General features: G+C 69.7%; 37 protein-coding genes and 2 pseudogenes. 16 read left to right on the top strand and 23 right to left on the bottom strand.

The window, feature by feature from the left end:
* Nucleotides 1-87: 87 nt before the first annotated feature.
* Nucleotides 88-1,560, bottom strand: coding sequence for an MFS transporter (locus ACFY0U_RS44490; RefSeq protein WP_388646039.1), 1,473 nt, complete (start codon nucleotides 1,558-1,560; stop codon nucleotides 88-90).
* Nucleotides 1,561-1,714: 154 nt separating this feature from the next.
* Between ACFY0U_RS44490 and ACFY0U_RS44485 the strand changes: the two genes are divergently transcribed.
* From ACFY0U_RS44485 to ykgO, 6 genes are all read left to right on the top strand, one after another.
* Nucleotides 1,715-2,362, top strand: a complete 648-nt coding sequence (locus ACFY0U_RS44485; protein ID WP_388646043.1) for a TetR/AcrR family transcriptional regulator — start codon at nucleotides 1,715-1,717, stop codon at nucleotides 2,360-2,362.
* 56 nt (nucleotides 2,363-2,418) lie between these two features.
* Nucleotides 2,419-3,171, top strand: a complete 753-nt coding sequence (locus ACFY0U_RS44480; RefSeq protein WP_388646037.1) for a DUF4097 family beta strand repeat-containing protein — start codon at nucleotides 2,419-2,421, stop codon at nucleotides 3,169-3,171.
* A gap of 105 nt (nucleotides 3,172-3,276) precedes the next feature.
* On the top strand, nucleotides 3,277-5,178 hold the full coding sequence (gene htpG / locus ACFY0U_RS44475) for a molecular chaperone HtpG (protein WP_388646036.1): 1,902 nt from the start codon (nucleotides 3,277-3,279) through the stop codon (nucleotides 5,176-5,178).
* 411 nt (nucleotides 5,179-5,589) lie between these two features.
* Complete coding sequence (gene rpmG / locus ACFY0U_RS44470) at nucleotides 5,590-5,754, top strand: 50S ribosomal protein L33 (protein ID WP_388646034.1); 165 nt, start codon at nucleotides 5,590-5,592, stop codon at nucleotides 5,752-5,754.
* A 47-nt stretch (nucleotides 5,755-5,801) separates the two neighbouring features.
* Complete coding sequence (locus tag ACFY0U_RS44465) at nucleotides 5,802-6,062, top strand: type B 50S ribosomal protein L31 (RefSeq protein WP_388646032.1); 261 nt, start codon at nucleotides 5,802-5,804, stop codon at nucleotides 6,060-6,062.
* A 36-nt stretch (nucleotides 6,063-6,098) separates the two neighbouring features.
* Nucleotides 6,099-6,221, top strand: coding sequence for a type B 50S ribosomal protein L36 (gene ykgO, locus ACFY0U_RS44460; RefSeq protein ID WP_046258531.1), 123 nt, complete (start codon nucleotides 6,099-6,101; stop codon nucleotides 6,219-6,221).
* 75 nt (nucleotides 6,222-6,296) lie between these two features.
* Here the strand turns inward: ykgO and ACFY0U_RS44455 are convergent, their stop codons facing one another.
* Both ACFY0U_RS44455 and ACFY0U_RS44450 read right to left on the bottom strand, forming a co-directional pair.
* A complete protein-coding gene (locus ACFY0U_RS44455; RefSeq protein WP_388646030.1) occupies nucleotides 6,297-7,418 on the bottom strand; it encodes a sensor histidine kinase in 1,122 nt (373 codons plus the stop codon).
* Complete coding sequence (locus ACFY0U_RS44450; RefSeq protein ID WP_388646041.1) at nucleotides 7,415-8,041, bottom strand: response regulator; 627 nt, start codon at nucleotides 8,039-8,041, stop codon at nucleotides 7,415-7,417. The genes ACFY0U_RS44455 and ACFY0U_RS44450 overlap by 4 nt, the downstream gene beginning before the upstream one ends.
* Before the next feature lie 670 nt (nucleotides 8,042-8,711).
* Between ACFY0U_RS44450 and ACFY0U_RS44445 the strand changes: the two genes are divergently transcribed.
* Both ACFY0U_RS44445 and ACFY0U_RS44440 read left to right on the top strand, forming a co-directional pair.
* A complete protein-coding gene (locus tag ACFY0U_RS44445; protein WP_388646028.1) occupies nucleotides 8,712-9,863 on the top strand; it encodes a DUF418 domain-containing protein in 1,152 nt (383 codons plus the stop codon).
* Nucleotides 9,864-10,159: 296 nt separating this feature from the next.
* Nucleotides 10,160-10,333 (top strand): hypothetical protein, encoded by a 174-nt coding sequence (locus tag ACFY0U_RS44440; RefSeq protein ID WP_388646026.1) that lies wholly within the window; start codon nucleotides 10,160-10,162, stop codon nucleotides 10,331-10,333.
* A 150-nt stretch (nucleotides 10,334-10,483) separates the two neighbouring features.
* On the opposite strand, the gene ACFY0U_RS44435 is transcribed toward ACFY0U_RS44440, so the two are convergent.
* The 14 genes and pseudogenes from ACFY0U_RS44435 to ACFY0U_RS44370 form a co-directional block, all read right to left on the bottom strand.
* Complete coding sequence (locus ACFY0U_RS44435; RefSeq protein WP_388646024.1) at nucleotides 10,484-12,289, bottom strand: ABC transporter ATP-binding protein; 1,806 nt, start codon at nucleotides 12,287-12,289, stop codon at nucleotides 10,484-10,486.
* Between the two features lie 555 nt (nucleotides 12,290-12,844).
* Entirely contained in the window at nucleotides 12,845-13,639 is a 795-nt protein-coding gene (locus tag ACFY0U_RS44430) for a hypothetical protein (protein WP_388646022.1), read from the bottom strand.
* Between the two features lie 391 nt (nucleotides 13,640-14,030).
* Nucleotides 14,031-14,531 (bottom strand): flavin reductase family protein, encoded by a 501-nt coding sequence (locus ACFY0U_RS44425; protein WP_388646020.1) that lies wholly within the window; start codon nucleotides 14,529-14,531, stop codon nucleotides 14,031-14,033.
* Entirely contained in the window at nucleotides 14,528-15,028 is a 501-nt protein-coding gene (locus ACFY0U_RS44420; protein ID WP_388646018.1) for an NAD(P)H-dependent oxidoreductase, read from the bottom strand. Before ACFY0U_RS44420 ends, ACFY0U_RS44425 begins: the two co-directional genes overlap by 4 nt.
* Nucleotides 15,028-16,434 (bottom strand): MFS transporter, encoded by a 1,407-nt coding sequence (locus ACFY0U_RS44415; RefSeq protein WP_388646016.1) that lies wholly within the window; start codon nucleotides 16,432-16,434, stop codon nucleotides 15,028-15,030. The genes ACFY0U_RS44420 and ACFY0U_RS44415 overlap by 1 nt, the downstream gene beginning before the upstream one ends.
* A 1-nt stretch (nucleotide 16,435) precedes the next feature.
* On the bottom strand, nucleotides 16,436-17,788 hold the full coding sequence (locus ACFY0U_RS44410) for an NtaA/DmoA family FMN-dependent monooxygenase (protein WP_388646014.1): 1,353 nt from the start codon (nucleotides 17,786-17,788) through the stop codon (nucleotides 16,436-16,438).
* Nucleotides 17,767-18,426, bottom strand: a complete 660-nt coding sequence (locus tag ACFY0U_RS44405) for a cysteine hydrolase family protein (RefSeq protein ID WP_388646012.1) — start codon at nucleotides 18,424-18,426, stop codon at nucleotides 17,767-17,769. The genes ACFY0U_RS44410 and ACFY0U_RS44405 overlap by 22 nt, the downstream gene beginning before the upstream one ends.
* Nucleotides 18,426-19,487 carry an LLM class flavin-dependent oxidoreductase gene (locus ACFY0U_RS44400; protein ID WP_388646011.1) on the bottom strand — a complete coding sequence of 354 codons (1,062 nt, stop codon included), beginning with the start codon at nucleotides 19,485-19,487 and terminating at the stop codon, nucleotides 18,426-18,428. The genes ACFY0U_RS44405 and ACFY0U_RS44400 overlap by 1 nt, the downstream gene beginning before the upstream one ends.
* 80 nt (nucleotides 19,488-19,567) lie before the next feature.
* On the bottom strand, nucleotides 19,568-20,683 hold the full coding sequence (locus ACFY0U_RS44395) for an ABC transporter substrate-binding protein (protein ID WP_388646009.1): 1,116 nt from the start codon (nucleotides 20,681-20,683) through the stop codon (nucleotides 19,568-19,570).
* Between the two features lie 151 nt (nucleotides 20,684-20,834).
* The gene (locus ACFY0U_RS44390) at nucleotides 20,835-21,695 is read right to left on the bottom strand and encodes an ABC transporter permease (RefSeq protein ID WP_388646008.1); all 861 of its coding nucleotides are present in this window, start codon (nucleotides 21,693-21,695) and stop codon (nucleotides 20,835-20,837) included.
* 14 nt (nucleotides 21,696-21,709) lie between these two features.
* Nucleotides 21,710-22,531 (bottom strand): ABC transporter ATP-binding protein, encoded by an 822-nt coding sequence (locus ACFY0U_RS44385; protein WP_388646007.1) that lies wholly within the window; start codon nucleotides 22,529-22,531, stop codon nucleotides 21,710-21,712.
* A 161-nt stretch (nucleotides 22,532-22,692) separates the two neighbouring features.
* Nucleotides 22,693-23,121 carry a hypothetical protein gene (locus ACFY0U_RS44380; protein WP_351690019.1) on the bottom strand — a complete coding sequence of 143 codons (429 nt, stop codon included), beginning with the start codon at nucleotides 23,119-23,121 and terminating at the stop codon, nucleotides 22,693-22,695.
* Nucleotides 23,122-23,193: 72 nt separating this feature from the next.
* Nucleotides 23,194-23,439 (bottom strand): annotated as a pseudogene (locus ACFY0U_RS44375) (helix-turn-helix domain-containing protein); the annotation flags it as partial.
* A gap of 79 nt (nucleotides 23,440-23,518) precedes the next feature.
* Nucleotides 23,519-23,878 (bottom strand): annotated as a pseudogene (locus ACFY0U_RS44370) (MerR family transcriptional regulator); the annotation flags it as partial.
* Between the two features lie 179 nt (nucleotides 23,879-24,057).
* Between ACFY0U_RS44370 and ACFY0U_RS44365 the strand changes: the two are divergent.
* Nucleotides 24,058-24,996 (top strand): alpha/beta hydrolase family protein, encoded by a 939-nt coding sequence (locus ACFY0U_RS44365; protein WP_388646006.1) that lies wholly within the window; start codon nucleotides 24,058-24,060, stop codon nucleotides 24,994-24,996.
* A 521-nt stretch (nucleotides 24,997-25,517) separates the two neighbouring features.
* Nucleotides 25,518-25,874 carry a hypothetical protein gene (locus ACFY0U_RS44360; RefSeq protein ID WP_388646005.1) on the top strand — a complete coding sequence of 119 codons (357 nt, stop codon included), beginning with the start codon at nucleotides 25,518-25,520 and terminating at the stop codon, nucleotides 25,872-25,874.
* A gap of 233 nt (nucleotides 25,875-26,107) precedes the next feature.
* Here the strand turns inward: ACFY0U_RS44360 and ACFY0U_RS44355 are convergent, their stop codons facing one another.
* The 3 genes from ACFY0U_RS44355 to ACFY0U_RS44345 form a co-directional block, all read right to left on the bottom strand.
* Nucleotides 26,108-26,845 carry a dienelactone hydrolase family protein gene (locus ACFY0U_RS44355; protein WP_388646004.1) on the bottom strand — a complete coding sequence of 246 codons (738 nt, stop codon included), beginning with the start codon at nucleotides 26,843-26,845 and terminating at the stop codon, nucleotides 26,108-26,110.
* A 262-nt stretch (nucleotides 26,846-27,107) separates the two neighbouring features.
* The gene (locus tag ACFY0U_RS44350; RefSeq protein ID WP_388646003.1) at nucleotides 27,108-27,659 is read right to left on the bottom strand and encodes a YciI family protein; all 552 of its coding nucleotides are present in this window, start codon (nucleotides 27,657-27,659) and stop codon (nucleotides 27,108-27,110) included.
* 269 nt (nucleotides 27,660-27,928) lie between these two features.
* Nucleotides 27,929-29,938 carry a S9 family peptidase gene (locus ACFY0U_RS44345; protein WP_388646001.1) on the bottom strand — a complete coding sequence of 670 codons (2,010 nt, stop codon included), beginning with the start codon at nucleotides 29,936-29,938 and terminating at the stop codon, nucleotides 27,929-27,931.
* 413 nt (nucleotides 29,939-30,351) lie between these two features.
* Between ACFY0U_RS44345 and ACFY0U_RS44340 the strand changes: the two genes are divergently transcribed.
* Complete coding sequence (locus tag ACFY0U_RS44340; RefSeq protein WP_388646000.1) at nucleotides 30,352-30,924, top strand: hypothetical protein; 573 nt, start codon at nucleotides 30,352-30,354, stop codon at nucleotides 30,922-30,924.
* A gap of 500 nt (nucleotides 30,925-31,424) precedes the next feature.
* Here ACFY0U_RS44340 and ACFY0U_RS44335 read toward each other — a convergent pair whose 3' ends face one another.
* Nucleotides 31,425-32,162, bottom strand: a complete 738-nt coding sequence (locus ACFY0U_RS44335) for an SDR family oxidoreductase (RefSeq protein WP_388645999.1) — start codon at nucleotides 32,160-32,162, stop codon at nucleotides 31,425-31,427.
* A gap of 93 nt (nucleotides 32,163-32,255) precedes the next feature.
* On the opposite strand from ACFY0U_RS44335, the gene ACFY0U_RS44330 reads away from it, so the two are divergent.
* The gene (locus ACFY0U_RS44330; RefSeq protein WP_388645998.1) at nucleotides 32,256-33,119 is read left to right on the top strand and encodes a LysR family transcriptional regulator; all 864 of its coding nucleotides are present in this window, start codon (nucleotides 32,256-32,258) and stop codon (nucleotides 33,117-33,119) included.
* Nucleotides 33,120-33,856: 737 nt separating this feature from the next.
* On the top strand, nucleotides 33,857-34,672 hold the full coding sequence (locus ACFY0U_RS44325) for a hypothetical protein (protein WP_388645996.1): 816 nt from the start codon (nucleotides 33,857-33,859) through the stop codon (nucleotides 34,670-34,672).
* A 319-nt stretch (nucleotides 34,673-34,991) separates the two neighbouring features.
* Here ACFY0U_RS44325 and ACFY0U_RS44320 read toward each other — a convergent pair whose 3' ends face one another.
* Nucleotides 34,992-37,601, bottom strand: a complete 2,610-nt coding sequence (locus tag ACFY0U_RS44320) for an AMP-binding protein (protein WP_388645995.1) — start codon at nucleotides 37,599-37,601, stop codon at nucleotides 34,992-34,994.
* A 254-nt stretch (nucleotides 37,602-37,855) separates the two neighbouring features.
* Here ACFY0U_RS44320 and ACFY0U_RS44315 point away from each other — a divergent pair, with 254 nt between their 5' ends.
* Genes ACFY0U_RS44315 through ACFY0U_RS44305 form a run of 3 tightly spaced genes read left to right on the top strand, consistent with a single transcriptional unit; the run spans nucleotide 37,856 to nucleotide 41,580 of the window.
* On the top strand, nucleotides 37,856-38,902 hold the full coding sequence (locus tag ACFY0U_RS44315; RefSeq protein WP_388645994.1) for an iron ABC transporter substrate-binding protein: 1,047 nt from the start codon (nucleotides 37,856-37,858) through the stop codon (nucleotides 38,900-38,902).
* A 6-nt stretch (nucleotides 38,903-38,908) separates the two neighbouring features.
* Nucleotides 38,909-40,540, top strand: coding sequence for an ABC transporter permease (locus ACFY0U_RS44310; protein ID WP_388645993.1), 1,632 nt, complete (start codon nucleotides 38,909-38,911; stop codon nucleotides 40,538-40,540).
* Nucleotides 40,537-41,580, top strand: coding sequence for an ABC transporter ATP-binding protein (locus ACFY0U_RS44305; protein ID WP_388645991.1), 1,044 nt, complete (start codon nucleotides 40,537-40,539; stop codon nucleotides 41,578-41,580). Before ACFY0U_RS44310 ends, ACFY0U_RS44305 begins: the two co-directional genes overlap by 4 nt.
* A 405-nt stretch (nucleotides 41,581-41,985) precedes the next feature.
* Here the strand turns inward: ACFY0U_RS44305 and ACFY0U_RS44300 are convergent, their stop codons facing one another.
* Nucleotides 41,986-44,973 carry an esterase-like activity of phytase family protein gene (locus ACFY0U_RS44300; protein ID WP_388645989.1) on the bottom strand — a complete coding sequence of 996 codons (2,988 nt, stop codon included), beginning with the start codon at nucleotides 44,971-44,973 and terminating at the stop codon, nucleotides 41,986-41,988.
* Nucleotides 44,974-45,613 lie beyond the last annotated feature (640 nt).

The following is a 45,613-nucleotide window of genomic DNA, read 5'->3' as shown; positions in this document are numbered from 1 at the left end:
TATCCAGCTCCAGCCCGACCTCATCGACGGCTGCCTGGCAGGCACCAGACTGCCCCTCATCCAGCAGCCGACAACAACCCGAGGAAGTCAGTAGGCAGCTTCCTCGGCGGTGTGCTCCTCGACGGTGCGGGAGTCGGTCAGGCTCAGCGCGCCGCCCGCGGCGATCAGTCCTACGACGACCGCGAGGAGCGCGTAGGTGACCCGCTCGCCGTGGAAGAACGACGCGATGAGGCCGCTGCTCCACGTCCCGGCGGGGAGCTGGGTGGTGACGAGGGCGGCGATCAAGGTGCCGACGACGGCGGTGCCGACGCTGGAGCCGGCTTCCTGGGCGGTGTCGTTGAGGGCGGCGCCGATGGACGTGCGGTTGCTCGGCATCGCCTCGACGAGTGCGACCGCGCAGATCGTCATCACGGTGCGCAGTCCCACGGTCATGAGGACCATGCAGGATGCGATGGCGGCGTAGCCGTGGCCGACGGCCCAGGACAGGCCCGCCAGCGATCCGGCCAGGCAGGCGGCGCCCACCAGGCAGGCGACGCGGTGGCCGAACCGGCGTGCGAGCCACTCGGACAGGGGCGCGGCGGTCAGCATCGTCACAATGATCGGCAGGTTGGCGAGGCCGGCCCGCACCGGGCTCCATCCGTAGGCGTACTGGAAGTGGAGGATCAGCCCGAACATCACGCTGGCCATCGCGATGGACGTGCCGATCTGCGCGATGGCGGCGCCGCGGACCGTGCCGTTGGAGAAGAGGTCGAGGTCGAGCATGGGGGCTTTGCTGCGCCGTTCGTGCCGGATGAACGCGACCGCCGCCATGATGGCGCCGGTGATCGACGCGAGGGTGATGGCCGAGAGCCATCCGTGCTCGACGCCGCTGGTCAGCGAGTAGCAGGCGAGGCCGATGGCAGCGACGCTGAGGACGGCTCCGGGGACGTCGAGGGAGTCCTTGGTGAGGTCTTCGGGCCGGTCGCTGGGGACGCCGAGTCGCACGCCGATGCATGCGATCACGGCGATGGGGGCGTTCACGACGAGGAGCCACTCCCAGCGGACATGAGCCAGGGCGGTGCCGCCGAGCAGTGGTCCGAGGACGAACCCGGACATGCCGACGATGATCATCACCGTCATGGCGCGCATCCGCAGGGCCTTGTCGTCGAACAGGCGGAAGACCAGTGAGTTCGTGATCGGGGCCATTGCCGCAGCGGCTATGCCGAGTGCGGCTCGCAGGGCGATGAGCTGGCCGGCTGTGGTGACGAGGACGACGCACAGGCTGAGCGAGCCGAAAACGGCGAGCCCGATGAGCAGCACCCGGCGTCGGCCGAGCCGGTCGGCCATGGATCCGGCGGTGAGCAGCAGTCCGCCGAAGGTCAGCGAGTAGGCGCCGGTGACCCATTGCAGAGCGGTTGTCCCGCTGCCGAGGTCGCGGCCGATGGTGGGCAGGGCGATCGACAGGAGGGTGTTGTCGACCATTTCGACGAAGAAGGCCAGGCAGAGGGCGGCGAGGGGGATCCACGCCGCGCGCAGGGATGGATAGGTGCGTGCGGGGGTGTGCAGCGTTGCGGTGGTCATGACGGTTCTCCAATCGAACGGCGTTCGGCTATCGAACATGGTTCGATGCGGTACGATAGAACAACGTTCGATACGGTGCAAGACGCGAAGGGATCAAGCCGTGACACGCCAGCAGAACCGCTCCGGCGGGGGACGCCGACGGGCTTCGCACTCCATGGAGTCCGTCCTCGCCGAGGCGGTGGCTCTGCTCGACGAGGCAGGAGCCCCGGCTCTGACCTTCCGGGCGCTCGCACAGCGCCTCGGCGGCGGCGTCGCCAGCATCTACTGGTACGTCGCCAACAAGGACGAACTTCTCGACCGGGCCGCCGACCACGCCATCGGCCCCGTCCTCGCCGACGTCGAGAAGATTCCCCTCAGCGACGACCCGATCGGCGATCTCCGCGCCATGGCCATCACGATGTTCGACGCGATCGTGCAACGTCCCTGGCTGAGCTCCTACTTCATGCGGAACACCAGCATCCAGAACAACACTTTGGGGCTGTACGAAAAGCTCGGTCAGCAGACTCTCCGCCTGAACCTCACCGCGCACCAGCGGTTCCACGCCGTCTCCGCCATCGTGGGAGTCGTCGTCGGCTCCGCCGTCGACCTCGGACAGGAGCCGACCCAAGAGATGCTCGACGGTGTCGTGGACCGTGACGAATACCTCCACCGCGTCGCCCAGGCCTGGAGGGAACTCGACCCACAGGAATTCCCGTTCGTCCACGAGATCGTCGACGAGTTCGACGGCCACGACGACGTCGACCAGTTCCGCTCCGCCCTGGAGCTGACCCTGACAGGCCTTCGTCTGCAAGCCGGAGCGTGAGGGCCGGCACCGTGCACGCCGCCATGGCCGCGTCGATGGTGGGAAACCGTAGAGGCATGAAGGTGATGCCCCCACGGCACCTCGTGCCTCCGGCGTTGTTGCTGCTGCTGGCGCTGCCGTTCGCGGGCTCCTGCGGCGGCGGTGGCACTGACGCGTCCCGAGCCGACAACGCACTGCGTGCGGCGGCGTCCGGGGGCGAAGTGCTGATCAGTACCGACAACGGACTGCGGCTGCGCCCGGCCTACGGCGACCACATCAGCGTGGACGACCGGATCGACGGGCACTGGTCCCACCACGGCGACCGCTGGACCCTGGACCTCGACTGCGCCGACCACGACGACCATGGCTGTCCACGGATGCCGTACGTCGAGATCCCCGACGGCGCGAAGGTCACTGTCACCGCCCGCAATGCCGGCGTCGACGTGGTGGGCGTCGCCGCCGCGCTGGACGTCACGACCGTCAACGGCGATGTGACGGTGACCCGTTCCGGCCAGGAGCACGCCCTGTTGCGGCTGTCCACCCGCAACGGATCGGTGCGCGCGGCATCGCTCGAGGCCGGGCGGCTGCACGCGAGCACCGTCAACGGCGATGTGGTGATGCAGTGCGCTGCCTCACCCGCGAGTGTGACCGCGAGGACCGTCAACGGCTCGGTCGATGTCACCGTCCCCCACGATGCCCCGGCCTACCGCGTCATCATGAGCACCGACAACGGGCGCACCACGACCGATGCCCACGCTCAGGATGCCGACCGAAAACGCCTGATGCACCTGACCACGGTCAACGGTGACGTCACGGCCCGCCGGGACTGAGGTGTGACGAGCTGTCAGTTTCACGTGAAACTCCCTGACGTGGTGTTTTAAAGTGACTGTCGTCCGTTTTCCGCGACTCAGGGACCTGTGAGGGACACGCGAACCATGTCCACCGAAACGTTTGAGTTTCAGGTAGAGGCCCGTCAGCTCCTCCAGCTGATGATCCATTCGGTCTACTCGAACAAAGACGTCTTCTTGCGGGAGCTCGTCTCCAATGCCTCCGACGCGCTCGACAAGCTGCGCCTGGCCGCCCTGCGCGACGACGGTCTCGACGTGGACCTGTCCGACCTGCACATCCAGATCGATGTGGACACCAAGGCCCGTACGCTCACCGTGCGGGACAACGGCATCGGGATGTCGTACGACGAGGTGGGCACGTTGATCGGCACCATTGCCAACTCCGGCACGGCCGCCCTCCTCAAGGAACTGGAGGAGGCCCAGGACGAGGCCGGCGCGGAGGGGCTGATCGGCCGGTTCGGCATCGGGTTCTACGCCGGATTCATGGTGGCCGACGAGATGACTCTGGTGACCCGGCGCCTCGGTGAGAGCAGCGGCACGCGCTGGTCGTCCCGTGGCGAGGGCACGTACTCGCTGGAGAAGGTCGAGGAAGCGCCCCAGGGCACGTCCGTGACCCTCCATCTCAAGCCCGCCGACCCCGAGAACCAGCTGCACGACTACACCTCCACCTGGAAGATCAGGGAGATCGTCAAGCGGTACTCGGACTTCATCACCTGGCCGATCCGCCTCGTCCCCCAGGACGACGAAGGCGCGGAGACGGCCGAGCCGGAGACGCTGAACTCGCGCAAGGCCCTGTGGGCACGCTCGCGCGAGGAGGTCTCGGCGGACGAGTACCACGAGTTGTACAAGCACGTCAGCCACGACTGGCGTGACCCTCTGGAGACGATCCGGCTCCAGGCCGAGGGCACCTTCGAGTACCAGTCGCTGCTGTTCCTCCCGGCCCACGCCCCGCACGACCTGTTCACCCGGGACTTCCGGCGCGGTCTCCAGCTCTACGTCCGACGCGTGCTGATCATGGACGACTGCGAGGCGCTGCTGCCGCCGTACCTGCGCTTCGTCAAGGGCGTCGTCGACGCGCAGGACCTGTCGCTCAACGTCTCCCGGGAGATCCTCCAGCAGGACCGCCACATCAGGATGATCCAGCGACGGCTGACCAAGAAGGTCCTGTCGTCGGTCAAGGAGATGAAGGCCCGCGACCCCGAGAAGTACGCCACCTTCTGGCGTGAGTTCGGCGCCGTGCTGAAGGAGGGACTGCTCGGCGACCCGGACAACCGCGACGCCATCCTCGCCGTCGCGTCCTTCGTCAGCACCCATGAGGCAGATGAGCCGACGACGCTCCAGCAGTATGTGGAGCGGATGAAGGACGGCCAGGAGCACATCTACTACCTGACCGGCGAGTCCCGGCAGAGCATCGAGAACTCCCCGCACATGGAGGTGTTCAAGGCCCGAGGCGTCGAGGTCCTGCTGCTGACCGACCCCGTCGACGAGGTGTGGGTCGACGCCGTGGGCGAGTTCGAGGGCAAGCAGCTGCGGTCCGTCGCCAAGGGTGAGATCGACCTCGACGTCCAGGGCGGCGAGCAGGAGGACAGTGCGGGGGATGAGCAGGACGAGAGCTACGCCGGCCTGCTGGAGTGGATGAAGGAGCAACTGGGGGAGGAGGTCAAGGACGTCCGGCTGTCGACCCGCCTGACCGTGTCACCGGCGTGTGTCGTCTCCGATGCGCATGACCTCACTCCGGCGCTGGAGAACATGTACCGGGCGATGGGCCAGGAGGTGCCGGTCACCAAGCGGATTCTGGAACTCAACCCCGCTCACGCGCTCGTCCGTGGCCTGCGGCAGGCCTACGCGGAGCAGGAGGAGCGGGCGGGGCTCGCCGAGACCGCCCAACTCCTGCACGGACTTGCCGTCCTCGCTGAAGGCGGACAGCCCAAGGAGCCCGCGCGGTTCGTGAAGCTGGTGGCGGAACGGCTGGAGCGCACGCTCCGCTGAGCCGTGAGGTCGTCGACGCGGCACGGCGGTTGTACTCCCGGCCGCCGGGGGCGGGCCGCCGTTGTGGAGGAGCCACGGGGCTCCTCCACATGCCCGGCGTTGCCGCGGCGGGTGTCATTCGGGGCGGTGGCCTGAGAGCTCCGCGTCGGGAATGCCGGCCGGGGCGGGTGTGTTGAAGCCGGCGTGGGAGTGAAGGGGACAGTGTCCCCGGGCCTCATCCATCGCCTGCGGGGACGATCGTCCGGCTGAAGCCCCGCAGAGCCTTTCGCCGCGTAGGCGACCGCCCTTCACCCCCATGATCCTTCGCCGAGGGCGGCGAGCGTCGGGAATGCGACACCGATCGTCGGCGTTGAAGAAGATGTATGACATGTCCGGGTCAAATGGCTCGGGTGGTGGCGGAAGGAGCACCTCATGGCACGCAGCACCACGCGGCCCGTCGTCCGGCTGACGTCGACGGCCGGCACCGGCGTCACCTACGTGACCCGCAAGAACCGTCTGAACGATCCCGACCGGATGGTCCTGCGCAAGTACGACCCGCAGGTCGGCGCGCACGTCCTGTTCCGAGAGGAACGCTGACACCCCTCTCCACGGCTCCCCGTCGGAGCAAAGAGAAAGGCCACCCCATGAGGCACGGCATCCACCCCGTCTCCCGCCCCGTCGTCTTCCGCGACCGCGCGGCAGGCTTCCACCTGCTCACCCACTCCACCCTCCACTCGGAGCGCACGGTCGAGTGGGAGGACGGCAGCACGTACCCGGTCGTCGACGTCGAGATCTCGTCGGCGAGCCACCCCTTCTACACCGGCACCTCACGCGTCCTGGACACCGCGGGCCGCGTAGAACGCTTCCAGCGGCGCTACGGCACCACCGCTGCCGTCCGCCCCTGACGGCGCACCCCGTTCCGCCCCCCGGAAGGAGACCCGATGAAGGTCCGCAAATCCCTGCGCTCCTTGAAGGCCAAGCCCGGCGCCCAGGTGGTACGCCGACGGGGCGTCACCTTCGTGCTCAACAAGAAGGACCCGCGCTTCAAGGCCCGCCAGGGCTGACGTCCTGAGCCACAACCTCGATCCGGCCCGGCACCGCAACTGCGGTACCGGGCTGTTCGCTTCCGCGGTTTGTGGTCAGGCGGGCCGGGTGGGGGCTCGTAGTTCGATCTTGTAGCCGCCTTCTGGGGTGGGTTCGGCGGTGAGGGTGCCGTCGAACAGTTCGGCGCGTTCTTTCAGGCCGATGAGGCCGTGGCGGGCGCTGGGCAGGGCGACGGATGGGCGGGTGGGGGAGGTATTGGTGACGGTGACGCCGAAGTGGTGCGTGTCGTGCCAGAGGTGGACGTCGGCGCGGGCTCCGGGGGCGTGTTTGCGCACGTTGGTGAGAGCTTCCTGGACCGTGCGGTAGACGGCGCGTTGGGCGGTGGTGCTGATGTCGTCCGGGAGCTGTCCGGTCAGGGTGGTCTCGATGCCGCTGTTGGCGATCAGCTGCTGGAGGTCGGCGAGGGTGGGCTGGGGGGTGAGTTCGGTTGTCTTCCCGCCGGAGGCGCGGAGCAGCGTGACCATGTGGCGGAGCTCGTCAAGGGTGTTCGCGCTCAGGGTGCGGATGGTGAGGGCTGCCTCGCGGGCATCGGGGTCCTTCGCCGCGACCTGTAGGGCTCCGGCCTGGACGGCGATGAGGCTGACCTGGTGGGAGACGACGTCGTGCATCTCGCGGGCGAGTTGGGCGCGTTCGCGGGCGAGGACGGTCTGGGCGTAGAGGGCGCGTTCGTGTTCCCGTGCCTCCTCGACCTCGACGAGCTGGCGGGCCACATCGTGCCTGGCCTGCACGAGTTGGCCGAACAGGACGGGGGCGAGGGCCGTGGCGAGCGTGTAGACGAACTGGACGAGCGTCCAGGTCCGGTCGCCGTCGAACCCGCCGGACAGCGGCCAGACAAGGGTGCCCGCCGCCGCGTTCAGGAGCGCGCAGCCGGCCAGCAGCGGGCGGCTGCGGGTGGACGCGGCCAGTGTGTACAGGGCGGCCATCGGCGCGACCGCGACGTCCATGAACAGGGCCATGGGCAGTGTCAGCAGGAACACGGCCAGCGGGAAGCGCCTGCGCAGTATGAGTCCGGCTGAGCCCACGGCGGCGCAGGCCCACATCACAGTGGTGCCCTCGCCCAGGAGGTTGATCCATGCGTCGAGCGCGGCCAGTACCACGAGGCCCGTGTCGACGGCCCAGGGCGGCAGGCGCCGCCACAGTGCCCGGCCCGAACTCATCGTCCGTTGTTCCGGGTCGTGTCGTCGTCGGTGCGGGTGAGCAGTCCGGCGCGCTCGGCGAGGAGTGCGGCCTGGACTCGGCTGGTGACCCGCAGTTTGGTGAGGATCGAGCTGACGTGGTCCTTGACGGTGCCCTGGCTCAGGTGGATGCGGGTGCCGATGTCCGCGTTGGAGAGTCCTTCCGCGATCAGGGTGAGGACGTCGCGTTCCCGGTCGCTGAGCGAGCTGACGCGTGCAACGTCCGCGTCCTGGGGTGCTCCGGCCCCCGGGTGGCTGCGGAGCAGCGCGCGTGAGGCTTTGGGGGACATCACCACTCCACCCGCGGCCAGGGTGCGGACCAGTTGGGCGAGCTGTTCGGGCTCGGTGTCCTTGAGGAGAAAACCGGAGGCCCCCGAGCGCAGTGCGGTGAGGATGTACTCGTCGGTGTCGAAGGTGGTCAGCATGGCCACGTGCGGCGGTTCGGGCAGTTCCTGGATCTGCCGCAGGATGGTCAGGCCGTCCACGTCCGGCATACGGATGTCCAGGAGCACGACGTCCGGCCGCTCGCGCCGGATCACGTCGGCGGCCTGCGCCCCTTCCGCGGTCGCCACGACCTCGATGCCGTCGGACGCGTTCAGGATCATCTGGAACCCGGACCGCACCAGGGCCTCGTCGTCCACCACCACTACCCGGATCACCGGCGTCTCGCCTCGCACTCGTCTGCTCTGTTGCTGTGTCCCGCTGCTCGGCGACCCATCCATCCCGATGCTCCGCGCGCTCGTACGGTGTTCGCCTGACGTCGACCGTACGTCGGGCAGGGTACGCGGTGATGTGATCACCCACGGACTGTGGACACCCGGCGGGTCCGCTCCAGCCGTTCGGGGGGTGCGCTCCGGCCGGTCGGCAGGCCGGCGGGCGAGGCCCGGCGGATGGCGCCCCTCGTCCTCGTTCCGTGGGATCGGTCCATGCGATCGGTCCGTGGCCCCGCGCCGAGTCCGCGGTCCACAGCCGATGTCCGGACCGCTTCGAGGACCAGGGCCCGCCCCGCCAGCGATGAGTGCTGAGGCACTGGCTAGGCGGCATACGTCGGCCACTTCCCGGTAGTTGTCCGTCCCTCCTGGCCCGCCGGTCGGCGGGGGTGCTTCCGGCCGCTCGGCGGGGGTGTCACCGAAGCCTGCCGGATGGTCCGCGTCCGTACCGCACCGGGAGATTCTTCGTATGACACAGATACAACCGCCGCAGGCGACATCGTCTCCGCAGGAGAACTCGCCTTCAGGACTCCCTATCTCGTCCGAGTCCGCAGGGAAGCCCTCGATGGGACGCCTCGTCGGGGTAGACCTGGCCCGTGCGCTGGCGGTGTTCGGTATGTACATCGTCCACATCGGCCCGGTGCTCTCTTCCACGCACGGCGCCGGCACCTGGGTCCGGTATATGGCCGACGGGCACTCGTCGGTCCTGTTCGCCACCCTCGCCGGGTTCTCGCTGATGCTGATCGCCGGCCGCCGCGAGCCGAAGACCGGCCTCGCCGGCCGGCAGGCGAAGGCCCGGATCGCGATCCGCGCCGTGGTCCTGCTGGCGCTGGGCACCGTGCTGGCGATGGAGTACGGGGGAGTGATCATCCTCGGCTTCTACGGCGTCTACTTCCTTCTCGCCCTGCCCCTGTTGCGGCTGTCGGCCAAGGCACTGGCGATCACCGCGGCCGGGCTCGCGCTCGTCACACCCCAGCTGGCGTTCGTCCTGAACTCGCGGCTGAGTGAGTCCGTCCAGCAGACCGTCGACGCCTACGACCCGCTCAAGAAGCTCAGCGAGGTCGGCGTGCTCGACCTGCTGCTCACCGGCTTCTACCCGACGATCACCTGGATGTCGTTCGTCGTCGCCGGCATGGCACTGGCCCGCCTCGACCTCTCGGCCGTCTCCGTCCAGCGTCGCCTGGCCGCTCTCGGCGCCGCCCTGACCATCGGCGCGTACGGGCTGTCCCTGCTGCTGGCGGGCAAGGACGCTCTGCGCAGCATGGCGGAGGACGGGAAGTCGTCGTCCGCCGGGTTCGAGAAGGCGTCGTCCTTCGGCAGCGGATCCTTCGAGGCCCCTCAGCGGGCGGCTTCGGAACTGCTGTCTGCCGGGCCGCACAGCGGCACCACCTTCGACATCATCGGCAGCGTCGGCGTCGCCATCCTCGTGATCGTCGGCGCGACGGTGCTCATGGACCGCCTGCCGCGCCTGCGCCGCCTGGCGACGCCGGTCATCGCGGTGGGCACCATGTCGCTGACGGCATACGTCGGCCACTTCCTCGCGCAGTCCATGCTCAGCGTATCGGCCGGCGAAAGCACCCAGACGTCCTGGATTCCCGTGCTCACGTTCATCTTCGGGGCGATCGTGTTCGCCGCGGTCTGGTCCCGCTTCTTCCGCCGCGGACCGCTGGAGGCGTTGCTCAACGCCGCCACCAAGCCGGCGAAGCACATCCGATGACGCAGGACCGGGGCGGGCGGCCTTTCATGGCCCGCCCCGGCTCCGAGGCCCGCTCGACGCCGCCGTCCACGGACAGTGGATCTTAGGATCGGATACGGCGGCGCTGCGGCCGGGCTCACGAAGCAGTGGGGAGCGTGCTCCTCGTGCGGCAGGGCCCGGCCCCTCTTGCTTCATACGTGTCGTCGCCCCGGAACCGGAATCCACATGACCTTCGTCCTGACCGTGATCACCGCAGTGACAGCCGGGTGGGCCGCTGTCGCCCGAGGGCTGAGCGGGGGCACGTCAGAGCCGCTGTGGTGCTGGTCTTCGCGGGCGTCATCACCGAGCTGTTCACGCACAGCCAGATCGCGGTCACGCTCAACTCCGAGATCGCCCAGCACGCGGCCGAAGTCATCCTGGTGGTCCTGCTGTTCGTCGATGCCACGGAACTGCCGGGCGGGCGTGGGGCTCCAGGTGAGGTGGCGGACTGAGCGCGTAAGAGCGGAGCGCTGGGTGACGCGGGCACTGCCCGTCAGCCTCACGCATCGTCTGGTGCCTCGGAATCCGACGGCTGTCCGGTACCACTACGCCGTACAGCAGGGCTGCCCCCGCCGTGTGGCGGGGGCAGCCGGGGACTTCTCTCAGTGGCCGGGGCGCCCGATGGGGAGCAGGAGCTGGGTCGCGGCGAGCTGTGCGTACAGCTCGTCCTCGGCCACCAGCTCCTCGTGGGTGCCGATCGCGCGGACCCGCCCGGCGTCCATGACGACGATGCGGTCCGCGTCCGTCACCGTCGACAGGCGGTGTGCCACCACCAGGACGGTGGTTTCGCGTGCCGTCTTCGCGATGACGTCCCGCAGTGCCAGCTCGTTGACGGCGTCGAGCTGCGAGGTCGCCTCGTCCAGGAGCAGCAGCCGAGGTCCGCGCAGCAGTGCGCGGGCGATCGCGACGCGTTGGCGTTCGCCGCCGGACAGCTTCGAGCCGCGGTGTCCGACCAGGGTGTCAAGGCCGTGCGGGAGACGGTCGACGAGGGTGTCGAGCCTAGTACGGGTGAGGACAGCGCGGATGTCGTCGTCCGTCGCGCCGGGGGCGCTGAAGACCAGGTTCTCCCGCAGCGTGCCGGCCAGGACCGGAGCGTCCTGTTCGACGTACCCGATGACGGACCGCAGCTCGGACAGCGGCCACTGCCGTATGTCCCGGCCGTCGACCAGGATGCGCCCGCCGGTCGTCTCGTAGAACCGCTCGATCAGCGAGAAGACCGTCGGCTTGCCCGCACCCGAGGGGCCGACGAAGGCCGTCATCCCTGCGCCCGGCACCTCGAAGTCCACCTGCTGGTGGATGTACGGCAGCCCGGGCCCGTAGCGGAAGGACACCTCCTCGAAGCGGACCGATGCCGGACGCCGCACGAGTGCCGCCGCCTCGGGCCGCACCGGCCGGCGCTCGGCCGGCGGCTCAGCCGCCAGGCGGTCCACCTCCTTGATCCGGGAGATCGCGGCCGCACCCTCCTGGTATTGGGAGGCGGCCTCGACCAGCTTGTACACCGGCTCCATCAGGTAGAACAGGTACAGCAGGAAGGCGATGAGCGTGGAGACGGGGATGTCCCCGGACGCCACCCGCGCCCCGCCGACCGCGAGCACCGCGAGGAACGCCAGCTCGACGGCGAGGTTGTCCGCCGTTCCCAGCAGGGCCTCCCACTTCGCGCCGCGCACGCCGTGGCGCCAGGCCCGCCGGGCCGAAGCCTCGACGAGAGCGGTCTCCCGCTCCTCGGCGCCGGACGCCTTCAGCGTGCGGAACGCGCCGAAGACCCGCTCCAGGCCGGTGGACATCTCCCCGACAGCCTCCTGCGCGCGCTCGGCGGCCTGCCCGATCTTCGGCATCACCAGGGCGGCGCCCACGCCGACGACCGCGACCACACCGAGCGCGACGCCGAGCAGGACGACATCGAGGAAGGCCATCACCACGACCGCCGCGATCAGCGTCAGCGCCCCGGTCGCGGCGTTGACCACCGCCTGAGTGCTGACGGCCCGCAGCAGCGTGGTGTCGGAGGTCACCCTCGACATCAGATCGCCCGGCTGCATCCGGTCCACAGCCGTGAGCCGCAGTCGCAGCAGCCGGCCGATCAGGCCGCGGCGGGCGGCCAGGACCACCGACTCGGCCGTCCGCTCCAGCACATAGGCGCCGAACGCCTCGGCCACCGTGCTCAGCAACACCAGCACGGTCAGGGCCAACAGGATGGCGGCGAGCGTGCCGCCGGACGAGAGCCGGTCGACCAGCGCCTTCGTGGCCAGCGGCTGTAGCAGCCCGCCGGTGGCGCCCACCAGCGCCAGCAGCAGACCGAGTGCGACGGCCCACCGGTGCGGGCGGACGTACCCGTACATCGCCTTGAGCGTCTCGCGGACGCGCAGGGACTCGGCACCCGTCGTCGCCTCCGAGGCGGATGCGGTGTTCACAAGATTCCTTTCGTACGTGGTCTCCCGCGCAGCGCGTCAGCAGCGGCGGGCATCGGTCCGAACGGGGCCGTGGCGCTCGACTCAGGAGGCCGGCTCGACGGCCGTCGCGGCGACCGTGTGCAAAACGGCAGCGCGGAGGTCAGGGCCAGCGGCAGCCAGACAGAGGCCGCTCGCCACGAGCGCCATGCCGAGGAACTCCCAGAGCTCGCTCCCGCGCCGCCCAACGTTCCCACGGGCCCTTGCTCCGGCCGGCGGCCGATGGGAAGTGCTGGGCTTCAGCTCCTGCGCACGCTCTGTCATGCCATCAGCCTGGAAGCCCATGCCTTCCGTCGGCCATCCGACGATCGTCGGCTACACCCCCGCCAAGTGGCTGGAACTCCCTGGCACACACGGAGACCGCTGGTATCCAACCGCAGGGCCCGTCCGACCATCTGCACGATATCGACCATCGAGCCGCGCGCATCGGCGAAAAGCACCGCGTCACACGCGGCGTAGCGACGCGCCCGCACGTCCTCACCCTCGTATGAGGGTCCTCCGAGGAAAACGGCGGCGAATTCATCCAGCACTTGGCGGCGGTGTCCGGCATGGTCGCGTCGCGTCCGTTTTGCGGTCGTATGGAGCTGAGATGAGTGAGCGTGCGGCGCGGGGAGTGGAGTCTCTGATGCCCGGTGGTGGACTGGACATACTCGGAGCACGCCGCTCTGCATCGGCTGTCGGTCTGTCAGGACAACCGCCAGATGATGAGTATCCGCGACTCGTTCTCCCCTGCAATTCGGCCCGGACCTGCGCGATGAGATCGATGGCGTCGTCCATCAGCTGGGCACGGGCTTCCACTCGTGCGGGCCAGGCGCTCCATGGCGCCCCGGTCTCGATATTGACGTTGTCGACCTCGCCTTCCGACTCCGTCCAGGTCACCAGCTTGGGAGTCCGCGGGCCGTCCGTGGCGACGAGCCCGATGAGCTTGCCGCGGAGGGCCGCGTATCGCACGTGGATGACGTCGGAGGCGTAGAGGTCGAGCAGGTTGTCGACGTCCGGGGTGATGTTCCATTCCTCGACTGACAAGTACGGCTTGGCGACTTCGTCCAGTTCGTCGAGCGCTACGAGCAGTCGGTCGGCCCACTTGATCAAGGCGAGATACGGCTCGGCTCGCTTGTCGCGCAGGTCCTGCGCATGTGATCGCTCGTGAAGCGAGCGTTCTTGCGCGGCGGAAAGCCGCTCTTGCGTGTCGAGCGTGTTGCGCGTGTTCTCCCGCTGTGCGCGCAGGGAAAGCAGTGTCGTCACCAGGCTCGCGACGACTGCCAAGGCCGCGACTCCTGTAGACGCCAGACTCACGATGATCTGGGACTCCACGAGTGTCAGTCTCCCGGGGCTTCGGCGCTGTTGGTGAGGTGGCTTGATCTGGTGCTCAGTCAAGTGGGTGCCGGTTCGGGGAAGTCGACAGACATGGCTTCCACAATCAGGGAGTTTCCTACGCCCCGTGCTCCGAGTGGAAGACCGTGCCCGCCGACGCATCACCACCGATCCCGCCCGCCCAGGGGCGCTCCTCGATGTCGACGGAGGCGCGGGCCTGATCTGATCACAGCGGGGAGCGCATGGCTCAGCATCTGTGGGACGACGCGTGGTTCCCAGCCACTGACGCCGACGTCTGCCGGGCTGAAGTGCCGCCCCACCTGTACCAGTTCCTGCCTCGGCGGGTTGTTCCGGACGCTCACCGCGCCTGGAACAACCCGCCGAGGTCCTGTCAGCTGTCCAGCGACTTCAGTGCCTGTCGGTGCCAGACGAGCGGATTGTGGTCGTCGTCCGTCAGCATGGTGAGCACGCGCAGCACAATGATGTCGTGGTCGCCGGCCGGGTAGCGGTGCTCGATGGTGCACTCCAGCCAGACCGGCGCACCTTCGAGGAAGATCGCGCCGGATTCCGCCTGGACGGTCTCGACGCCGGCGAACCGGCCCTCCTTGCTGGGGGACGCGAGTTGCCGCGTCTTGTCGCTGTGTTCCTCTCCGAGGACGGAGACCCCGATCGTGTCCGCGCGGGACAGCACCGGCCAGGTCGTCGAGGTGTGCTGCACGGCGAAGGACACCATGGGCGGGTTGAGCGAGACTCCGACGGTGAACGACGAGACGATGATGACGGTGGGTTCGCCGTGGACGCGTGCGGAGACGGCCGCGACTCCGGAGGGGAATCCGGCGAACGCCCGCTTGACCTCGGCCTGATCCGAGGTGAAACCCTTCAGTGCGGTCATCGGTCTGCTCCCGTCTTCGCGGCGTCGAGGACGATCGGACCCCACTGCCCGGCCCAGCGGGCGAGTGAGTTGTCCGTCGTGTAGGTGGAGTCGAGCTGGTAGAGGCCCTGTGCGGGACAGGTCGCACCGAGTTCCACGAGCACGGGTTTGAGGGTGAGTTCGGGGGCGAGGGCGTGTGCCGGTCCGGCACCGAGCATGAGGGGCAGTGCCACCTGGCCCGCGAGGCCGGTCGCCGTGGGGAACTGGTCGAGGAACAGCTTGAGCAGGCCGGTGTAGGTCCCCTTGTAGGTGGGGGAGGCCGCGATCACGATGTCGGCGGACCTGACCCGCTCGACGGCCGCGGTGACGTCCGGGTCGCCCCAGGTGAGCAGGCCGGCTCCGAGGGAGGTGACTTCGAGGACATCGCAGTCGAGCCCGAGGGCTGCGGCGAGGCGTTCGGCGGCATCGCGGGTGCGCGAGCCGCCCTTGGGGTTTCCGACGACGGCGACGGCTTTCATCAGGCGACTCCTGTGGGTAGAGGGGGCGCGGCGGCGGAGACCGCGGCGGAAGCGGCCCCGGGACGGTCGACCCGGAGGAACACAGACGCGAGAAGACAGAGCAGTCCGACGGCGGCGAGGCCACCGAGGGTGGCCGCGTAGTCGAATCCGGCCAGCAGAACGGCACAGACCGCGCTGCCCAGCACGGCGCCGAGTTGCTTCATGGCGTTGAAGGTTCCGGACGCCGCCCCGACCTCGTCCGGCGCCACCGAGCTCACCGCCGCGATCGACAGGGGCGACCAGACGAACGAGTTGGCCACCCCGTACACCGCGAAGGCGGCGGTCAGCGCGGGGATCGGCGCGTCCGTCGCGACGAGCACCGCCGAGGCCCCGATGGAGACGACGAGCGCGAGGGAGCCGAGAACGGCGACCGCACGGGGCCCGATGCCGTTGTTGAGCCGGGCCGAGACGGGCGCTCCGAGCAGGCACAGCACACCCATAGGTACGAGAGTGAGCGCCGCCGCGCCGGGATCGAGCCCGCGCTCCTGCTGGAGGTAGAGCATCAGGGGGATCATGGCCGAGCCGGCGCTGAAGGCAGCGGCGGCGCCGGCCCAGGACGCGGTGACGAACCCGCGGCTGCGGAGCAACGCGACAGGCACGAGCGCGCGTTGCCCCTCGCGACGCTGCACCCAGACGACGGCCGCGACCACCAGCGTGCCGGCGACGGCGAGAAGCCACCGGGGGGCACCCAGGACGTCCGTGCTCCCGGCGTCCGTGCCCTGGATGCCGAGGACGAGCGCGCCGACGCCGGTCGCGTTCGCGCAGATGGCCCACACCGGGATGCCGGCTTTCTGGCGGGGGAGGGCGGGTACGAACGCGGCCACGGCGGCCATCGCGGCGATGCCGACCGGGACGTTGACCCAGAACACGGCGGGCCAGCCGCCGACGGCGACGAGCAGACCGCCGGCCAGCGGCCCGACGGCCACCGCGGCGCCGCCGACGGCGCCCCAGGTGCCGAGCGCGACGGCGAGGCGCGGCGGCTGGAAGAGCGCCTTGATGATGGTGAGGCATTGCGGGGTCATCAGCGCGGCGCCGACGCCCTGGACCACCCGCCAGGCGATGAGTGCCGTGATGGTGGGGGCCAGCGCGCACAGCAGCGACCCGAGGGTGAACGCCGCGAGTCCGACCAGGTGGACGCGCCGGTGGCCGTAGCGGTCGCCCAGTCGTCCCGCGATGATCAGGGGCACGGCGTAGGCGATGAGGTAGCCGCTGTTGACCCACATCGCGAGGGTCTCGGTGGTGTCCAGGCCGGTGATCATCGCGGGCAGCGCGACCGAGGTGATCGTGCTGTCCAGCAGCAGCATGAAGAACCCCGTGCACAGACTGCCGAGAGCGAGCCAATGGCGTCGCTCGCTCGGTGCTGTCATGTCACACCGCCAGGTTCTCGCGCAGCGTGGCGCCCGGGTAGGCCGGCGCGAGCGCACCGCGGCGGCGCAGCTCAGGCAGCAGCAGCTCGCTGATCTCAGCGAAGCCCGAGGGCATGGCCAGCGGGCTGGAGAACATGTAGCCGCCGCGCGATCCGGTCGCGGCGAAGTTCTCCTCCAGCGCGTCGGCGACGGTGGCGGGGTCGCCGACGATGCCGTGGTCGAGCCCCGTCGCCCGCTCACGGCCGTGCTCGAAGAACTCGTCGCGGCTCATCGTGTGGTCCTCGCCGAACTCGGCGATGAGCGAGCCGACGAGGCCGGCCGGGCTCGCGTTGGCCGCGACGATCTCGTCGCGCAGCTCGGCCAGGCGGAAGGAGTCCGGCAGCGTCGAGAGGTCGTAGCCGGCGTTGTGCGACAGGTAGGTGGCGACGGCCTCCTCGCTCCAGAACTCGTGCGCCGCGTCACGGCGTGCCTCGGCTTCGGCGGTCGTGCGGCCGACGATGACCTGCGTGGCCCAGAGGATGCCCACGCGGGCCGGGTCGCGCCCCTCGGCGAGGAGTGCCTCGTCGAGCAGTTTGCGGTGGCGGTGCTGGGCCATGAGGTTGCCGCCGAAACCGAAGACGAGATCGGCGAGCCGTGCCGACGCGGTGATGCCACGGGGCGAGTTGCCGGCCTGCACGACGAGCGGGTGGTGCTGCGGACTGGGCACCGACGCGAGCGGGCCCTTGACGGTGAAGAAGCGCCCTGCGTGATCGATCGGGTGCACCTTGGAGGGGTCGGCGAACCGGCCCGTGTTCCGGTCGCGCACGATGGCGTCGGGTGCCACCGAGTCCCACAGCGCGCGGCAGACCTTGACGAACTCCTCCATTCGCTCGTAGCGCAGACCGTGGTCCATCAGCTCGTTGAACCCGTAGTTCGCCGCGTCCGCGCCGCGCGTCGAGGCGACCACGTTGAAGGCGATGCGTCCGCCCGTCACGTGGTCGAGCGAGTTCAGCAGCCGGGCGACGTAGAAGGGATGCATGAACGTGGAGGAGTACGTCAGCCCGAAGCCGATCTTCTCCGTCACGGTGGACATCGCCGCGATGACCGGTGACATGTCGTGGCGCGGCCACTGAATGCCCCACTCCACGGCCGGTTCGATGCTCCCCCGCCAGGTGCTGGGGATGCCGCTTCCGTCACCGAAGAACAGCAGGTCCACGCTGGCGCGCTCGGCCGTCCGGGCCAGCTCCATGTACATGCGTACGTCGGGGAAGTCGTGCCCGACCCAGGAGCCCTGCCGGGCCCAGGCACCCTCGGTGTGGGTGAAGGAGAGGTCGTAGCCGATGTGCATGCCGGTCACCGCGCTGCCTTCTTCCACATTTCGGTTACCTCGTCGGCGTCGCTGAGCACGGCCACGTTGAGTGCCAGTTGGGCGAGGGCGGCGGCGTTGACGTCGAGGTCGTAGGCGGCAGTGGCGTCCCGGGGGACGACCACGGGCCAGTCCAGTTGCATGGCGTCCTGGGCCGTGGCGTACACGCAGCACTCGCTCGTCAGGCCCACGACGGTGAGCCAGTCGCAGCCGGCCTCGTGGAGCCGGGCGGCGAGATCGGTGTCGAGGAAGCCGCTGTAGCCGCGCTTGACGACGTGCGGTTCGCCTTCGGCGGGCCGCACGCGGTACCACTCCGCCCCGGATGTACCGCGGACGCACGGTTCGGCCGGGCTCATGGGGGCGTCGTAGTCGCCGCCGCGCAGCCAGTTGCTCGCCCGCCACGGACGGGCCGGGTCGCTGCCCAACTCGACCCAGAGGACGGGCACTTCGGCGGCGCGTGCCGCGTCGACGAGGTCGCCGACGCGGGTGACCGCCTGGTCGAGGGCAGCCAGCGCGGCGTCCGTCAGCCCGTATTCCGTGAGGCGGGCCGGATCGGCGAAGTCGCGCTGTACGTCGACCACGACCAGCGCGGGCCCGCTGCCGGGTCGGGTGAGGTGGGCGAGTTGGGTGTCGCGCAGGCCGGGCATCAGGCGGCCACCTCGTCGCGGGCGCGCAGGGCGGGCAGTACGGTCTCGCCGAACAGCAGCATGTCCTCGTCGTACTCCGGGAAGATCAGCATGAGTCCGTCGAGGTCGGCTTCGCGCACGATGTACTCGATGTGGTCGGTGACCGTCTGCGCCGATCCGGCGACGTACGGCGTCTGGAACGCCGCCTCGCCGTCCGCGCCGTCGGCCCACGCGCGGGCCTGGTCCTCGGGGATGCCCCAGGTGCGGCGCATGTGGGCGAGGGCCTCGCGGTCGAGTCCCGCGCCCCACTGCTTCACCTTCTTGGCGGCCAGCTCGTCGGTCTCGTCCTGGACGACGGTGAGCATCGAGTAGGTCTTGCAGACGCGGCCGTGGGCCTTCGCCCGGTCGTGGACGTCCGCAGAGAGCATCCGCATCTCGTCGAGGCTCTCGGCGGAGAGGAAGGCACCGTCGGCGTACTTGGCCTGGAAGCGCCGGGCGTCCTCCGACCTGCCCGCGTTGATGAGGGTCGGGCGGGTGGCCGGATGCGGGCGGGACTCGCAGTCGACCAGGTCGAAGTACGGCGTGCGCATGGTGACGGAGTCCTCGGTCCACAGGCGGGTGACCGCCTCCGTCCACAGCTCCGTCATCCGGTAGCGGTCCGCGTGGCTGAGCCGCGGGTCCCACTGGCCGAACTGTTCGAACTCGCCCGCGTAGGAGCCGTTGACGATGTTCATGCCGGCGCGGCCGCCGGAGATGTCCTGGAGGGTGGCGTACATCTTCGCCGCGAGGGCGGGGTTGTGGACGTTGGCGTGCAGGGTCGCCCAGATCTTGACGCGGCTGGTCGCCTCGGCGAGCGCCGCCATCATCGTCATCGATTCGAGCGAGCGGCCCCAGTGGTCGGTGCTGCCGCCGAAGCCGCGCCACTTCGCCATCGACATGACGAAGTCGAGGCCGATGGTCTCCGCGTGGATGGCTGCGCGCTTGTTCCACGCGTAGGTCGCCTCGGGGTGGGGTGCGGTCGTGGACAGCATCCATCCGCCGTTCCCGATGGGGAGGAAGATTCCGTACTCTTTCGCGGGCATGCGGGTGAGTCCTTCTGTGAGATCGCCGGCGCCGTGCGGGGAGCCGGGAGCCGTGCGGGCTGCTGAAGCGGCGGGTGCGGTCAGGGGGCGGGCCAGACGAGCTTGTCGGCGGCGTACACGTTCTTGACGAAGGAAGCGTCGAACCACCCCCGGGCCTGGTCGGCGGTCACACTGTCGGGCACGATCTTGAACTGGTGCAGCATGCCGACCAGCCCCGTGACGTTGTCGGGGTCGATGCCGCCCCGGGGCTGTCCGGGCGTCGGGTTGTCCTTGACGACCTGCGTCTCGGTCTTCCAGATCGCCGTGTTCAGCTTCTTGTCGTAGGTCGGTCCGGACAGCTCGGCCGCGTACCCCACACATTCGGCGATGTGCTTGTCGCTGGACGTGCAGTAGTCGTAGGCGTGCAGCGCGGCGCGCAGGATGTCCTCGACGGCGTGCGGGTGGGCCTTGGCGAACGCCGGATTCACCGCCATCGCGCCGAGTGAGCTCGGGACGCCGTAGTCGACCGGCTTCCACACCGTGACGTTGTCGCCGGCCGCCTTGAGCTGGTTGGGCTCGTTGGAGACGAATCCGGTGAGCGCCTCCAGGCCGCCCTGCCTGCGGGGCAGTACGGAGGGGTCGTAGCCCTGCTTGACCAGCTTGAGCGAGTCCCACTTGACTCCGGCCTTGACCATCATGGCCTGGACGGTGGCGGGTACGTAGCCCTTGTGACCGACGACCTTGCCGTCGAGCTGGGTCAGCTTGGTGATGTCCTTGTTCGTCATCAGGATTTCGAGGCCGGCGTTCGAGTACGAGGAGATGCCGGTGATGTCGATGCCGTTGGCCCGGGCCTGGATGACGTCCTGCTCGGCGACCGGACTCACGGTCGCCTGTCCGCTGGCGAGGAGCTTGGTGTTCTGTGCCGTGTCGCCGGTGCCGGGCTTGAGGGCGACGTCGAGGCAGAGGTCCTTGAAGTAGCCGAGCTTGGCGGCGGCGATGTACTCGAGGATCGACACGGACGACTGGTACTGGTAGCCCGACAGGTAGGTGATCTTTCCGGCGGCCTTGTTCTCGGCGCACCGCGCGGCGGAGATCGCGGAACCTGCAGAGCCGGCCGAGGTGCTGTCGGAGGAGTCCGAGCCGCATCCCGCGAGGCCGGCCGTCAGTACGACGGCGGCGAGGGAGGCGAGGCCGGATCTGATGAGGGTGGACTGCATGGGTGACTCCGAACTGGCGGGGGCCGCCGGGGAATGGGGTGCCTGGGAAGGGGTGTGCCGGAGAAGGGCGCCGCCCATGGGGCGGATCAGGGCATGGGGCGCCGAGTGCCCCGCCATCGCGGGCGACCGGGGACAGAGACGTGAGGGCGGGTCAGTTGTGCGCGCTGTCGTGCCAGTGGAGGACGCGGCGTTCCACCAGCGTCACGACGAGCAGCAGGAGTACGCCCAGGACCGCGAGGACGAGGATCGAGGCGTATACGACCGGCAGCTGGTTCATCGACGAGGCCACACTGATCGCGGTGCCGAGACCGCGGGTCGATCCGGACGCCGACATCTCGGCGACCACCGCGCCGACGATCGACAGGGGGAAGACGATGCGCAGCGCCGCGAACAGGAACGGCAGCGCGTTGGGGAAGCGCACGTGCAGCAGGAGTTCGAAGCGGCCCGCGTCCATCGTCCGGTACACCTGCAGCACCTGCTGCGGCACGGACCGCAGACCGGCCGCGGTGTTGATGAGGATCGGGAAGAAGCAGATCAGGCCGGCGATGACGAGCTTGGGCAGCGGGCCGAAACCGAAGGCCACGACCAGTGCCGGTGCGATCGCCACGAGCGGGGTGACGTTGAGGACGACCGCGATCGGCATGACCGCCCGGCGCACCACGGGAAGCTCGGTCGTCAGCACCGCGAGGACGACCGCGGCGACGAACCCCAGCGCAAGGCCGGCCGTCGCCTCACCCAGGGTGACCAGGGCGTTGTCGACGTAGTAGCTGAACTCCGTGGTGAGCGAGTCGCCGATCTTCGGCAGCGGCGGCAGCAGGTAGGGCAGTTCCCTGGCTCCCCACTGCCACAGGACGGCGAGGAAGGCCAGCATCACGGCGAGGGGCAGCCACACGGAGGGACGGACCCACGCGATCCGGGACCTCGGATGCCTGAGGCTGAAGCGCGACGGTTCGACGGGTGTCTGCGGCTCCGTCGCCGGGGTGGTGCCGGCGCGTTCGTCGGTCACGGTCATCTCCCGCACCCCCTTCACGCGGCCGCGCCGTGCCAGGCGTGGCGGAGACGGTCTCGGATCAGGTCCTCGTACTCGTGGAAGCGACGTTCCCGGAAGAGGTTCTCTCCGCGCGGCCGGGGCAGGTCGATGTCGATGGTGTCCACGATGCGGCCCGGCCGCGGTGCCATGACGACCACGGTGTCGGAGAGCCGGACGGCCTCCGAGACGGAGTGGGTGACGAACAGCACCGTTGTCTTCAACTCGTCCCACAGGTCGAGCAGTTGGTCCTGAAGGCTCTCGCGGGTGAACTCGTCGAGTGCCGAGAAGGGCTCGTCCATGACGAGCACGTCGGGGCGCAGACCGAAGGCGCGCACGATCGCGGCACGCTGCTGCATACCGCCGGACAACTGCGCCGGGAGCTTGTGCATGGCTTCGCCGAGCCCCGCCTTGACCAGGAGGTCCCGCATGTCCGGGGCCGCCTGCCGCTTCGCGAATCCGCCGATGCGCTCGCGGCGCCCGGCGGCACCCCTGTTGATCTTCTGCGGCAGTGTGACGTTCCGCAGCACGGACAGCCAGGGCAACAACGCGGGGTTCTGCGGCACGAGTCCGATCATCTTGGCGGCGCACGCCTTCGCCGGCGTCACGCCATGCACCCGGACATCACCGCGATCGGGCTGCTCAAGCCCGGCCACCATGCGCAACAGCGTCGACTTGCCGCAGCCGCTGGGCCCGATGAGACTGACGAACCGGCCGGGCGGCACCGTCAGATCGACGCCGTCGAGGGCATTCGTGGCGGACGGCCCGAATCCGTAGACCCGGTGCACCGATCGCAACTCAAGTGCTGGTGTACCAGTCACCTTCACGCTCCCATCCATGTCGCGAGCACGAAGGCCCGATCCTGGAAGTCGGAGAGCGTGCGTAGCGAGTGCGGGAGACTGCGACGCGGAAATCCGCTTAGGTGTTTCCGACCGTAGGAGCCCTGTGTTTCGCTCCGTCACCACTTCTTGTTTCGTGGGTATTACGTTCGCTGCTGGAGCGTTACGGCCGTGCTGCCGTCGAAGACGTAGATCTCGATTCCGAGGTCCGCCGCCGCGCCTCCCACCCAGCCGCCGAGCGCCTGCACGATCAGCTCGGAGACAAGGAGCACCGCCCGCTCGGCGGTGGGCACCGCGTCACGCAGCCAGAGCAGCTTGAACATGTCCGCCATGACCTTGTTGCGGTAAGCGGGCTTGTACGCGCCCTGATTGCCGACGAGCTGAACGAGCACCCGGCCGTCGGCGTCGATCCCCTCGACCTCGACGCGGTTGCCGTCGGGCAGCTTGAGCGGCTTCGGACGCAGCCTGGTACCGAGCCGGTCGCCGAGGGCGATCAGCATCCGGCGTTCGACGGAACCTTCGGTGAACCGGCTCCACTCGGTGGGGGCTTCGAGGACAGTGAGGTGGCGCATCTGCCGGAGTCTAGGAAGCACCCGTTTCCTGTGTGTTTCACTTCGGGACCATAGCGGCGCGGGTGCCCCGGCCGGGGGACGGTCCTCCAGAGCCGCGAGTCCTTCGGCGGTGAACTGCTTACGCCAGCGGTGCACGGTGTCAAGGTGCAGCCGGAGCGTGCGGGCGGTGGCGGCATTCGCGGTGCCCTGTGCGCAGGCCAGGGCGACATGCGCTCGCTTCACCCGCCGCAGCGGGGCCGTTCGCGAGCTCGCCAGTTCTCGTAGCAGCGCGCGCTGGTCACGGTTCCAGCGCACCGCAAGCGGACTGGACGACGTCATCGCCTACCTTCCCGAGCATCTTGATACCACGGGTAGCGCCGCTGACCTGCGTTGGAGCGGGCGATGCCGGGTCGGGCCGGCAGGGGGTACCGGTGTCCATGGATGCGGAGGCGCTGGCGATGACCGAGTCGAGCCTGTCTCGGGTGTGCGTGAGATCGGCGATGTGCTGGTCGATGCGACCGCGTTCCACAGCCAGACGGTCCAGGAGTTCGGGTGTGGCTTTGCCGTCGATGACGCAGGGTGTGAGCTCGGCGATGGTCTTGCTCGACAGGCCGGCGGTGAACAGCTCTCGGATCAGGAGGATCCGGGCGACCGCGGTTTCCGGGTAGTGGCGTTGGCCGGTGTTGCTGCGCTCGGCGGTGAGCAGGTTCTGCTCCTCGTAGTACCGCAGGGCCCGGGTGCTGACGCCTGTGCGGCGGGCGAGTTCCCCAATGCGCATTCCGAGCTCCATGTGAACTACGCCGTAACGACTTGCCTTTGACGTCGACGTCAAGTTTTAGCGTAGCTGACACGCCCCCGGGGTTTTCGCCCGATACGTCATGAATCAACGCCGGACGCATCCTCAACCTGAAGATCACCTGACCCGCCACTCACACCACACCGGAAAGAAGCACGCACGTGACCACCCACCAGACGACCGGCCTCACCGGCCCCGCTCCCACCCCGACCGTGACGGTCAAGCCGATCGTGCTGCCCGCCCCCCAGCGCGGCCAGGACCTGCACGTACGCGTATCCGCACCGCTCACTGGCGCACGCCTGCCGATCGTGCTCTTCGTGCACGGATTCGGGTCCGACCTGGACGGCTACGCACCGCTGGTCGACCACTGGGCCTCTCATGGCTTCGTGGTGATCCAAGCCACGCATCTCGACTCCAAGCGGGTCGCCATCGCCGCGGACGACTCCCGCAGGCCGCACCTATGGCGCTACCGCGTGCAGGACATGAAGCGCATCCTGGATGAGCTCAAGCCGCTGGAGGCATCCGTGCCCGGCCTGTCCGGCCGGGTCGACCACAGCCGCATCGTCGCGGCGGGCCACTCCTTCGGAGGCCAGACCGCCGGCATCCTGGTAGGTCTGCGCGTCACCGACCCCCAGACCGGCACCGCGGACGACCTGTCCGACTCCCGGGTCATGGCCAGCATCCAGCTGGCCACGGCCGGCGAGGGTGGCGACGAACTGACCCCTTTCGCCCACGAGAACCTTCCCTGGCTCCGCGACCAGGACTTCTCCCACATCACCGCCCCGGGACTGGTGGTCGCCGGCGACAAGGACGACCTTCCGCTCACCACCCGAGGACCCGCCTGGACAAGCGACCCCTACACCCTCAGCCGCGGCGACAAGAGCCTGCTCACCGTCTACGGCGGCGAGCACTTCCTCGGCGGCATCTCCGGCTACCGGGCAGCGGAGACCACCGACGAGAACCCCAACCGCGTCGCCCTCGTCCAGCAGGTCACCCTCGCCTACCTACGCCACATCACCGGCATCGACCACACCGACTGGCGGGTGGCCCGATCCGTCCTCGCCGACGCCCACCCGCTGGGGCGGCTGGACAGCAAGTGACCCTCGGCGGTTGAAATACACGCCTTCGTCAGCCCAGCGCCCTCCGTAGGATCAACGCGGGCCGGCACCAGGGCGTATGCCGAAAGAACCAGCAGCGAGTACGAGTCCGGTTGCTAGCGTTCGGCCGGACTAGGCAGGACAGCCGGTGCAGGGCGTCGGCGAGTTGGTACTTGATTCTTTGGGCACGTAAGCCGGGCGGCGACGCCGGACGTGCGGGCCAGGCGGGACTGGCAGGCCGTCGTCCAAGGGTACGAACGTCTCTGTCCTGGCCATGCGTGGCAGGGCCGCGACCACTAGCAGTTCCGGCTGGCACGTTCCTTGACGCGACGGCCAGTCGGGGGCATGGGGCAACTCAGGGGTCGGCGAACTCCGCACGGGGCCCATGATGGTGCCGGGCCACGGCTGGGAGGTCCGCTTGAGGTGTCAGGCAGGTACACGCTGCGGCTGCTGGGACGGCTTGCTGGCCGGAGGAGTGGCTTCCGCCATAGCCCGCCCGGGGCCTGCCCTGGTGGGGTGGCCGGATGCGTTCCGTTCCGTCCGCCCTACGCGGCTATCTGCCGCCGCTCCTGGTTCATCTGTTGATTGGTGTCCCCGCGGCCCTCGCCATCCTTTGCATGCGCTGGTACATCGCCTACGGCCACTGCGATTACGACGACTTGGGCCGCCGCGACCTGGACGGCTGCACCTACGACCAGATCGAGAACGGCAGTTTCGTCCTGATCGGCCTGACGCTGATCGGCGTCCTCGTCGTCCTGCTGCTCCTCCTCTTCGACGTCCTGCGCCCCCTGTACGCCGGCCGTCCTCTCAAGCCACGCTTGCTGACCTTGCCGGCGGTTCTGGTCCCGTACACGGTGTACGTGACGAACGGGGGGTGGTGAGTAGTCACCGATGCCGTCTACGACCGGCGTTCAGGTCAGTGGCCGCGACGGTGAAGACGAGGACGAGGCGAGGGAAGGCGGCCCCAACTCGTTGTAGGTGGCCGCAGTCACCTTCATGCGGCTTTACGCGTGGTCAGCAGAGTGACGCCGCAGTAAACGCGTACATCTCGCCGGGGAAGCCCGAACGGCCCGCCGCAGGGCGCGGCGATCACGGCCAGGGCTCCGTTGCTGGGTCATGGCCCCAGGTTCTCCGTCACAGGCAGGCACTCGGAGAGCAGGTCGACGACGTCGCGCCAGGCTCGCTGTGCGTGCTGTGGGTGGTAGCCGACGCCGGGGACCGTGGGGTGGTCGACCGGCGGGTGGTGGAAGGCGTGCAAGGCGCCGCCGTAGACCGTGAGGCGCCAGTCGACGCCTGCGGCCTGCATCTCGGCGGTGAACGCGTTGCGTTGTGCGGCCGGCATGATCGGGTCTTCCGACCCGACGCCGGCCCACACCGGGCAGCCGATGCGTGCTGCCTCGCCCGGTCGGCCCGTGGTGGTTGCGTTGACCGTCCCGATCGCGCGCAGGTTGACGCCGTCGCGGCCGAGTTCCAGCCCGACGGCGCCCCCGGTGCCGTAGCCGATGGCGGCGATCCGGTCGGGGTCGGTCCGCGGTTCGGTGTGCAGCACGTCGAGCGCCGCGTGACCGATACCCCGCATCCGGTCGGGGTCAGCGAGCAGTGGCATGCAACGGGCCAGCATCTCCTCGGGGTCACCCAAATAGCGCCCGCCGTGAAGGTCGAAGGCCAGCACTACATATCCCAGCTCGGCGAGGGCATCGGCCCGGCGGCGCTCGACGTCGCTGAGCCCCATGCCCTCAGGTCCGAGCAGCACCGCGGGCCGGCGGTCGACACCGGTCGGGAGCGCGAGGTGCCCGATCATCGTCAAACCGTCGGCCGGGTACTCGACCGTACGCGTCGTGATCGTCGTCATGAGACTGGACTGTAGTGATCGTCGAGCCCGGTCCGGCCGGTGTTCTGCCGCTGGCAGAACAGCGCGGGTGTCCCTCTGAAATACGGCGAGGGCGGCCCGGCGCTCAGGGCTTCAAGATCATCCCGTTGCTCTTTGGCGCGTATCTCGGTCGCATCCCACGATCCCCGTGGGTTCATGGAAACCGAAGGTTCTTCAGCGCGAACGCGAGGATGCTGAGTGATCCGAGGGGCTTCGGTGGTGACGTCGGCCGGACGTCCTGGGGTTATGACGGCCGCCCGCCGAACTGCCAGTTGTGCACCTCGATGTCGGCGTACCGGTCCGGGGTCAGGATGGCGCGTGCCGTGTCCGGGGCCGGCGCCCGGAGCAACGCCGCCGTGCCCAGCCAGGTGGCGCCGTTGTCGGACAGCAGCGGCCCGTAGGCGATCAGCTCGTCCCGGTCGGGCGGCACCGCGAGGTCGGCGGCCTGCCCCGCGCCGAGGCCGAGCACCAGGTAACGGTTGCCGCCGGTCCGGCCATCAGGGAAGTCCCACATGGTGCACCCCAGCAGGTTGCGCCACCGCCGCAGCAGTACGTCCCGGTAGACCCCGGCCTGGTAGCCCGGCTCGTCGAAGGCGAACGCACGGGCGACGGCGGGATCGGGCAGGTCGAGGATGTGCACGCTGCCGGTGGGTGTGTCGCCGTCGTCGGCGAGGGTCGGGCCCCGGGCGATCATCTCCTTTCCGTACCGGTCCATGTAGGACCAATGCTCTTCCAGCAGCTCGTAGCGCATCGGCAGGGAGCCAGACCGGTCGCGGTGGTAGCAGAGAAATTCCATGCCCAAAGGATCTCTTCAAGGAGGTGATGGGACGGTGAACCCGGGGCTGGTGTGGTGGTGATCGTTGCTGACCGGATGCGGAGAGATCTGACAGTCTGCCGTGAGGCCGGCGCCGAGTGGCCCTGCGGTCATCCGGTGCCGGTGTCTTCTTCGTCCACTGGCCCGGTGGGCGCTTTGCGGCATCCTCTCCGGGCCGTCGTGAGTCCGGCATGCCGGTCATCCATGGTGGCGCAGGGCGGTTGAGTGGATGGCTGCCGGGCTCGGGTGGGTCATAGCAGGCCGGGCTGCTGCCATTCGGTGCCGAGGACGTGGTGGTCGAGGAAGTTGAGGAACGTCTCGTACCACAGGCGCGTGTGGTTCGGCTTCAGGATCCAGTGGTTCTCGTCCGGGAAGTAGAGGTACTTGGCGGGGACTTCGTGCCGCTGCAGTTCCTGGAAGAGCGTGGCGCCCTGCCCGACGGGCACGCGGTAGTCCTTGGCGCCGTGGATGACCAGCATCGGGGTGCGGATCTTCGCGACGTCCAGGTGCGGCGAGTCGGCCTCGTATCGCTCGGGGCGGGTCAGCGGGTCGCCGAAGATGCGCTGGAAGTACCAGGGCACATCGGTGTCGCCCTGGAACATCCGCAGGTCCCACAGACCTGCATGGCTGATGATCGCCTTGAACCGGTCGGTGCTGGTGGCGACCCGGTTCGCCATGTATCCGCCGTACGAGCCGCCGGCGAGCGCCGTACGCGAGGCATCGATGTCGTCGCGGGCCTCGGCCGCGTCGGTCAGCGCGATCACATCCGAGTAGGGGCGTCCGCCCCACTGCCCCCAGCCGCGCCGGTGGTTGATCTGCCCGTAGCCGGTCGACAGGGCCGGATCCGGCAGCAGCACCGCATAGCCGCGCGCGGCGAACGGCCACGGGTTCCACCGCCAGGTCCAGCCGTTCCAGCTGGACTGCGGTCCGCCGTGGACGGCGACGAGCAACGGCGCGGGCCGCTCGGCGGACGCGCCCTCGGGCAGCACGAGCCAGCCGCGCAGCACGAACCCGTCGTCCGCCTCCGCGTGCACCTCGGTGAGCGTGCCGGGCAGCTGGCCGACACCACCCGGGGCGGGCAGCGCGACCGGAGTCTGGTCGACGAGGTCGGCGTCGATCCGGACGGGCGTCGGCGGCGCGTCGACCGCGTGGCGCAGGGCGTAGAGCGTCCGCCCGTCGGGGCTCACGGTCAGCGAGCCGTACGCACCCGAAGCGGTGAGACGGGTGACGCCGCCGTCCGGGTCGCGCCGGAAGACGGGCGCGTGCCCCTGCTCGTCGGACGTGAAGAAGAGCGTGTCGTCCACCGGAGAACAGGCCACGCCACCAGGCCAGTTGTCGAACCCGGGCAGGAGGTCTTGCACGGTGCCGCTGGTCAGGTCGATGCGGATGAGAGTCGCGTCCCAGGGGTTGTCGTATGTCGGGTAGCGCATCCGGCAGCACACGAGGGCCGAGCCGTCGTGGGTGAACCGCGGGGCCTCATAGAGGTGTTCCAGATCGCCGACGACGTGGATCTCCTCACCGCTCACCGTGTCGGCCACGACCACGGCGGTGCGATGCTCGTCCGGAACCCGCCCGGGCACGAACCTGCGGTACGCGACCCGCGTGCCGTCCGGCGACAACGCCGCGTCCCCTGGATCCTCCAGACCGATCCCCTGCCCGCCGACGACGACCGGCTCCGCGTCAGCACCGGCACGGACGAAGGTGTGCGGCTCCGCCGGGCCGAGGTCGTGGTCCCAGGCACGGGTCGGCCCGGCCTCATACAGGATCGCGGTGACCTTCGCGTCCTTTCGCGCCGTGTGCAGCTTGCCGTGCGCCTCGGCGTCGGCCGCTCCCGGAAGCAGCCCTGCGGTGTGGCACAGCGCGCCGGAGTCCCGGGCGACGGTGACCGCGGCGATCCCGCCAGGGTGCCGGGCCACGACCACGGCCTCCCCGCGTGGCGGCAGCGCCCACAGCGCTGCGCCCTCGTCCTCGTCGCCGTCCGTGGCGGCGCGTCCGGACAGGAAGTACAGGGTCCCGTCCGGGCCGAACACCGGTCCCGACTCACCCTTGTCGGACCGGGTCAGCCGCAGCGCGTCGCGCTCCCCGGTCGGATCGATCTCCCACAGACCGGACACGAACCGTGTCCCGTCCCTGGACAGCGACTGCACGGCCGCGACGAGACGAGTGCCATCGACGGACAGGGCAAGGGAGTTGACGCGGGGGCAGGCGACGAGGGCGGACAGGTCACGGAAGGTGGACGGGCCACCGGAGGACTCGGTCATGCGGGCGATTGTCGCCCGCGCGCGACGCGGACGGCCAGGGAGCATGACGTGGAGCGCCCGTCTGTGCGGTCAGGAGCCTGTGCTGTTGGGGCCGCCTGAGCGGTCCGTCGGGTCGTCCGGCTGGATCAGGATTATGGGGTCGTTGCCCTTCAGTTGCTGCCAGACGCCCACGAGAGCGACCAGTTGAGCGACGAGGAAGGCGCCAGTTGTACTGAGGCGGTGCGCGCAGCTGCCTGACATCCGGCTGCGTACTCGACGGGGCCAGTCCTGGGCAACCGGCTGTGGGGGCTGCTCAGAACAACCACCAGCGGTAGCGGATGCAATCGTCTCGAACCGGTGAATCCTGCATCTACCAGCGGTAACACGCATCAACCAGAGATAGCATCCCGCATCCGGACATCCCTGGGGGGACCATGAACGACCACACGCCAGAGCAGCCCGCCACCCCGCCGCCGCCCGAGCACCCGCCGGCCGTCCCGGCCGCGGATCCGAGAAAGTACCGCAGCACAGCCGTCATCGTCGGATCGGCAGCCGCAGTCATTGCCGCAGTCGTCGCGACCGGCATCATCGTCGTGGGGAAGACCGACGACAGTAAGCCCGCCAGAACTATCGTGTCCGAACCTGCGGTAGACGACGCCACCGACGTCGAGGAAGAAGCCGCGCCCAAGCCCACCTACGCGGACATCGACGCCGAAGACTTCACCATGGACCTGCGCACCACAGACCGGCAATGCTTCGGATCCGCTGGCTGCAACGTCACAGTGCAACCCAAGCTCACTTACAACGGCTTCACTCAAGACCTTGACCCGGACGCCGTCTACGAGATCACCTACGAGATCCGCGGCGACGAATCCGGGCCGATCATTGCGACAGCGGAACTGTCGGATCAGACCACGCTGAACTTCAGACCGTCGCTGGTCAGCACCCGCTCCTCAGCCGTAAAGATCACCGTGAAGATCACTGACGTGGTGACGCAGGGGGCGTGACAGCGGGCGCCCCGCCCAAACCAGGCGGGGCGTTCATCGTCTGCGCGAGTACGGCGCGGGGCGGCTTGCCTGCAGCCGCCGGGCTGAGAATCCCGCGTGCCGGACGCATCCACGATCCAGTGGGTGGCGCGGCAAGTGGAGAGGAAGCCGTAGCCGACGGGCAACGGGCCTTCCGCCGTTGCAACCGCGGCGCAACGAATGGCACTGGGCCGATTCCCGGCAGGCCGACTTCGGTCTCGCCGCCACTCGTGGCAATGAACTCACTCTCGCGGCCGTCCGGCGTGCGCAGGATCCCGGTGCCGCGTCGAAGAGGGCGACGTCGACGGACGGCTTCGCCAGCATGACACTGGCAGCCCATGTGCTGTTGCGGTCTGACTCGGGGTTGTCTGTGCCCCGCAACCCCGGACCACGGACACGGTCCGTGCCGCCCGGACGTGGAGGGTGTCGGCGAGCGGGTCGAGCGCGCCAGGGCTTACGGCGTGATCACGGCATGTTCGGGGTCACCAGGGGATGACGCCGTCGTCCTCGAAGAACGAACCGGTCGGGCCGCCGTCGGGCAGCGTGGCGAGCCGGATCGCTGTGGCTGCGCCCTGCTCAGGAGTGCGGGGCCCGTGGAAGCCGGTGAAGTCGGTCGCGACCAGGCCCGGGCAGGCGGCGTTGATCAGGATGTTCGTACCGGCGAACTGCCGGGCGTACTGCACGGTGACGGCGTTGAGGAACGACTTCGACGGCGCGTAGGCCGCCATGATGGGGCCGATCTCGACGTCCGGGTCCGCCTGCCGGTTCAGGGAGGCGACGGCACTGGAGACGTTGACGATGCGTGGCGACGTCGAGCGCCGCAGCAACGGCAGCATCGCGTTGGTCACCCGCATGACACCGATGACGTTGGTCTCCACGACCGCGCGGACCAGTTCGAGGTCGAGTGTGGTCGGGTCCTGCGCCCAACCTGGCCCCGTCTCACCCGAGATGCCGGCGTTGTTCACCAGGACGTCCAGGCGCCCGGCCTGTCGCTCGATCAGTTCCGCGGCGTCGGTGACGCTCTGGTCGCCGGTCACGTCCAGTGGCACCCCGAACGCGTTCACCCCGGTGGCGCGCAGTTTCTCGACGGCGGACCGGCGCCGGGCCTCGTCGCGTGCTCCCACGCCCACCCGGTAGCCGAGGGCGCCCAGCCCAGCTGCGATTTCGTACCCGATTCCCTTGTTCGCGCCTGTCACCAGCGCGGTCTTCGTTTCGCTCATGGTGTCGATGCTGGCTCACGGACGAGCGCCGCATCCAACACCAATACAGCGCTCTGTTATACCCGGTAGGTATCACAGCGGTAGGTTGTGGCCATGGACGCCTTGGAGACGCGCGAGCTGAGGTACTTTCTGGCTGTCGCGGAGGAACTGCACTTCGGCCGCGCCGCCGAGCGTCTCGGCATGGCCCAGCCGCCGCTGTCCCGGGCGATCCAGCAGCTCGAGCGACGTCTTGGGGTCCGCCTGCTGGAACGCAACCGCCGGGGCGTCCTTCTGACCAGCGCCGGAGAGGTGCTGCTGCACGAGGGCCGTGCAGCCCTCGACGCGACCACCGCCGCTGCTCGCCGCACTCGTCGCGCCGGTGGCGCCGACACGCCGGGCGGTCCCTGTAACCGCCTGGTGCTGGCGGTGAAGGCAGGCGCGTCGCACGAACTGCTGCACACGCTTCTCGACGCCTACGCGGCCGAGCCCGACGCCGCCGAGATCGAGGTCCTGCCGAGCGGCACGTGCGAACAGGAAGAGATGCTGCGCGACGGCCGCGCCGATGTGGCGCTCATGCATGCGCCGTTCAACTCCCTCGCCGGGTTCGACAGCGAGGAACTGATGACGGAGGGGCAGATCGCGATCCTTCCCGCCGGGCACCCCCTCGCCGCGCACGAGAAGTTGTCCCTGGCCGATGTCAGCGACATTCCCGACCTTCCGCTCGCCCGCTGGTCCCGCCACGGCACGTACCCACCCGGCCCAGGCCCCGAGATCCACGACCAGACGCAGCTGGCCCAACTGATCGCCCTCGGACGCACCGTGGCCGTCTTCCCCGACTCAGCCCGAGCCTGGCTATGGGCCGAACACACCGCCGTCCCCCTGACCGACGCACCCCCGGTCGTCACCCACATCGCCTGGCCCGCGCACAGCCGCTCCCTCGCCCTCGCCGGGCTGATCCGCACGGCCACACGGCTCTGACCCCGCCTTCCACCGCCGCGCCACACCGCCTGACTGCAGGCCTCTGCAGCCGGTCACGGCCACCGCCACAGCTCGCTGTACTGCCAACCACCGCGGCGGCCCAGGACGTACCGGCCGACACTGGGCCCAGCGGATCCGCGAAGGCGTCAACGCCGGCGCATCCTGAATCGCCTGGACATGGCCCGTCTGCCGGCTTCACAGCGCTACGAGCGCCGCGACCGCAGATGGAAGCGGTACGAGAAGCAGCTGCCCGGCCACCGGGTGCAGATCGACGTTGGGCTTGATGACGGCCATGTGCTGCCCTGGCGCCGGGGCGCCACTCACCCGGCACGGCAGTGGGTTACGGCGAGGTGCGTCGTGCGGCGTTGTCGGGTCTTCTTGGCGGTGGCGCGTTGGTGCCTGGCCATGTCCCGATCGGGAAGGTCTCCCTTCCCTGCACGGCGGAGGCGGCAGGAATCTCGGCCTCCTCACCGGCCTCGCCGCCACCGCCCTGCTCTTGCTGCGCCGGTACCACCAGGGGGCGTGTCGCTCTGCGAGGCGAGTTTGACGGCGTGGAAGGGCGTTCCGGCGTCATGTCGTCGAACACCGATGGGACCGAGCAAGGGTCATTGCGGTGCAGCAGAGTGAGCACGCTGAGCGCTCCTCGTGCCGAATGCGACAGGAGGGGATGTCAGCGCCCGGGACGGTGTTTGCGTCGCCTTGCACGGGGTCATCGTGCCGTCAGGCAGGCTGGTGTCATGATGGCTGATGCCGCTCGTCTTGCCGAACCTCCGGCCCGTAGGCCCGATTTCGAGGACAACTTCACCGCTCCGCAGCTCAGGGAAGACTGCTGGGTGGATCACTATCTGCCGCACTGGACCTCACCCGAGCGGTCTCAGGCACGTTACGCCATCGACGATTCCGGGCTGCGGCTGCTTATCGACGCTGACCAGCTGGACTGGCGAGAGGAAGACGCCCCGCTTCGCGTGTCCAACCTGCAGACCGGGGTGTTTTCCGGTCCATCGGGCTCTCGGCGAGGAACACACCGGCATCGTTCGGACGGGCTCGTCGTCCGCACACAGACACCACAACGTCTGCTGTGGGCGCCCACCGCCGGACGTGTGGAGGTGACCGTCAGTGCGAGCGTGGACGAGGGGTGCATGCTCGCGGCGTGGCTCGTGGGAACGGAGCATCTGTCCGAGAAGGACAGTGGCGAGGTCTGCATCTTCGAGATCGACGCCGACGCAGTCGGCCAGGGGATGAGCCACGCCCGGTGCGGGCTGAAAGCCCATTCCGACGAACGGCTGACAACCGACATGACGGAAGTCGGCCTTCCCCTGGACGCGTCGAGACCGCACACCTGGACGGCCATCTGGGGACCGTCGGGCACGATCATCGGTTGCGAGGGAGTCATCGTGAAACGGATGTCTCAATCTCCCCACTACCCGCTCTTCTTGATGATCGACCTCTTTGAGATCGGTCCTCGCTCGGAGACCGGCATGTCCTATCCGAAATCTGCTCACATCCACTGTGTGCGTGGGTGGGATGCCGTCTCAGCGCCTGAACCCCCGTGAGGACCAGGTATGGGGGAGGACTCCGGCACGGATCCGTCGGCTTCACCCTCTTCGCCCGCCGGCTGCCCGTCCACCGCGCCGCCCCGCCGGTGACGGCGGGCACCACGGCACCGCCCGAACGGCAGCTGCCGGTCCCCGTGGTCGTCGCCCACGGCCTGCCGGGCGCCACTGGCCGCGCTGGAGAACGGCCGGAGCTGACCCTGGCCGGCCGCCCAGTCACGGTTGGGCTCGGACGGCACGGTGCGGCGCCTGATCGTTGCGCAGGATTGCAGGCGGCCTTACTCGCAGGCCGCGGTCGCGCCTGGGCGGCGGACCGTCGTCACAGCCACCGGACGGCTCGCGCAGCCCGGGTCACGACCGCCGCGTAGCCGACGCCGAGTAGCAGCGAGGCGAACAGGGCGGTGAGCGGGAAGTCCACCTGGAGGTAGGGGTAGACCTGGTAGTGCGTCAGGTAGATGTACAGCGAACTGCTCGCCAGGACGCCCGCCAGCGCGCTGATCGGGCCGAGGCTGGGCAGGGTCGGCACCCAGATCAGCAGCCCCAGCCCAGCGATGACGAGGGTCGTGCGCAGGGGCTGGTCCTGGAACAAGCCGGGCATGGTGAGCAGCAGGACCGCCGTCAGCAGGGCCCGTTGCCGGACGGTCTCCGCCCGCGCGGCCGCCCACCCCAGTGCGAACAGCCAGAAGACCACTGAGGGGCTCAGCTGGGGACGAGCGGACGCCAGGTCGAGCAGGTCGTAGCGGCCGACCAGGCTGACGGCCATGAGCGCCAGCGGCACGCCGAACGCGTGGTGCCGCTCCAGCCGGTCCAGCAGTGGTACGGCCATGAGGAGGGCCAGGGCGATCAGGAAGTAGACGAGGGCCTCCACGAACCAGTAGGCCCAGTCGAAGCGGTCGTTCCCCTGGTCGAGGAGGGTGTTGAGCAGCAGGGCGTTGGCGGGGTCGTAGAAGTCGGTCAGGAGCACCGCGCCGGTGATCCACGCCATGCTCGGCACGGCTATGCGGGCGATGCTGCGCCACAGGCGTCGCACGCGCTCGCGGCGTGGGGCGTCGGTCAGGAGGAAGCGGGCGAAGTTGTAGCCCGCCACGCCGATGAGGATGTGGGCGAAGCCCTTGATGTCGAAGATCCGGATGTGTGAGCCGACGATGAGGACGATTCCGACGGCGCGCAGGACGACGCCGGTCTCCAGGGTGCGGCGGGTCCGCCACGAGTCGGGGCTGGTCCAGGTGTGCAGTGCTTTGCGGAGCCCGCGACCCGGCCGCGGCACGGATCCGCCCCGGGCGTGCGGCGTCTGCTGCACGGGCGCGATCAGGTTCCGCAGATCGCGGATGGTTCTCGTGTGCCAGTCGGCGGGCAGGTGGCCCAGCGCCTCCTCCAGGCGCAGGGACATCTCGACGTAGGACAGCGAGTCGCCGCCCAGGCCGACGAAGCTGCTGTCCTCGGTGACGTCGGCGCGGTCGAGGATCTCCGCGTAGAGCCGGACCAGATCCTCGGCGGGACCGGGTGCCGGTGCCGTCTCCTCGGCGGGGCGCGTCAGGCGCCGTACGGCTTCGTAGTCGGGCTTGCCCGAGGCCAGGCGGGGCAGTTCGGCCACGGCCCGGACCCGTAGGGTGCGGGCCGGGAGTCCGTACTCCTGCGCGATCAACCGGCGGACATGGGACTCACCGCTCGCGTCCCCGAGCGCGGTCACTGCCAGCGTCTCCCCGTCCCCGGCGCAGTACGCGGTGACGCCGTGTTCCTCGAGCAGCGTCTCGATGCGCTGCGGATCGATCCGCAGGCCGAAGATCTTCACGAAGCGGCTGCGGCGGCCCACGATCTCGTACAGCCCGTCGGACGTGCGCCGGGCGAGGTCCCCGGTGTGCAGGTCCTCGGCGGTCCGGCCGACAGCGAGGTCGGCCGGGCTCTCCGCGTAACCGAGCATCACATTCGGCCCGGAATAGACCAGTTCGCCGACGTCCGGACCATGGCCGTCGACCGGCTGCAGCCGGAAGGAGCCACCGGGTATCGGCACTCCGATGGTCTCGGGGCGTTCGGCGGCGAGGTGCGGCGGGAGATAGGCCATCCGGGCCGTGGCCTCGGTCTGCCCGTACATCACGAACACCTGCCAGCCGGAGCGGGCACCCAACTCGGCGTACCGGGCGACGCGTTCCGGCGCGAGCCGGCCCCCGGCCTGGGTGACGCGGCGCAGGTGGGGCAGTTCCATCTGCTCGAACCCGACCCGGTCGAGCAGGTCGAAGGTGTACGGCACGCCGGCCAGCGAGGTGCCGCGGCCGGTGCGGAACTCCTCCCAGAAGGCGGCGTCCGACACCGACCGTTCGGTGAGGACGAGCCCGGCGCCGCGCAGCAGGTGACTGTGGATGACGGACAGGCCGTAGCAGTAGTGCATGGGCAGGGTGGTGGCGGCCCGGTCGGTGTCGTCGATGCCGAGGTACGTGGCGATGGACTCGGCGTTGGCCTGGAGGTTGTCGTGGGAGAGCCGTACCAGTTTGGGCGAGCCGGTCGAGCCGGAGGTGCTCAGCAGCAGGGCCAGGTCCGGGTGGAGGGTGTGGGCGCTCGTGGGGTGCCGCTCGTCGAGGGTCAAGGTCCCGTCGGTGTGCGGGCGGGCCACGACGTCGGGGGCGTACGCCTCGGTCAGCGAGCGGATCGTGCTCTCGCTGTCGCCCGGGACCAGCAGGACGGGATGGCCGGCGGACAGGGCGGCCAGGTGCGTGACGAGCGCGTCGGCCCGGTTGGCGCCGGCCAGCAGTACCAGCCGCCGTACAGGCCCGAGGCGCTCGGCGGTGACGGCCACCCGCTCGGCCAACTCGCGATACGACAACTGCCCCTGTGCCGTGATGAGGGCGGTGCGGTCACCGTGTGCCGCGAGTTCGCGCGCGAACGGCACTCCCTTCGGCTGCGGGAGAAGCAGGCCGGGTATGGCCGGGTGCACGACGGCCCCTGAGGGGCCTGCCGGACGGGGAGAAGGGAGCGGAGCGGGGAGGGGCGGGGAGGAGTGGATCACGGGGCGTGCCCTTTCCGCGGCAACGTCCGCTTTAGCAACCCTTGACTATTAGGCAAGGTTTACCTTATTCATAGCATGGTCGTAAACAAGCCACAGCAAGGTCACAGGATCACTTCGCCCATCGCTCTCCACCGACAGGACCGGCGGCGTGCAGGCGAGCCCCGCAGGAAGGCACACACACCATGCGACGCCCCACGGCTCGTCGGATCACCGCCCTGGTCACAGCGGTTCTTCTGCTTCCCGCCCTCGCCGCATGCGGCTCCGAGGACAAGGACGGCGAGAGCCGGAGCGGCGACTCCTCCCTCGTCATCTACTCCGGCCGCAACGAGAAGCTCGTCAAGCCACTTCTGGACAAGCTGGAGAAGGCGGTCGGCGCCAAGGTCGAGGTGCGCTACGGCGACAGCGCGGAACTCGCCGCGCAGATCCTGGAGGAGGGCGACCGCACCAAGGCCGGGCTGTTCTTCTCCCAGGACGCCGGCGCCCTGGGCGCCCTGTCCAGGGAAGGCATGCTGCAGAAGCTCCCGCAGGCGACCCTCGACGCGGTCGACGAGGCGTACCGCGGCTCCGACGGCGACTGGGTCGGCCTCTCCGGACGCGTCCGCGTCATCGCGTACAACCCGGACAAGGCCGCTGAAGGCGAGGTCCCGGACAGCGTCTTCGACGTCGTGAAGCCGCAGTGGAAGGGCGAGGTCGGCTTCGCGCCCACCAACGCCTCCTTCCAGGCGTTCGTCACCGGTATGCGGGTCCTGAAGGGCGACGACGTCACCCGCAAGTGGCTCGAAGACCTGAAGGCGAACGGCGCCAAGACCTACGCCCACAACCTCGCCACCCTGGACGCCGTCGAGGCCGGCGAGGTCTCCCTCGGACTGGTCAACCACTACTACTGGTACGAACGCGTCGCGGAGAAGGGGGAGGACAAGGTCAACGCCGAGCTCAAGTTCCTGCCCGGCAAGGACCCCGGTGCGCTGATCAACGTCGCGGGCGCCGGCATCCTCAAGGACAGCGGGCAGGGCGCGTCGGCGCAGAAGGCGGTGGACTACCTGCTGTCGAAGGAGGCGCAGACCTACTTCGCGGACGAGACGAAGGAATACCCGCTGGCCGCGGGCGTCACCAGCAAGGTCGAGGGACTGCCGCCGTTCGAGTCCCTCCAGGCCCCCGACATCGACCTCGGCAAGCTGGAATCCCTCCAAGAGACGCTGGCCATGCTCCAGGACGTCGGACTGGTCTAGTCGGCCGTGCCCACATCACCGTCCTCCGCGCTCCCGACCGAAGCCCCCGTCGCTCCGGTCGGGGGCGAGCCGGAAAGCAGTCCGGACAGGGGGCGCAGACGAGCAACCCGCCTGGCGGGGCTCGTCACCGCCGGTCGCAGACCGCCCCTGATCCTGGTCGTCCCGGCCTGCGTGGCCGCCGTCTTCGCCCTGCTGCCCCTCGGCTATCTCGCCGTGCGGTCCCTGGAACGCGGTCCTGCCTTCGCCTGGGACGTCGTCGCCGACGAACGCACCCTGGATCTGCTCGGCCGCAGCCTCTGGCTGACTGTCGCAGTCGTGGCGGCCTGCCTGGTGCTGGGTGTCTCACTGGCCTGGCTCACCGTCCGTACCCGGCTGCCCGGGGGCCGCGCCTGGTCCGTGCTGGCCACACTGCCGCTGGCCGTGCCGAGCTATGTGGCCGCCTTCGCCTGGCTGTCGGCCGAACCGGACCTCGCCGGTTTCGGCGGGGCCGCGCTGGCGCTGACTCTGGTCAGCTTCCCGTACGTGTACCTGCCGGTCGCCGCCGCGCTGCGGGGCATCGACCCGGCGCAGGAGGAGGCCGCGCGCTCCCTCGGCCACGGCCCGCTCAGTACCTTCCTCCGCATCACGCTGCCGCAGCTGCGACCGGCCGCGGCGGGCGGCGCCCTGCTCGTCGCGCTGTACGTGCTCTCCGACTTCGGCGCGGTCTCGCTGATGCGGTACGACACCTTCACCCGGGCCATCCACACGTCCTACCGCGCCTCGTTCGACCGCACTCCGGCCGCCGCGCTCAGCGTCGTCCTGGTGGTCATGACGATCGCGCTGGTCGCCGCCGAAGCCCGCACCCGGGGCCGGGCCGGGCACGCCAGGACCGGCACGGGCACCGCCCGCCCCTCCGTTCAGGTCGCCCTCGGCCGGTGGCGGCCCTTCGCCCTGCTGTGGTGCGGGACGGTGACCGCCGTCGCCGTCGCCTTCCCGCTGGGCACCCTCGGGTACTGGCTGGCGGCCGGCACCTCGGCCACCTGGGACCTGACCGCACTCGCCCAGACCGCCTGGGCCACGTTCGGGGTGGCGGCGGCGGGCGCGGGTCTCACCACGCTCCTCGCCCTGCCGGTCGGGGTGATCGCCGCCCGATACCGGGGCCGCGGCGCACGCCTGCTGGAGCAGGCGGCCTACGCAGGCCACGCGCTGCCCGGCATCACCGTCGCCCTCGCGCTGGTCTTCTTCGCCGTGCGCTACGCCTACCCGCTCTACCAGCAACTCCCGCTCCTGGTCGGTGCCTACGCGGTCCTCTTCCTACCGGTCGCGGTGGCCGCCACCCGCGCGGCCGTGCTTCAGGCGCCGCCCGTCCTGGAGGACGTGGCCCGATCGCTCGGGCGACGGCCGTGGCAGGTGCTGCGCGAGGTCACCGTGCCGCTCGCCGCGCCCGGCGTGGCAGCCGGGGCCGCGCTCACCTTCGTGGTCTGCATGAAGGAACTCCCCGCGACCCTCCTGCTGCGCCCCACCGGCATGGACACCCTCGCCACCCGGCTGTGGACGGAGACCGGCGCCGGATCCTTCGCGGCCGCCGCCCCCTACGCCGCCGCGCTGATCCTGCTGGCCGCCGTCCCCTCGTACCTCCTAGGCAGGCACCGGACATGAACGCATTGCACGTCGAAGGACTCACCAAGTCCTACGGAGCCGGAGAGCCGGTCCTGCGCGGACTCGAACTCACCGTCCCCGCAGGCGCGCTGGCCGCGGTCCTGGGCCCCTCCGGCTGCGGAAAGACCACCCTCCTGCGGATCATCGCCGGCTTCCTGCACGCCGACGCAGGCTCCGTCCGCCTCGGCGACCGCACCCTCGTCGGCTCCGGCGTCCACCTGCCGCCGGAGCGCCGCCGCATCGGCATCGTGCCCCAGGAGGGCGCCCTCTTCCCGCATCTGAGCGTCGCCCGCAACGTCGCCTTCGGGCTGACCGGCACCGACCGCGCCGAACGACGGCGCCGCACCGAGGAGATGTTGGAGCTGGTCGGACTCGCCGGATACGGCGACCGCATGCCGCACGAACTCTCCGGCGGCCAGCAACAACGCATCGCCCTCGCCCGCGCGCTCGCCCCGCGCCCCCAACTCGTGCTCCTGGACGAGCCCTTCAACGCCCTCGACAGCGCACTGCGGACGGGACTGCGGTCGGATGTGCGGGCCGCGCTGCGGGCTACCGGCGCCACCGCCCTCCTCGTCACCCACGACCAGCAGGAGGCCCTGTCCACAGCAGATCTCGTCGCCGTCGTACGGGACGGCCGGGTCGCCCAGTGCGACACCCCGCAGAACCTCTACGGCCGGCCCGCCGACCCCTGGATCGCCGACTTCGTCGGCGACGCCGTCCTGCTCCCCGCCACCGTCGACCCCGACGGCGCAGCGAGGACCGCCCTGGGCCCCCTGCCCCTCGCCGCCCCACCTGCCGGCCTCCGCGCCGGCACCGTGCTGCTCCGCCCGGAACAACTCCGTCTCACCGACGCGGACTCCGACGGCGCGGTCAACGGCACGGTGACCGACATCTGCTACTACGGCCACGACGCCATGGTCACCGTAGCTGTCGAAGGCCACGACACCCCTGTCGCCGTCCGGGTCGCGGGACCGCTGCCGGTCGGTCCGGGGGAGGAGACGGGCGTCCACGTCGTCGGCGAAGCCGATCTCCACGCCTAGCGACGTGCCGCTGAGACTTACGGCTGCGCCGTAGGCCCCACCGAGAGGCGCCGCAAGGTGGCCGAGCGGTCGGGATCCAGTCGGCGAAGGACGCGACGCGCGGCCGCAGGGCGGGCCGCGCGGCCGGTCGGCGAAGTTCGCGGTGTGGGCAGATCCGGTTGACCGTTCGCCGGACGAGTTCACCATCCCCTGCCGCCCTGCCGCCCTGCCGCCACCCCCGGACATCGACGTCGCGCTCGTTCCTGCCGGCCCCGCGAACTGCTCACGGTGCCCTGCGGCGCGGTCCTTCCACGGCCTCATCGGGACCCGGCCAGTTACTGCACCGGTCCACCTGGCGCCGCCATCACGGCACCAACCCCACCCCGGCCCACCGCCGATGAAGCCCTGACGTGAACTCCGCCAGGCTCACGGGAGTTCGGTGACGCGGTCGGTGCCCGGAGGGGTGAGCGGGCTGCGGGCCGTGAGGTACTCGGTCAGGGCAGCGATGTCGTCACCGCCACCGACGGTGTTCCTGCCCTGGGCGAAGGTGGTGAAGCCGTCGCCGCCCGCCGCGAGGAAGGTGTTGGCGGCCACCCGGTACGTGGTGTCCGGGTTCAGGGTCTCGCCGTTGAGCTTGACCGACGCCGGGTCGATACGGTCGCCGACCGGGCCGCTGCGGGAGTAGGAGTAGGTCAGGCCCTCGGAGACACCCAGGATGAGCGTGGGCGCGCGGGTGCCGGAGTCGTTGAACTGCTCCTCCAGGATCTTCTCGATCTGCGCCCCGGTCAGGTCCACGGTCACCAGGTTCCCGGCGAAGGGCTGCACGGCGAACGCCTCGGCGTAGGTGATCTCACCGGGTGCCTCGCCGCCCGTCGAGGTGGCGTACACCAGGTCCGCCCTCACCCCGCCCGGGTTCATCAGCGCGATCTGGGCCCCGCCCTTGTCGGCGGCCGAGGTTGCCGCGAGCTGGGCGTCGGCGACCAGGTTCGCCAGGTCGGACTCGGTGTCGCGGGTCTCGGAGCGGGTGATGTCGGTGGTGATGCTGCCGACGACCCGGTTGGCCAGGGGCGCGGAGAGGGCCTTCCACTTGGCGATGACCTCGCTCTGGTCGGCGTCCTTGGTGCCGGTGCGGGTGACGAGGTGGTTCATCGCGGCGACCCGGTCGCGTACGACGTCGCCGGTACGGCGGTCGACGGTCAGCCGGGTCTCGGTGACCACCCGGCCGAAGGAGGAGGCCGAGGTGACCATGCGCGGCTTGCCCGCCGGGTCGGGCAGCGAGCAGATGTACGGCTGGTGGGTGTGGCCGGTGACCACGGCGTCGATCGCCGGGTCCAGGTTCTTCGCGATGTCGACGATCGGCCCGGAGATTCCGTCGCACTGGCCGTAGCTGCCGGCCTGGATGCCGCCCTCGTGCAGCAGGACCACGATCGCCTCGACGCCCTCCTCGCGCAGCTTCCTCGCGGCCGCGTTGGCGGTCTGGACCTCGTCGAGGAAGCGCACGGACTTGATCCCCGACTGGCCGGTGGCCTCGGGGGTCCCCTCCAGGGTCATGCCGACGAAGCCGACCTTGACTCCGTCGACCTTCTTGATCCAGGTGGGGGCGAGGAGTGGTTCACCGGTGGTGCGGTCGATGACGTTGGCGGCGAGCCAGGGGAACGCGGCACCGTCGTACGGCTCGTCCTTGATGTAGCAGCCGTCCTCGGGGTGGCAGCCGCCGTGCTGCATGCGCAGCAGTTCCTCGGTGCCCTCGTCGAACTCGTGGTTGCCGACACTGGTGACGTCCAGGTGCAGCTTCTCCATGGACTCGACGGTCGGTTCGTCGTGGAACAGTCCGGAGAGGAAGGGGCTGGCGCCGATGACATCGCCCGCGGCGACGGTCAGCGAGGCCTCGGTGCCCTCGCGGAGCTGGTTCAGCCTGGTCGCGAGGCATTCGACGCCACCGACGGTGGTGGACTTCGGGTCCAGCTTGGAGCCGAGGTTGGCGTCCCGCCCGGTGGGCGGTTCCAGGTTGCCGTGGAAGTCGTTGAAGGACAGCAGCTGGACGTCGACGGTCCGCGCGGGCTTTGGCGCGGTGGGGAAGGTGCGGGTGTACGACGTCCAGAGCTTGATGTCCTTGCCGTCCGTGCGGCCGTTGCCGTCGAGGTCACCGTCCGGGCCGGCGCCGGGGAGGGCCGCCAGGTCCTTGCCGTTCACGGTGCTGTCGCCGTTGATGTCCGGGGTGTGGGCGGCGAGCAGCCCGGGGCGGACGGAGAGCAGGTGGAACTTGGTGACGCTGCCGTTGAAGCCGAAGTTGTCGTCGGCGACGAGGACGAGGGAACGTGAACCGTCGGGCAGGGTCGGGCCCCAGGTGATGCCCTCGACGTTGTCGGCGTCGGTGCCGGTGGTGGTGAAGTCGTACAGGAGCTTCTTCGGCATCGGCTTCTCGGAGCCGGACAGTTCGTCCTTGCCGCCGACGTCGGTGGCGCCGATGGTGCTCGTCCAGTACAGGCGGATGGAGAAGCCGACTCCGGAGGCGAAGGACCGCTCGACGGTGAGGTAGTCGGTCTCGTTGACCGCGAGGATCTCGGAGACCCCCCGGTCCGCGGAGTAGGTGCCGACGGGGGCGGGCAGCGGGGCGGTGGGCGCGTCGGAGATCGGGTCGACCTCGTAGACGTACTCGGCCTCGGCGGCGCCGGTCTCACGGTCCGTCACCAGCAGCCGGGACGGGCTCTTGGCCGTCAGTCCTGCCGCGGGGCCGTCCTGGACGAGGGCGTTCTCCGTGACGGTGACGGCCTGGCTGCCGTCCGGGGAGAGGGTCAGACCTTCCAGGGCCTGGTTGTTGCGGACGCCCGAGACGAGCGTTCCGGAGGCGGACCTCACCGGCGCGTACGCCTTGGGCAGCGGCAGTTCCCGTTCGTAGCCGCCGGAGGTGCTCGCCTCGCGGACGAAGGCGGGCTGTCCGGACGAGGAGGCACCCTCGCTCGTCCACAGCAGGCTCTTGCCGCCCGGTGCCCAGCGGATCGCCTCGGGGTCGACCTGCTTGGCCGCGAAGGGCTCGCCGGTGGTGTCGTCCAGCACTGTCAGGGCATCGAGGTCGGGCTTGTCGTGCGCGAACGCGGTCCCGTCCAGCGGCAGTCGCAGGGTGTAGAAGCGGGCCTTGCCGTTCTCCGAGCGGTCGTCGCTGAGGGCGACGTACGCGTCGGACTTCCTGTCGTAGTCGATGCCGGACAGCCCCCCGAACGGCATGCCGAACTCGCTCGTCCCGGCGGGCACGGTCAGGGTGTCCAGCAGCCGTATGCCGTGCTGCTCGACGGCATCGGGGCCACCGGGCTCCGCGGCGAACCCGCCGGCGACGGCCAGTCCGCCGAGGAGCAGGGCTGCGGTGAGACCGGCCACGAGCGTGCGTCTGCGACGCGTTCGAAGTCTGTGTCGCATGGTGGTCCTTCCACTCTGTCCGAGAGGTGGTCGTGCAGGCAGTGCAGTGCCGGCAGGCAAGGGTGGGCCCAGCCCTCGGCCGTTGACCGGGGCGGACTGTGTCGGTTGGGGTGTGGGTGGGCCGCTCAGCGACCCGACGGAACGGGCGCCGGAGCGAGGCGGCGTGTGCGCCGTCGGCCGTTCGGCTCGGGTCCGGCGCGGACACTCGCTCGTTCCTGGCGCACAAGCTAGGTATCCAAAGCCCTTTGCACAACCGTCGATCCGCGGACGTCCAACGGCTCACCGACAGTTCGTCATGCTTGCCCGTCTCACCGGCGTTGAGTACGGCAGCGATGCCCGCACGCGACGGCCGTCGCTCACATGCCGTCATCTTCGGGACGGGCGTGGTGGTCGCCGGGCCGGCACGGTGCCGGGCGGCCTCGCGCCGCTCGGTATGGGGGCGTTCGTCTCGGGGCCGAGGCGGGTGGGACGGGTTTCACCGTACGAGGGCTCGGCAGCAGCTGCTTTGCGTCTGCCGGGAACGCATCCCCGTGGCCGCCGGTTCCGCTACTGAGGTTTTCGGTTCGGGGTGACGTCATGGCGGCGTCGTGATCAGCTGAGTTTCGGCGATGAAGCCGTCGAGCAGGTCGTGCCGGTATTG

It is taken from the genome of Streptomyces sp. NPDC001536 (assembly GCF_042894505.1).
Taxonomy (GTDB): domain Bacteria; phylum Actinomycetota; class Actinomycetes; order Streptomycetales; family Streptomycetaceae; genus Streptomyces.
Note: the sequence above shows the minus strand (reverse complement) of the source record. Positions and strands in the feature narration are given on the sequence as shown.

Coding starts and splice junctions, on each gene's coding strand:
- ACFY0U_RS44450 (WP_388646041.1), bottom strand. CDS start 8,041: ATGATCCTGAACGCGTCCGACGGCATCGAGGTCGTGGCGACCGCGGAA.
- ACFY0U_RS44335 (WP_388645999.1), bottom strand. CDS start 32,162: ATGAGCGAAACGAAGACCGCGCTGGTGACAGGCGCGAACAAGGGAATC.
- ACFY0U_RS44445 (WP_388646028.1), top strand. CDS start 8,712: ATGGGACGCCTCGTCGGGGTAGACCTGGCCCGTGCGCTGGCGGTGTTC.
- ACFY0U_RS44345 (WP_388646001.1), bottom strand. CDS start 29,938: ATGACCGAGTCCTCCGGTGGCCCGTCCACCTTCCGTGACCTGTCCGCC.
- ACFY0U_RS44380 (WP_351690019.1), bottom strand. CDS start 23,121: ATGCGCCACCTCACTGTCCTCGAAGCCCCCACCGAGTGGAGCCGGTTC.
- ACFY0U_RS44485 (WP_388646043.1), top strand. CDS start 1,715: ATGGAGTCCGTCCTCGCCGAGGCGGTGGCTCTGCTCGACGAGGCAGGA.
- ACFY0U_RS44325 (WP_388645996.1), top strand. CDS start 33,857: ATGATGGCTGATGCCGCTCGTCTTGCCGAACCTCCGGCCCGTAGGCCC.
- ACFY0U_RS44305 (WP_388645991.1), top strand. CDS start 40,537: ATGAACGCATTGCACGTCGAAGGACTCACCAAGTCCTACGGAGCCGGA.
- htpG (WP_388646036.1), top strand. CDS start 3,277: ATGTCCACCGAAACGTTTGAGTTTCAGGTAGAGGCCCGTCAGCTCCTC.
- ACFY0U_RS44300 (WP_388645989.1), bottom strand. CDS start 44,973: ATGCGACACAGACTTCGAACGCGTCGCAGACGCACGCTCGTGGCCGGT.
- rpmG (WP_388646034.1), top strand. CDS start 5,590: ATGGCACGCAGCACCACGCGGCCCGTCGTCCGGCTGACGTCGACGGCC.
- ykgO (WP_046258531.1), top strand. CDS start 6,099: ATGAAGGTCCGCAAATCCCTGCGCTCCTTGAAGGCCAAGCCCGGCGCC.
- ACFY0U_RS44360 (WP_388646005.1), top strand. CDS start 25,518: ATGCGTTCCGTTCCGTCCGCCCTACGCGGCTATCTGCCGCCGCTCCTG.
- ACFY0U_RS44350 (WP_388646003.1), bottom strand. CDS start 27,659: ATGGAATTTCTCTGCTACCACCGCGACCGGTCTGGCTCCCTGCCGATG.
- ACFY0U_RS44355 (WP_388646004.1), bottom strand. CDS start 26,845: ATGACGACGATCACGACGCGTACGGTCGAGTACCCGGCCGACGGTTTG.
- ACFY0U_RS44340 (WP_388646000.1), top strand. CDS start 30,352: ATGAACGACCACACGCCAGAGCAGCCCGCCACCCCGCCGCCGCCCGAG.
- ACFY0U_RS44390 (WP_388646008.1), bottom strand. CDS start 21,695: ATGACCGTGACCGACGAACGCGCCGGCACCACCCCGGCGACGGAGCCG.
- ACFY0U_RS44330 (WP_388645998.1), top strand. CDS start 32,256: ATGGACGCCTTGGAGACGCGCGAGCTGAGGTACTTTCTGGCTGTCGCG.
- ACFY0U_RS44395 (WP_388646009.1), bottom strand. CDS start 20,683: ATGCAGTCCACCCTCATCAGATCCGGCCTCGCCTCCCTCGCCGCCGTC.
- ACFY0U_RS44455 (WP_388646030.1), bottom strand. CDS start 7,418: ATGAGTTCGGGCCGGGCACTGTGGCGGCGCCTGCCGCCCTGGGCCGTC.
- ACFY0U_RS44480 (WP_388646037.1), top strand. CDS start 2,419: ATGAAGGTGATGCCCCCACGGCACCTCGTGCCTCCGGCGTTGTTGCTG.
- ACFY0U_RS44405 (WP_388646012.1), bottom strand. CDS start 18,426: ATGCCCGGCCTGCGCGACACCCAACTCGCCCACCTCACCCGACCCGGC.
- ACFY0U_RS44415 (WP_388646016.1), bottom strand. CDS start 16,434: ATGACAGCACCGAGCGAGCGACGCCATTGGCTCGCTCTCGGCAGTCTG.
- ACFY0U_RS44315 (WP_388645994.1), top strand. CDS start 37,856: ATGCGACGCCCCACGGCTCGTCGGATCACCGCCCTGGTCACAGCGGTT.
- ACFY0U_RS44420 (WP_388646018.1), bottom strand. CDS start 15,028: ATGAAAGCCGTCGCCGTCGTCGGAAACCCCAAGGGCGGCTCGCGCACC.
- ACFY0U_RS44400 (WP_388646011.1), bottom strand. CDS start 19,487: ATGCCCGCGAAAGAGTACGGAATCTTCCTCCCCATCGGGAACGGCGGA.
- ACFY0U_RS44465 (WP_388646032.1), top strand. CDS start 5,802: ATGAGGCACGGCATCCACCCCGTCTCCCGCCCCGTCGTCTTCCGCGAC.
- ACFY0U_RS44425 (WP_388646020.1), bottom strand. CDS start 14,531: ATGACCGCACTGAAGGGTTTCACCTCGGATCAGGCCGAGGTCAAGCGG.
- ACFY0U_RS44490 (WP_388646039.1), bottom strand. CDS start 1,560: ATGACCACCGCAACGCTGCACACCCCCGCACGCACCTATCCATCCCTG.